Consider the following 54266-nt stretch of genomic DNA (forward strand, 5'->3'; position numbering starts at 1 on the left):
CAAGGCCGAGGTCGCAGACCTCTGCGCCAAATTCCCGATCTATCCGAACCTGTAACTGGTCCACCCTCAAACACGGAACGGCGCCTTGAGGCGCCGTTTTTTTGCGTCAGATTCCTGAAAACGGTCTGGATCTCGCCCAGCGCAAATCCGATGTTTTGGGCAAGGTCCCGGGCCCCACGGTCGCCCAAGCCATTCTGGTCAATACGCGCTTTTTCCGCCCCGATCAGCCTTCCGCGCTGGTCACACCGACTCCGTGCATTCGATGTTACCGCACACAGGGGTTTGCGCCATGTTCAGACCTTGGCGCGTTGTCCGGAATCCAAGCTCAGATCAAACCGCGCCACCACAGAAAAACCAGCAACAGTGTCGTCAGTGCCAGCATGTTGAAGGCCAGCCCCCCCAGCAGGCCAAGGAACCACCCCCATCTGCGATCCGCAAGATTGATGGACCCCAGATGTTCCTGCACCACGTCGGACGCCTTGATCAGCCTGGTGTTATCCAGAACCAGCCTCAGTTTGGGATGAGACGCCATCGCCTCGGCCCGGGCCAGAATCAAGGCCTGCTTATAGACGCGACGCGGCAGTCGGCGCCTGGCCTTGCGGATCGATGCCTCGAGAGTCTTGTCGCGCACTCCGAGCTTTGCGCGCAGCAACACAACCGTTTCGGCGATCCGGGTCTGAATGTCTGGGTCCTGCGGCATTGGTGGCCTCCTGCGGAGGCAATCTAGCGGCAGCGTCTATGACCTACAATGGGGCTGGTCGTTTCCGGCGGTGGCTTGTATCACGCGGTACATGCTGAACACCATCATACATGGCGAACCGACCGCCCGACCGCCCCTTGTCATTGCCCATGGCCTGTATGGATCGGCCCGAAACTGGGGCGTGATTGCCAGACGGCTATCTGACCAGCGGCAGGTTGTGGCCGTCGATATGCGTAACCATGCCTACAGCGCGTGGGACGCTTGTCATGACTATCCCCATCTGGCGCAGGATATCGCCGAGGTCATCGAACGGATCGGCGGGACGGCGGACGTACTTGGGCATTCAATGGGCGGCAAGGCCGCGATGACACTTGCGCTGCAACACGGCGCGCTGGTGAACAAACTGGTGGTCGCAGATATTGCGCCGGTGAAATACACGCACAGCCAAATTCAGTTCATCGAGGCCATGCGTGCCGTGGACTTCTCGCGCATTGCACGCCGCTCGGATGCCGAGCAACAATTGGCCGAGCAAGGCGTTGAAAAAGCATTGCAGAGCTTCTTCACCCAATCGCTGGACATCAAGGGAAAGCGTTGGTTGCTGAACCTGGACGTGTTGGCGGACCAGATGCCAAATATCATGGGCTTTCCCGAGTTGGACGCCCAGTGGTTAGGCGCCGCGCTGTTCCTGTCGGGGGGCGAGTCAGATTACGTCTTGCCGGAACATCGGGCCAAGATCCGCGCTCTGTTTCCCGGCGCGCGATTTGCCAAGATCCCCGGCGCCGGGCACTGGCTGCACGCCGAAAAACCGCGCGAGTTCGAAGCTGCCGTCAGGACCTTCCTGAACGCCTGATCAAGCGCCTTGATACAGCCGCCTGGCCACCATCCAGGATGCCGGAGCCGCGATTACGGCCCCAGCGGCCGCGGCGCCCACAATTGCGCTGACGGATACCATTCCAGCTGAAAGCACGGCAATAACGGCCGAACCAGACAGAGCAGTTGCAATCAGGGAATACAGCATAGCGGCAAGGCGAAACATGACCGGGTTTTCCTTTTGATGGCTTCCGGCCAAATATTTCACGATTCGAATGTGTTGCGCTTTGATTTGTGTCAGATGCAGACGGTTCCGAAACTAGGATTTGGCGATTTCACCGCCCCCATACACCCAGTCCGTCAATCCACCAAGATTGTACACCCTCTGGTATCCCATATCCTTCAGGAGTTTTCCGGCCAAAGCCGCGCGCCCGCCTGATGCGCAGTACAACACGATGGGGCGATCCTTGCGCAGTGCAGGGTCATGTGATTGCAATGCATCGTCTGCTCGAAACTCCAGCATGCTCCGGGGTATATGATGCGCCCCAACGGCGCGGCCCGTGTGTTCCAGCTCATTCGCATCGCGTATGTCCAACAGCAGCGCCCCCTGTTCGGTCATCGCCTTTGCCTTGGCCGCATCGATACGCTCGACCACCGCGTTGGCCGCCTCCATCATCTCTTTCACCGTCACCGGCATGTGAGTTCTCCTTTACGTCACCGCGCAGAGGTTAACATGCGAATTTTGGAAGGTGTAGACATGGAAGGAAACGCGCGTGTTACTGCTCGCGAAACGCGCGCGACATGCTGTCTGATACCGGTTTGGCGATATACGCCGCAAAGGTGCGCTCCTCGGTCTGGATCATGATTTCAGCGGGCATCCCCGGTGTCGGAACAAAGCCGCGCACGCGCTGCAACTCATCCGGGGTCAGTGAGACTCGTGCCAGATAGACTTCCTGCGGAACACCGGTCGAATCCTCAAGCAGCGCATCGGCCGAGATATAGAAGACCTCGCCATACAAAACAGGCGTCGTGCGTTGGTTCAATGCGATCAGGCGGACTGTGGCGGTCTGCCCCGTGACGACACTGTCAATCTCGGTACGCGGAATCTGTGCCTCGATGATCAGGGGCGCATCTGCGGGCAGGATCTCGGCTATCGGTTCCCCGGTCTCAATCACACCGCCCGGCGTGTGATAATGCAATCGCACCACCGTTCCAGTTACCGGCGCACGCACCACGGCCCGGTCAAGAACGCTGCGCGCCTGTCGGGATTTTTCACGCACGCTTTCCAGATCAGCTTCGATCACGCCCAGTTCATCCAGTGCGGCCTCACGATAGGCGGACCGCGTACGCGCGATCTGTTCGTCATATTTCAGCAGCATCTGGTTGATTTCAGCGGCTTCCGCCTGCAACCGGGCCTGCTGACCTTCGGCTTCGGCCTGAACACGACGGATGGTGTTCAGCTCTCCTTTGCGGACAAGGCCCTTTTCGAACAGTTGGCTCTTGGCCTCGAACTCCTCCTGCAAGATCTCGGCGCGCCGTGCCATGCTGTCCAGCTGCGCCTCAAATCCGCTTGATCGGATTTTCAGTGCTTCCATGTTGCGCTCCAGCAGGGCCAAGTCATTCAGCAGCGTCTTGCGCGACACATCGAAGCTGAGCTTTTGCCCATCCAGAATGGCCATTACTTCAGGATCGTCGGATGCTTTGACAAGCGCCTGCGAAAACACGAGGCGGTCGCGCTCCCCGTACTCGGCCAGCAACCGCTCGGTCATGGCCTGAAGGCGCAGCTTGCGAATATGCAATTCACGTTCATTGGCCTGGGCCGAGGTCTGGTCCAGGGTCATCAGAACCTGACCTGCCTGAACCGCCTGACCTTCCACAACCTTGATGTCTTCGATGATGCCGCCTTCAAGATGTTGGACAATCTTGTTGCGGCCCGTGGCCACAAAACTGCCTTGCGCGATGACCGCTGCGGCCAGCGGGGCACTGAAGGACCATACCCCGAAACCGCCGAAGCACACGACAAGCAAGACCACCCCGATCACTATCAACCTGTTGATCGAGCGCGGAACCTCGGCATACCAGACTTCTGGTTCATTGGCTGAGTTGTTCACAGGTACGAGGTCATTCATGGTCAGCCCCCCTGCTGGCCTTCAATTCCAGTCTGCTTGCGCGGCCCGTTGATCTGCTGAAGAACCTGATCACGTTGACCAAACAGGGCCACACGCCCGTCCGTCAGCAGCATGATCTTGTCGACAACATTCAACAACGTTGGCTTCTGCGTAATGACGACAACGGTGATCTTGCTTTGACGCGCCTGTTCGATCGCACATGCCAGCGCCTTGTCGCCCGCGACGTCGAGATTTGAATTCGGTTCATCCAGCACAACCATTCTGGGGTTGCCGAAGAACGCCCGCGCCAGTGCGATACGCTGCTTCTGACCACCGGACAAAGGCGAGCCATCAGCGGCCACCACGGTCTCATATCCCTGCGGCAGCGTTGCAATCATGTTGTGAACATCGGCCAGAACGGCGGCATCGTGGATCTGTTCGTCAGTGGCATCCGCCCGCATCCGGCCGATATTGTCCTTGATCGTGCCCGGGAACAGCTGAACATCCTGCGGCAGGTAGCCGATGCTTTCGCCAAACTGGCGCGGGTCCCAGTTTCGGATGTCCATCAGGTCAAGCCTTACGCTGCCCGATGTGGGCAGAATGGATCCCACCAGAGTTTTCCCAAGCGTGGTTTTCCCGGCACCGGAATTACCGATGATGGCCAAAGTTTCACCGGGAACCAGCGAGAACGTGATGCCGTTCAGAACCACGCGTTTGGTTCCGCCCGGTACATAGAGCAGGCGTTCGACATCCAGCCGACCTTCGGGGCGTGGCAGACGCAGTTTTTCGTATTGCAGGGCCGAGGTCGACAACAGCGCCTTGATCCGGCCGTAAGCTCCGCGCGTCAGCAGATAGCTGTTCCACCCTTCAATCGAACCTTCGATTGGCGCAAAGGCACGTCCGGCAATGATCGAGGCCGCAATCACCATACCGCCTGTGATTTCTCCTTGCAGCGCCAGAAACGCGCCCCAACCCAGAATTCCGATCTGCGTCAAAAGGCGAACGGCGCGCGAGATTGAAGCGAAGATCACGTTGCGGTCCTGCGCCCGCACCTGCCAGGTCAGCGATTGGGCAGTGTCCCGCCCCCAGATCCGCACGGCTTCGGGGATCATTGCCAAGGCGTTGATGATCTGGCTGTTGCGAGACATCGAATCCAGATGCAGGTTCGCCATGGACTGTGCCTTGTTGGCCTCGGCAAACGGCTTGGCAGTCATTTTCTGGTTGATCAGCGCAATCGTCATCAGGATCAGCGCAGTAACCACCACGATCATGCCCAGTTGCGGATGCACCAGGAAAATCATCAGGATGAACAGCGGCGCAAACGGCACGTCCAGAAATGAAAGCAGCGTGCCCGAGACCAGAAAACCGCGAAGCTGTTGCAGATCGCCCAATGTCTGATACTCGCGCCCGTTTCCGTGCAGCGACGCATGGGCCGCCGCGCTCAGAACCGGTGCGCCCAGCCGGGCCGCCACTTCGACCCCGGTCCGCATGAGCATGAACCGCCGCACCGCATCAAAAGCAGACTGGAAGATCACCGCCCCTGCCACGATGGCCGTCAGCATGATCAGCGTATCCAGCGACCGGCTGGTCAGAACACGGTCACTGATCTGGAACAGATAGATCGGGATCGCCAGGATCAGGATGTTCGTGGCGCAGGTCAGGACCAGAACAAACGCAAGATTGCGCCGGATCGCCCGCATCGAAACGCGCAGCGTGCGCTGGAAATCTTCGGGCGGGGTGCGTTTGTGGAAGGTTTGGGGTGGCCCGTTCCCATCACCGCCGCCGGAATTCGTTTGCAACAGTGGCTGGTTTGCCTTGGCCTCGATCGTGGTGCCAATGCCGTTCCCACCGGATGAGCGTGCAGAGGGGGTCTTGCGCGCAGTTGAGTCCCCGGCGGATGCCGGATCCGGGCCGTCGGCGTCGGCCACCCCATTGCCGCCACCCGCCGTTTCTTCATCTTGCGCGGGTTGCGGCTGCGCACGCTGATGGGGAGGATCAGCGCGCCGTCGTTCACGTGAGTGTTTTTGGTCTTCGGATTGCTGTGGCGCTTCGGTTTTAACCGTCGAATCTGGATCTGACTCAGACACGCGCATCTCCTGCGTCAGGTGCAACCGGGCTTTGACCCGTTGTGTCGCTGGATCTGCCCCACCGTCTGCGCGCTGGCGCTTCGGGCCCAAACCGCCCTGCCTGTCCAGTGGACTGGATAAGAGTGGACGGCGCGACGAAAAAACAATCGACATATACAAACCTTCTGGTCACTCGATAAAAACTTGGGGGGTCAGGCCAGCATGGATTGCAGGCCGTCATCTGGTGTCGTTGTGTCAGTGGATTGTGCGTCCAGTGCCAGGACGGCATCCGGTTGCGGCACAGACATGTCCGCCATGATTGCGGCGATCGCCTCGTTGGTCATATCTGTGATTTCTTGGTTGTCTGGCACGTCAATCAGGCTGGCCTGATGAAGCAGCAGGTCAGAATAAGATCCGTCAGCGGCCATAACCGTCGAATCCACACCCATTTTGGTCAGATTGACAGAGTTCAACAGGGCGTTGCTGCCTGCGACGACATCGGTATCGGCGGCACTTGGACCGGACAGGTCAATTTGATCCTGATCCAGCATCATGGTGACCTGTTCAACAATGTTCACCTGCAACAAGTCTCCGTCGATCTTGAGCACGCGCAACTGTTCCATTCCTGCGAACAAGGGATCGTTGAGCAGCGCGCTCTCCAAGGCATCGATGTCCGTTTGATCAAGCGCCATGGCGTCGGACAGGTTCTGCTGCAGATCCTGATGTGTATCTGCGCCTATCGTTTTGACCGACGCGTCATTCATGATCACGTTTTCATCATCTCCGGCCATTGCGCCGGGCATACCGCCGTTGATGATATCGTCATCCATCAGGGCGTTGGTCTGGTACAACATGTCCACGGAAATCATATTCCCGTCGATCATGATCAGGTCGTAAAAGCTGCCCAGCTGCACGATGTCGGTGACATTGAACATTTCGTTGTCGCCCAGCGCGTACAAGGTCGATGCGGCCGAAATCTCGGTCTGTATGTTGTCTATATCCGTGGCGTCGATAGCTTGCTTGACGAAGTTGGCCACAACCAGATCACCGTGGACCCAATCCACAACGATGAACTCGGGCTGTCCGGTTGTTCCGGTGCCATTGTCCAGCCAGGGGGCCTCTCGGCCTTCGACTTCGATCTTCGAGGACTGAATCACATTGGTGCCGCTGCCCGTTCCCGGCGCCCCCACATCCCAATCTGACACAAGCGCGACCTGGCTGATGGCGGTCAGGCTGATCGCCTGCCCTCCGACGGCGATATAGGGGGCATCAACCCAACCTATAGATGCCGAGACAGCATTGATCGCAAGGTTCCCTCCGGTCACGACCAGGTGTCCGTCGTCAAAGTCTGGATCTTTCGACTGATCCCACTCGGCCGGAAGCATGGCCTCTGTCTCATCCTCTCCGGCTTCATCCGGCTGATGGAACGCAGGCAGGATGTCTGTCCATACCGGAGCTTCGTCAACGTACTTGCCGTTTACGATCACCCCCAACGCATCATCGCCATGAAACTGATGTACCGTGACCCCGTCTATATTCGCGTTTGCCGGGGCCAACATCTGTTCGGCCAGCGCCTCGAGCATTTCGGTCGACTTGTAATCCGCGAGCGAAAGCGTAGGGGCCGCCATGGCATGAAGCGACAGCGCCATGTCCATCATCTCTTCGCCCTGGGCGATCAGCGCTTCGGTATCGCGAAAGTCCCCTTCTCCCACCGTGTCGTTGTCGCGCATGACCACCTTTTGCACGGTGAACGTCATTGCCGAACCCAGTGGCACCGTATCCGGTCGCAGAATAATCAGTTCCGGTGCAGAAGACGGGCCGGATACGCTGTCTGGCACAAATCGCGTGGATTCCGCGCTGTCACCGTTAAGGATGATGACCGACTCATGCACCGGCCCGACAGGAGCTTTTGGCAACGGAAGTTCCGGTTGAGAGGGAAGAAAATTGAATGGCAGGGCTTTGTATTCGCCCGCCGGGATATCCAGATCAGCTTTGATGTTGATCGAGGTAGGCTCGTCAAGCCCGTCTATTTCGGCTTTACGCCTCAGGGCGCTGAATTCCTCGTACTGATCCCTCAGGCGGGCTTGTTCTATCGTAAGCTCAAAAGTTCCAACAAAATGCGCTATCGTTTCCGTAATACCGTCAAGTGCCATGTCGGTTATCCTTTTTGCCCGCGGCGGCTCGTAATTTCCGCTTTGGGTTCAGTTGGGCCGGGGCCGCGTTTTGCGGCCCCGGCATTTTCGAAAGGTAGCAAGGCCCGAAAATGCGAGCCCCGCCTTTTGACTTAAACGTCCGTGTCGTCGCTGGCGTGGGACATGGTCATCGAACCACCCACCATGGTCGTATCGACCGTGTTGCCCAGGACGTTGGCGCCCATGATGATCGACTGGTTGAACGCAGACGTATCAACGACAGCTGCCGCCGATGCATAGGACTCGCCGGTCACGATGCCATCGCCACCATTGTTCGCGCCCCATGCACCACCATTGCCGCCGGCACCACCGTCACCTGAATAGGCGCCGCCACCGTTACCACCGGTGATCATGCCACCCATGGTATCGCCTGACGTTGCAGTGCCCATCGAAGCTCCGCTGGTTCCGCCGTTCGCGGCGGATGCGCCACCGGCACCACCGTTGCCCGAGTCAGCCGCACCAGCTGCGTCGCCCGACCCAGTCGATGTGGCATCATTGTCGGAACTGCCTTCGCCACCGTATCCGGCAATTGCTTCGGCCAAGCTGTCAGCCGCACCGTTTGTGTCGGCGTCTCCGAAGATGTCGGCAGCTCCGCCGTTGCCTGCGGTATTGGCCGCGTCGGCAGACCCGGCTCCGTTGCCGGTTGACGTCGATGTTGGCGTTGTGCTACCGCCCGCGCCGCCGTCGCCGTCGGCAGCCGATGTTCCAGTACCGGCCGCATCCGCTGCGCCATCTGCTGCGTTCGACCCGCCGTCACCGCCGCTGCCGTCGGTGTCCTGCGAGTTGCTGGCCGCGCCGTTCACGTCGCCTGGGCTCTGGTCGATATCCGGCCCGCTTGCCGACTGATCGCCAACACCCTGCGCATCGGAATCCGCATCAGCGGTCCCACCGGAGCCGTCGCCGCCCGAGCCGTCGCCACCTGAACCGTCGCCGGCCGTGCCGTCGCCACCGGTGCCGTCACCGCCGGTACCGTCGCCGCCTTCGCCTGCTTCGGCGTCAATCATGCCCAGCTCTTCCTGCAAAGCCATGATTGCAGCTTCGACCATCGCGCCGAATCCACCTTCGCCGTCGCCGCCGGTACCGTCGCCACCGGTGCCGTCACCGCCAGTGCCGTCACCGCCGGATCCGTCACCACCGGTTCCCGTTCCGCCAGAGCCGTCAGCCGAGCTGTCCGCGCCGCTGTCAGCAGAACCATCCGCAGTGTTGTCACCCGCAGTGGCGTCATTCGCATCGGTGTTGCTGTCGCTGGTGTTCGAAGCCGAACCATCTGCCGCAGCATTACCATCGCCACCATCCGCGCCGGACGCATCCGCAGCGTTGTCCGCCGTTCCGGTCCCGGTTCCTGTCGAGTCGGAATCGCTGTCGCCGCCGTTTGCGTTACCGGCTGCGTTCGAACCGGACAGACCCAGGCCCAAACCCAGACCAAACGAATCCGCGCTGCCGCCGGCTCCGCCGGTTCCGCTGCCATCGGCACTTGTGCTGCCATCATTGTCGGACGAAGCCGAACTATCCGCGGCACCGCCATCTCCACCGGCGCTGTCACCGTCGGATCCTGCGCCCGCCATACCAACACCATTGCTGGCATTGCTTGCGTCACCGGTCGATCCGCCCCGGCCGGCGCTGGAATCGGCATCTGCACTGCCGGTATCACCACCGTCAGCCCACGCGTGGCTGCCCAAGGTTGATGAATCGGCCGCTCCACCGTAACTGGTTCCACCGTCGCCCGATTTTCCACCGTTGGCATCCGAGCTGATACCTTCAGCCGCAGTTGCCGTGCCGCCATTGGCATCGCCGTTCTGGGTGAAGTCGGCGTTGTTGGATACGGTCGGTGAATCAAGCGTGTCGTCGTCGCTCAGGCTGGCGACCTGGCTGTTCACGGATGACATTGCCGTTCCGGCGTCGTCCATCGAGATATCCAGATTCATGTCATCGCCTGGATCATAGGTCAGATCGCGGCCAGCAGTGATCACGTCACCCACTGTCGCCGAGTCACCAAGATCCAGATCAACCTGATCATCGTCGCGCGGAATCCACTCACCGCCGCCGAAATCGATGTTGATTGAGTTGCTGTTGGAGTTGTCGTTGGTGTTGTCGCCGGCATTAAGCGTCTGGTCTTGATCCTGACCCTGGTCCTGATCCTGACCCTGGTCCTGATCCTGACCCTGGTCCTGACCTTGGTCTTGGCCCTGGCCCTGATCCTGGCCCTGCTCGTTGGCGTTTTCTACATTTTGGTCCTGCTGCTGTTGCTGCGCAGTCACATCGGCTTCGACAAGAGCCTCATCAACCTGAATTTCAACATCAACCGGAGCTTCCAGGTTTTCGACAACAATTTCGTCAACGGTCGTTACGTTTGTATTGTTTACATTACGTCTCATAACAAATTCCCATTTCTGGAACGCCTGACCGCCATTCATCTACAAAGCGGCAACGGGCGTGATTGAAACTAAAATACCCGCACAGCGTTCAAACACGCTGAATGCGGTCCACCGTCGTTTTCTTTAGGCCACCTCCTTTCCCGGCTAAGCCGAATACGCGACCGTTCACAATCGATGCTGAAATACGCAAGGAACGGGCGCGGCAGGGACAGACGCTTTCACAATTAAAGCCTGACCATGTTCGCAGTGACGCACGCTTGCGACTAGCTAACTGAAAGTTTTGGTGAGACTAAAATATTGTTTTTATTGTTTATTTTGAGAATGCAGTGGAACTTTGGCCGAACTGGATCAAAAAGTTCTAATTTAAGAAAGCAATAAAAAATAATGCAATTGTTTCCGCTGGTTACACAATGCCACACCGAAAAACCTAAACAATAGTTCTATATCTAAGGCACTTGAACTATACCGTCTGGTTGTAGAAAATCACGTTTTCAGCTACAATAAACCTCACGTAATTCTTTGATTAGTTAACTACTTTTTCACCGGCAATTCCATTTCGATAAAGCCATTTCCGGTTAACCCCGTTTTGTGAGGGAATATAATGAGTGAGTCTTTGAACAATGAAACTGGCAATCAGAGTTTTTATTCAGAAGATTTTTCGATTGTCTTCCTCGGGAAAGAACTATTCTATTCAAATCAAACTCTAAGAAGCGTTCAAACTGAATTTGGCGTCCGCGCTTTTCGCTTCGAAACACTCGAGGCAATGCACACACATGTTCCGGACAGCGGCAAGATCGTCGTTGTGGATCAGATGTTGATCGAGGACCTTTTGACGCGCGCCGATGCATACACCAAAAGTGCAGGTTCCGGCTGTCTTGCTTTCGCCTATCGCAAAGAGGAATCCGCCCGACACCTGTTCGAAGGCTGGAACCGCGCGCAGTTTGGAGATGTCGGCTTTTTACCGATGAACGTGGCACCGGACGCGTGGCGCGCCATCCTCAGACTGCTGATGCACGAGGAACTTTATCTTCCCAGCTTTCTGGCTGACTGTGTTTCACCCCCCTGTCAGCGCGCGCCCGAGAGACCACGGCAACGGGAGGCCATTACATCCAACGGCGCAGATCGGCACGTACAGTATTCCAAGCTGACACGCCGCGAAAAACAGGTTTTGCAACTGGTTTCAGAAGGCAAAAGCAACAAATTGATTGCGGCCAAGCTGGGCATCACGGAACACACGGTCAAGCTGCACATGCATAACGTTGTCGGAAAGATTGGCGTCAGCAACCGGACGGCGGCAGCTCATTTCTATTTCGAGGTTGCGCCTCATGAGGCGCAGCAGACCGCCCTTGACTGATCCGTTCGAAGCCCGGTTCGACCGCCTGATCCTTTTGGTCGGCAGGCTGAACTATATGTGGACAAACACCGAAAGCCTGCTGATCCATCTGATCGCCGGCCTAACCGGAACGTCCAAGGACGTGGCCGTAATCATCTTTCTGACTTTGAACACCACCCGCGCGCGAATAGATCTGGTTGAAAGACTTGCAAAAATGGAAGGGCGCCCTGCCCAGGTCCGAGATCCGATCCTTGAACATACGCAAAGGCTGGCCAAGCTTTCTGGCATCCGCAACAAGTACAACCATTGCATCTATTCCTTCGACCCTGAAAGCGGAAACCCGAAAACGATCCTTATGCGGATCGCTGACCGCAAAACCGACATAAAACTCGGCCGCGAAGATACCGTCGACGACAATGCCCTGCTCCAGATCGAAGCAGTCGTTGATCAGCTGTCAGCCGCGAACAGGGACATTTGGAAACTGATCCGACAATTGGGGTTTCCGGTTTAGGCTCGGTCGCACAGCAGAGTTGATTGGCCCCCTCGCAGCACCCGCGAGTCCCCCACGGCGCCACCTGCCACGCACGCATAAGTCACCGCGTTTTTTGAAAATTTTTTGGTGCGGGCGGTGGGACTCGAACCCACACGGGCATACGCCCTTCAGATTTTAAGTCTGATATGTCTACCATTCCATCACGCCCGCACGGCGCAGCCCCTGGGGCCGTGCAATTTCCTTACAAGCACAGCGGGATGAGAACAATGCGCTTTGACGCAGATGGACCGGGATTTTTCGGTGGAAAGCTGTGTCTGCCATCGCCGTCGTTCTTCGGCTGGGTCCCTTCCCTGTTTCGAGGTCACGTGACAATCGCCTTTCCGACATCATCCCTTCCTCGGCAATCCATCTTCGCGTGGATTGCGCTGTGCGTTCACTTTGCGCATGACCTTGGTGTCGCGTCCATTTGCCACCGCTGAGAACCGTTCTTCGCCCAATCGCAAAGAAGACCTGGCCGGTTTTTCAGCGTCTTGGAATGATCCTTTGTTGGTGCTTCCATCGTTTACAAATAAAAATATTCATTTTAATGATTGCGTATGAGTGAAATTCCTTTGTCCCGACGCAGCTTCCTGTTTAATGCCACGTGTCTTGCGGCACTTGGAGCTCAAGCCAGGATCGTTCAGGCAGAGCTGCGGCTCGGTCCTTCAGCCCGAATTACGACCGTGTCAGACGGATACCTGTCATTGCCACCTGATGTTGTTTTCGGAGCCATGCCCAAAGAGGCGGTCGAGCAATTCCTGACCCGCAATCAAGCGGACGCGACCAAGTACGAGCCAGAGTGCAACGTCACGCTTTATCGGGATGACGAAAACACCGTGCTGTTCGATGCCGGAGCGGGGCCGGACTTCATGCCCACATCGGGCAAACTTATGGAAACTTTTGAAGCAATTGGCTTGTCGCCCGAAAGTGTCACGCATGTGGTTTTCACCCACGCGCACCCGGATCATATCTGGGGTGTTCTGGATGATTTCGACGACCTGCTTTTCCCTAATGCGACGCACCTCATTGGACGCAAAGAATGGGATTACTGGTGGAACCCCTCAACGGTGGACACGATAGGTGACGATCGCACCGCGTTCGCGGCCGGTGCCAAGCGGCGTTTGGAAGCAATTGAGGATCAGGTCGCGTTCTTCGAGGATGGGCAAGAGATACTTCCGGGCATTGCGGCACGGGCAAGCTTTGGGCACACGCCCGGTCACATGGCTTTTGAGCTTCGAAATGGGAATGAGGCCGTGATGGTCGTCGGCGACGCGCTGGGAAATCCGCACGTGGCCTTTGAACACCCCGATTGGCACAGTGGAACGGATCAGGATCCCCAGGTCGCCGCAGCTGCGCGTTACTCACTTCTGGATCAGGTTTCCGAAGAGGAAATGAGAATAATCGGCTTCCACCTGCCGAACGGTGGAATTGGCCGCGTCGAAAAGACCGGCTCGGCCTACAGGTTCATTGGAGAGGCGTCATGATACGATCATTCGTGATTGCGGTTGCTTTCGTCACACCGGCCTGGGCAAGCGAGGATATTGCAGACCAGTATCCGCAAAGCGTTCTGTATTCCAAGCCGGTCGAATTCATCCCTGGCGTCTATTCCGCCATTGGCGCAACCGCTCCGCCGACCTACGAAAACTCTGGTCACAACAACAACCTGAGCTTCATCGTAACACGTGAGGGCGTGGTCGTTGTCAACGGCGGTGCCGCCTATGTCCTTGCCGAGGCACTTCACAAGGAAATTCAGGCGATTACGGATCAGCCGGTCACGCTTGTCTTCAACGAGAACGGTCAGGGGCACGCGATGCTTGGCAATGCCTACTGGTCGGAAATCGGGGTTCCTATCGTCGCCCATTCGGATGCAGCAGCTGAGTTCGCGGAATATGGCCCTCAGATTCTGGAGGGAATGAAACGATACAATCAGGACAAGGCAGAGGGCACGTTTCTGGCAGGCCCAACCGAGACATTCGATGATGAATACGTGATCGAGATGGGCGACTTCCGGATCGAGGCCAAATACCTCGGACCGGCCCACAGCCCCGGCGATATCTCGATCTGGTTGCCGAACCAAAGCCTTGTCATCGCGGGTGACATGGCATTCCACGAGCGCATGCTGCCGATCTTTCAAGAGACCTATACCGCGGATTGGCTGGAAACCTGGGACAACGAGTTCGAGGCTTTGAATGCCACATATGTCATACCCGGGCACGGTCATCCCACGAATATGGATCAGGTGCGCCGCTATACGCGCGATTACCTGGTGTATCTGCGAACCAGGATTCAAGAACATATGGATGCGGGCGGCGATCTGACCGAAGCCTATTATGTCGATCAGTCCCCCTATGCCCATTTGGACGCGTTCGAGGAACTGGCAACCAAGAACGCCGGGCGCGTTTTCGAACAGATGGAGTTCGAGTAAGTCAGGAATGCTGCAATACCGGCAGCCGCATCAAAAACCTGTGCGTTCCTATCGCCCCAACCCACATGAAGAAAACTGCAAGCCAGGCTGTCAATGACAGGGCGGACCCGCCTGAAAGTCCCGCGCCCACGGCGCAACCTCCGGCCAGCATCGCCCCGAATCCCATGAGGACAGCTCCGACGAGGTACCGTTCCATCGGAGTGTCCGAGCCAAAACGCTCGATCCTCCACTCGCTGGAAATGATGGCAGATCCTGCTGCCCCAATGGCCACGCCCGGCACAAGACCGATACCGAAAGACAGCACCACATTTCGCTCTGCAACCAACGCCATCAGCGTGTCTGTGGCCGGGCCGGTAAACGTCACCGAAGACACGGGGACGACCTCAAAAGATGCCTGCGCGATGGAAAACGTCATGAACCAGCCAAGCGCCACTGCCCCGCCAACTCCGGCGGCTGTCACGATCTTTGCAGGCGCGACTTTCCTGTGAAGGGCAAACACGATCGACAAGACAAATCCAATTGCGGCGACGGCCGAATAGACCGATGGGGGGAACCCCATTATTTCTGCAAGATCGCGCTCTGCACCTCCTGAGATGGTCCACAGACCGGAAATCGCTTCACGGGCCGGGCTGAGAACGCCTGTGTAGGCGGCCTGAGCCACCAAGGTCAAAATCAACCCTGTCACAAGTGCTCGTAGATTGCCGCACGAGGCCAACACCAGCAGGCGAGATGCGCATCCGCGCGCAAGAACCATGCCGATGCCAAACATCGCCCCACCAATAACCGCACCGCTAAGGCTGCCGGTGGACGCGATGGCGCGTGCCTCGGAAAGGTCCAGCAATTCAAGCGAGACAAGCGCCTGTACAAGCGTCAGTGCCGCGGTAAAGGCGATCAGCCAAACCGCCAAGCGGGGGCCAAACTTACCTTCGGCGACTTCCACCGTCGATGCGCGCAAACAAAAATGGGACTTCTGAGCCGTCACGCCGAACAGGATACCGACCAGCACTCCGGCAAACGCCAGGGTGCCCGGGTCTCCCAGCAAATCGATGAGCCTCTCCATGGACAGAAACTCTCACTTCGTTGCGTGTGTGTCTTTGTCTTTGGTCAATTCGTCAGCGTCATTGCGCAGCCATTGGCCTGCGTGCCAATTGGCATTGCGTCCATAACTCACCCAATGCAGATACCAGCCGGTCCACGTCTTCACAGGTGTGCACCGGCGACGGCGTAATCCGCAGACGTTCCGTTCCTTTGGGGACAGTTGGATAGTTGATGGGCTGGATGTAGATCCCATAATCACGCATCAGCACATCCGAAATGAATCGACACTTGACCGGATCGCCGACCATGACCGGAATGATATGGCTTGGGTTCGGTGTATGGGGAATACCCAGATCGTCCAGCCTGTCCCGGACTTCGCGCACGCGCTTTTTGTGCTGTTGCCGCTCTGCATTGCTTTGCTTCAGGTGCTTCACCGAAGCCGCAGCTCCTGCCGCCACGGCCGGAGGCAAAGCAGTGGTGAAAATAAACCCGCTGGCAAAGGACCTGACAAAGTCGACAAGCTCCTTCGACGCCGCGATGTACCCGCCGACCACGCCGAACGCCTTGCCCAAAGTCCCTTCAATCACGGTCAGGCGGTCCATCAGGCCCTCGCGCTCAGCGATGCCCCCGCCGCGCGGACCGTACAGCCCGACCGCGTGAACCTCATCCAGATAGGTCATCGCGCCATACCGGTCCGCCAGATCACAGATCCCGGCAATCGGTGCAATATCGCCGTCCATGGAATAGACGCTTTCAAACGCGATCAGCTTGGGCGCATTTGCAGGCAGGTCCGCAAGTTGCCTTTCAAGGTCTTCAAGATCGTTGTGCTTCCAGATCCGCTTTTGACAACGGCTGTGACGAATCCCCTCGATCATCGAGGCATGGTTCAATTCGTCGGACAGAACCGTGATGCTTGGAATGCGGGACGCCAAGGTTCCCAAGGCCGCCCAATTGGATACGTAGCCGGACGTGAACAGCAATGCTGCGTCCTTGCCGTGAAGGTCCGCAAGCTCCTGCTCCAACAGCACATGTTCGTGCGTGGTCCCCGAGATATTCCGCGTCCCACCGGCACCTGCACCGCATCTGTCGATCGCCTCGTGCATGGCCGCAATAACCTTGGGATGCTGTCCCATTCCAAGATAGTCGTTCGAGCACCAGACAATGACTTGTTCGGGACCACCCCCTGCGTAACTGCGCGCCGTTGGAAACGCGCCGCACCGACGTTCGAGGTCTGCAAAAACCCGGTAGTTTCCTTCCTGTTTCAGTAGATCAAGTTGATCTCGAAAATACTGCCGGTAGTTCATTTCAATTCCCAACGGCCTCTTCAACGATTCCAGACAACAGGGTCTGGACCTTTTGCATTGGGCCGTCCGGATAGCTTCGGTATCCGACCTTCACCCCGTCATCGTCCTCGGCCACGAAAATCCCGTATGGGCAATAGCCGATATTCATCGGATCAGCTTCCATCACCTCACGCGAAATCTTTGCCGAGCAAAAAATAAAGATGTCCGCCGCCGCGAATATCTGTTTGTCGCTGCCGACATCAGCGCCCGTTCGGTTCAACATTTCGCCAACGTGGCTCACATAGTCGATGACCAGCCCCTGCCCGACAATGGCGGACTCGACCGCAAAGGTGGCATCATCAAAACTTCCGTCAAAGGGGGTCGTGATGATATCCTCGGCAAGCCCTTGACTGGCAGAGACTGCAAAGAACGCGGCCGTGATGATTGAGTGTTTCATGATCTTGATCCTCCTCCTGAGCCGCAGTTTCTCAGATTGAGCTTCGGGGGCTTTGACCCGTGTCAAACCCCCCGAGAACTTCTATCCAAACATGTCCGAGGTGATACCGGCGTACCAACCCAGCGACTCTTCATACGTTGCTTTTCTCAGATCGGCATCTTCGCCGGTCTGGCTGATGAACCCGTCCACCTTGGCGATTTTTTCCGGCGTCGCCTCGTAGGTTGCGCCAACCTTCACGCCATCATCCGTGTCGATCAGCGACCAGCATGTGTTGGAGAACTTGGCCGGGAACACCTTGGATCCGGTCAACGCGCCCCGCACGGCATTCGCGCACACTTTCGCCTGACTGTTGGCCGAGAAACCCGATTTCGGCATGTCACCCTGCTGGCTGGCATCGCCCAAAACATAGATGTCCGGATCCGCCTTGGAGGACATGTCCGCGGCGTTCACCGGCGCCCAGTTGCCTTCGGTCACTCCGGCCATTTCGGCAATGCGTCCGGCTTTCATCGCCGGGATCACGTTGCAGACGTCGACTGTGGTCTCTTCTCCGTCGATGGTCACCGTCATCGCGTCCGGGTTTACCGAGACATTGCCGCCACCGAAGTCTTCACCAATCCAGTCGACCATGCCTTCGTAATGGTTTGCCCAGCCTTCCTGGAACAATGCCATCTTCGAAAACTTCGGCTTCGGATCCGCCACGATGATTTTCGCAGTGGGATTGTTTGCTTTCAGAACATGCGCAACCATCGAGACCCGTTCATAGGGTCCGGGCGGGCAGCGGTACGGGTTTGGTGGTGCAACCATCGCAAAAGTACCGCCTTCGGGCATCGCCATGATCTGAGCTTTCAGAAGTTCTGTCTGCGAGCCGGCCTTGTACGCATGCGGCATCTTGTTTTGCGCCGAGACGTCCCAGCCTTCAACAGCCCCGTCGACAAAATCGATACCCGGGCTGAGGATCAGCTTGTCATACGGAACCGAGCCACCCCCGGCCAATGATACAGTCTTGGCATCGCGGTCAACACCGATGGCCCAATCGTGGACCACGTTTATCCCATAGTCGGCGGCAAGCGTGCCATAGCTGTGCGCGATATCCGACAGTTCCTGGAACCCTCCAAGATACAGGTTCGAGAAGAAGCAGGTGTAGTAGGTCCGCGACGGCTCGATCAGCGTCACGTCGATCTCACCTTTGCTGTCCTTTGCAATATAGCGGGCAGCCGTAGCGCCGCCTGCACCGCCGCCGACAACAACGACCCGAGGCCTGCCCTGAGCCAGAACCATCGGTGCAGATAATCCGGCTGCCGCCACCCCGGCGGCTCCTAGAAATGTACGTCTATTGAGTGTCATCGCGTTTCCTCCCCTTGGGCACAATCACTCTGGGTTATTGAAATATGCGGCCAAGGCCGCGATCTCGTCATTGCTCAGCCTTCCGGCGATCATTTGCATAACCGGGTGTGGCCGCTTTTTGTCCTTGTATGCGTGCATGGCGACGACAAAATCCTCGTCGGGCCAATACACGATCGACGGGATACCCTCGTCACTTCCCTCGATCTGATGGCACGTCGTGCATTCGCTGCTGAGATATGCGCCGTATTCGGGGTCTCCCTGAATCGCCAGGATCGCTGGATCGACGGAATGGTCCGTGCCTTTCGCGGTTGGGTCCGCTTCGGGAATATCCCGAGGGTTGTCTGAAAACCCCCGCAAATAGGCAATCACATTGGCCCGGTCTTCCGGGTCTTTCAGACCGCGAAAGCTCATCCTTGTGCCCGACGCAAATGCACGTGGATCTTCGATATAGGCTGACAGAGTGTCAGCGTGCCATTCCAAACCCGAATTTCCCGCGCGCACCAGGCTTTTGGAATAATTGAAACCGTCAAGGCCCGCGGCCTTGCGCCCAAAGACACCATTCAGATGCGGGCCGATTTTGTTTTCCGCTCCTTCGCCAACCTGATGGCAGCCCTTGCATTTGGCGAACACTGTTTTCCCGGCCTCGGCATCACCAAGGTCTTCGGTTGCGTAGGTCGATGTGGCGAAAGCCGCCAAGACCGCCGTGCACGCCAGTATGTCCGGCCACCGCATGATCAGCTTCCAAACGATTTGAGGTAGACAATCACGGCCTCAACGTCGTCTGGCTTCCTGAGCCCCGCAAAAGACATTCGCGTGCCCTTCATGTAATCCTTGGGTTTCGTCAGGAAGGCCGCCATTTCCTCATCCGTCCAAACAAGGCCTGCCTCGGATGCGGCTTTCATCGCCTTGGAGTATTTGAACCCCTCGACCGATCCTGCATTGGCCCCGACAATTCCGTTCAACGCCGGCCCGGTGCCGTGCTTTGCACCTTCACCGACCTGATGGCAGGCTTTGCACTTCTTGAAGACTTTCGCTCCGGCGGCAACCAGTTCCGTTGCTTCGTCGGTCTTTTCGGCCTCTTGAACGGCTGGCTCCGCGGCGGCTTTTTCCTCGGGCTTGGGTGCCGCTGCCGGAATGAACGACGGGCCGTCCGCAGTGAATGTCGGCAACCCCTCAACGGTGGCATCATTCATCACCGAGTTCGACCCACCTTCGGGCGGCGTCTCGACCAGAAAAACGGAACGCATTGTGACAGCGGCCTCTGCCTTGCAGTTTTCCATGCAAGGCTCTTTGCGCGATTCGGCGTACTCGGTCTCGGGTCGCGTATCGACGACAAAACCGTCTTTGTTGTACATCTCGAATTCGGCGAAGTTTTCGTTGCTCAGTTCGAAATCGTCATCCACCAAATCATTTGAATACAGGATGTAGGCAACAATCGCATAGGTCTCATCCGCGGTCAAAGTGCCCGCCTCGCCAAATGGCATGGAACGGGAAATGTAGTCCCAGGCAGTAGACAAATGCGGCCAGTAGGACCCGACGGTCTTGACGGGATCTTCGTTTGCAAGCGTATCGAACCCACCGGCAAGAACGGGCCAGTTGTCCACACCTTCCGCGAACTCTCCGTGACAGGAGGCGCAGCGGTCGGCAAACACTTCTTCCCCGGTCCAAACGTCGCCCGATCCGACAGGCAAGCCCCGCCCGTCCGGCAAAACGTCAACGTCCCAGGCCGCGATCTCTTCCTCCAGCGCAGGCCGTCCAAGCCCATAGGTGCCCTCGCGGCTGGGCGCAGGTGCGGTCAGGTTCGCGCCATTCGCAACCCGTTCCGCTGCGGCGGCCTGGATTTCCTGGACTTTGAGCTCAAGCTGGGCTGCTCGTTCGGATTCTGACTTCGCTTTTTCCTGTGCGGCTGCTGCGTGGGCCTCAACCTGACCAATCCGGGTTTCCAAAGTTTCGATCTTCAGTTGGCCGAAGTTTCGGTTGGCGAACACCAACGCCCCCGCAAGCAGTAACGCTGTGCCGCCAAATACGGGCAGGAAAACATGGCTAAGAGACTTCGACATTCTCGGCGATCCCTTCTGCGCTTACGTACCACGTCTGGATACAGTTGTTGTGATAGACCGAGTTCTCGCCGCGCTTTTCGCGCAGCAGGTCTTTGGTTGGCTGTACATAGCCGGTCTCATCTATTGCTCGGGCCTGCAGGAGCATGGGCGCCCCGTCCCAATTCGTGTCGAGATAGAAACGTGTCAAAGCCTTGGTGTCGCCCTGCTTGCCAAGGCGTGCCGTCTCCCACGTGATGCCGCCGTCCTTGGATACATCGACACGGGTAATCTGTCCGTGGCCTGACCATGCAAGCCCTGAAATCACCAGCGGCCCGGGCCCATGTTTGATCGGCATTTGCGGGCTGGGCGAGGTTATGACGGATTTCGCATCCATCACCCAAGTCCATTTCTGGGCCGTGCCATCAGCATAAACATCGGTGTACTTTGATGTTTCTTCGCGGCTTTCGACCGCCCTGTCGACGACCTCGATCCTGCGCAGCCATTTGACCCACATGTTGCCTTCCCAGCCTGGCACGACCAGGCGCACGGGATAGCCATGTTCCATCCGCAGGGCCTCGCCATTTGCTTTGAAGGCCACCAACACATCATCCAGCGCTTTTTCCATCGGAATGGAGCGGCCATTGGACGACGCGTCCGCGCCCTCGACATAGACCCATTTGTCGGGCGAGATATCGGCGCCGGCCTCTTGCAACAGCGTGCGCAGCGGAACACCGGTGTATTCCATGTTGTGGATCATACCATGGGTGAATTGCACGCCGTTGAGCTGCGCACCCGCCCACTCCATCCCGGTGTTCGCTGCGCATTCGCAGAAATACACGTGGTTTTCGCGCGGGAAACGTTCGATGTCGTCATACGTAAAGACAAGCGGGCGATCGACCAGACCGTTTATCATCAGCCGATAGTCTTCCTTGCGCAGCTCGATTGCGCCCGAGTGGTGCCGTTCAAAGGCGCAGCCCTGGGGTGTGATTGTACCATCAAGCGCGTGGATCGGCGTGAAGTTGATCGACGAAATCGGAGAGGCGGTCAGCCACTCCACATTGCGGCGCACGACATGGGATTCATAGCTGATCGGCATGCCATAGGGTGTCTCGTCAACGCCTGCACCCGTGTACGATGCCCAATCCTGAAGCTCTGTTATCAGGGGGTCGGGCGTTTCTGCCACTGCCGCACCTGCAACTGACCCCGCGGCGACCGCGGCACTGCCTTTCAGGAAGGCCCGGCGGGACGGTTTGAACGCGTCATCCATATCTCTTAGGTCTCCATCTGTTTCTTAGACGCCGACGACATCGACGCTGGTGTTCTGTTGCACCGTTACGGTTCCAAGGTTGCGTATGTGGTTTTCGACGACATCCCAGATCGGCGGACCCTCGGTGCCTTCGTTGACGCTGGCCCAGCCGGCCACGACATAGGTTTTCGACGGATCAATCGCTTCACCCGTCTTCAGCAGGGTCATCTCGCTGATCCGCTGCCCTTGCGGCTTGGTCACATCGATGCGGTAGCCCAGCCCACCGACACGGACCATGTCGCCGCCCTGCTGGTAGTAGGGATCAGGATTGAACAGGTTGTCACCAACATCCTCGAGGATCACATGGATGAATTCACCCGTCATTTCCGTGCGATAGGCGTTCGGATACGACATCGAAGTGACGTTCCAGATGTCCTCGCGCGTGATCTCCTGCCCCGGCAGGATCGACGGCCCCCAACGAACACCGGGGGACATGGCAATGTCTGCCTCCCGCTCCTTAAGCAGGGCATCACAGATCAGGTCATCCCAGGTTCCGTTGAAATTGCCGCGACGATAGAGCAACGAGTCCGTTTTGCCGATCACTTCGCTGAGCGTCGCCTCATAGGGCGCGCGCTGCTCATCTATCAGGGCGGTGATCGCAGGATCCGGAGCGATAACATCAGAGAAGATCGGGATCAGCTTGTGCTTCAACCCCATCAACTGCCCATCCCGCACGTCCAGATCCACGCGGCTGACGAACTTGCCGTTCGAGCCGGACGCGATGATATGCGTTTTGCCCACCAGAACCGGCTCGGGCAGCGCATCATGGGTGTGGCCACTGAGGATCACGTCGACCCCCTCCACCCGGCCTGCCATTTTCTTGTCCACGTCAAAGCCGTTATGGCTGAGGACGACGACGACATCGGCACCGGCATCGCGAACCTCGTCCACCACGGCCTGCATGTTTTCGTCCCGAATGCCAAAAGAGTATTCAGGGAACATCCAACCCGGGTTCGCGATTGGCATGTAAGGGAACGCCTGTCCGATCACGGCAACCTTTGCACCTCCCCGGTCAAAGAACTTGTAGGGCTTGAACAGTTCCGCAGGTTCATCCCATTCGGCATCAAAGATGTTCTGACCCAAGGCGGCAAAGGGCAGCCCTTCGACGATTTCGTTGACTCTGTCGCTGCCCAGCGTGAACTCCCAATGAAAGGTCATTGCATCAGGTTTCAGCGCGTTCATGACATTGACCATGTCCTGACCAGCCGTCTGATAACAGGTGTAAGACCCGTGCCAGGTATCGCCGCCATCCAAAAGCAGGGCATCGGGCCGGTCCGCACGGATGGCATTGATCACCGTCGAAACCCGGTCCAAACCACCAACTCGACCGTAGGTCTTTGCCAAGGCTGAAAAGTCGTCGTAGGTCAGCGCATAGGCCGACGAGCTGCCATCTTCGATCCCGTAGGCTTTGCGGAACGCGGCCCCCGTGACATGCGGCATCTGCCCCTTTGCCTCACCGATACCCAGGTTTATCTCGGGTTCACGGAAGTATATCGGTTTGAGTTGTGCGTGAATGTCGGTGACATGGATCAGGCTGATATTGCCAAAGGTCTCAAACTCCAGCAGCTGATCCTGCGTCAGACTTTGCTGTGCGGAAAGCCTGGCCCAATTGCCAAACCCGGATGCCCCGTACAGAGCCGATGCCGCCATTGAAACCTGCAAGAAGTCACGTCGAGAAATCATCTTTCGGCTTTCCTGTTTCACATATAAATGTGTGAATGTTAAACTTACGGAAAAACCCGCGCTGGACACTTCCTACGCGGGCCTGTTGTTACTGGCGTACGGCCGGAGTTTCGACTGAAAGCCCGTTGCCACGCGAGGCAACATAAAGCTCCAGCGCACGAAACTCGTCTGAACCTTCGGCAAAGGTTTCCGCCCGCGTATCACGAATACAACCGCGGAAACGATTGTGTCGCGAAATCAGCTTGGCCTGTTTCAAACGATACGTTGGGAACCCATTGATCATTCCCTGGCTCAGGTGATCTGCCCGGATCATATTGCCCCAATTGTCTTCATGACAGTTGGCACAGCTCAGCTCTAACTGGCCATAGCGCGTATAGTACATTTCCTTGCCCTGTTCCCAATACGGGGCGGCGTCACCGTCAATGGCAACGTTCATGGGCATCCCGCGTGACTGTAGGCCGATCAAAGCGACCAAGCCCTGCATATCGCCGCCGGACCATTTCCAGGCATCGGCCTCCATGTGCTCGGTCCGGCACGCGTTGATCAGATCTTCCATGACCACCAGCTTGCCGGTTTCGGCATCAACCTTCGGCATGGAAGCCTGCAATCCCTTGAAGCTTTCCACCCCGTCGTGGCACGAGGCACAGCTTTTGCCGGCAGCCCCATCGACTGTCTCAAAAAGGTCGGCAGCCTGGTCGACGAAGATCATCGCCGGATTGTCGAAATCATCAATCTGAAGGGCCTGGGTTTCATCCGTACGGAAATGCCAACCGGAATAGATCGTGTCCAGGTTTTCCAGATGCGCCGGCGCTTCGGTGACCGAGGTCATGTCCAGCTCGTCATTGATCACAAGATTGTCTTCGTCAGGTCCGGCCAATGCTGCCACTGGGAAAACCAGAACTGCTGCGATCGCCGTTAATGCCTTTGTATTCATTACGTTCCTCCCTTGGTGGACCAGCGCCAAACGTCATGTCCGGCGCTGATCTGCCTTATTGGTCGAGCCGTCAGGCGATCTCGATCGATTTCTTCTCGTCGTAGACAGAGCCGTCGTCATCGTACCAGGTGAACACGAACTCACCTGCCTCGGGCACGGTTGCCTCAAACTGGAAATACGGGTTGGTTGAGATTGCCGGCTCCATCGTCACATCGACCACCATTTCGCCGTTAAACTCACAGGTGAAACGGTTGATGATCGATCGAGGTATGACGTTGCCTTCTTTGTCCTTGCGCTGACCGCTTTCCATCTTGTGGCTGATCAATGTCTTGATCGTGACGGTTTCGCCAACTGCGGCTTTCTTCGGAACCTTGACGCGGGGTTTCACACCGGATGCCATTGGTTAGTCTCCTGTTCTTCGAGGCGCGCGTGGCTATCAGCCGCCGCAGCCGCCGATTGTCACTTTCACGGTCGCGGATGCCTTGGCAAAGCTGCCATCTGCCATCTTCGCCACGGCAATGACATCCTGCGTTCCGGCAAGGCGGATACGAGTTGAGGCAGCCTGTTCAGCAGCCAGCGGGCCAAAGTTGAACGTTGCGACGCCCGGTTCGGGGTTGCCTGCTGCAACGATCAGAATCGACGCCGCACCCGGGGCGCTTACTTCGATCGGTACGGTGTTTCCGTTTTCGGCGATTTCAGGTGCCGTCAGTGTAACACCGCCGTCAGCCACATCCGCCCCACCGGTAAACGCGGCAATCGCATCCTCGGCGGCCGCGTTTGCACGAAACGGCATCATTGTCAGGAACGCGGCGCCCAGCCCAAGGGCCAGAGTTTCGCGGCGAGAGAGTTCCATTTTCAATCTCCTTTGAATCTTCGAAAAATCACGCTATCGAAGCGCGACTATTCCTCTTTCAGGGTTGCAAGAAACGCGACCACGTCTTCGATTTCCTGCGCTGTCAGGATCGACGTCAGGGGCTCGGTCGGGGCTTTGCCGGTATAGGCGTCGCCCGGGCGGATATAGCCGTCATCCTTGTAGAATGCCGGCATCACCGTGCCTTCGAACGTCATTTTCGCGTTTGCAACCAATCCGCGAAGCTCGGCCTCGGACCAACGATCACCGGCGCCATCCAACGCCGGGCCAACCTCGCCATGGAACGGGATATCGGCCAAAGCCGAGACCGAGTGGCACGCCACGCAATTGCCTTTTGACTTGTCGCCAACGATCAGCGCGCCATTTGCCGCGTCACCGGCTGCGCCGGTCAACGAGACCTCTACGGCACCGTATTCACCATAGGTTACGTTTTTCGGGTCGGTATCCGCGGCAAACGCGGCACCCCCTGTCATTGCGCAGACCAATGTTAAGAGTCTCAGCTTCATGATCCCTCCCATTTGCTAACACGCCGACGGCGCTTTGCGACCCAAAGCATTTGTGTACCGTAGTCGACGAGGGCGGTCTGTCGCAACATTAAATTCATTACAATGAATTTTTTTATTTATATCCCCGAACCTCAGTCTTGTGAAATATTGTTTCGCTCCTGAATGCGCCGTGCGTGGTAGCGCTGAAAATCTTCACCATTTTCAAGTTCGTACCGCTTTTCAAAGACCCAGGTGAACAGATCCAAAGTTGTTCCCTTCGAAAACGCCCCCGGCATGACTGCAACCGCTGCATCAATGGCGGTGGCGTCCTCGGGAACCTCTTCCGACAGAAATACAAGGGTCGGCGTAAACAGAATCCCCCATTTGCGCATCAACGCTCTTTGCTCGCTCTCTTCCCCGTCAAAGTCGGTGGCCGTGGTGCTTCCGTGCAGATCCAGTTGGACGACAAAGAAATTCTCTTCGATGTACGCCGCCAGGTCGGGCTGGGGGAAAACCTCTTCGTGCATTTTCTTGCAATAGATGCAGCCCTGTTGCTCGATTAACAAAACCAGGCGCTTGCCTTCATCTGACGCTTCTTCAAGATCCTCGCGAAGGTCTTTGAACGTGTCGCGCATCCACGGTGTTTTATGCAACCCGTCGTCGCCAAGCTCGGCGGCGGAAACCGCCACGCCCACTATGCATGCCATCAAAACTGACAATGTTCGCTTCATGTTTTCCTCCCGTATTATCCGATGGCCGCAAGCCAGGGCATATGGTCCAGCATCCATTGGGCCACGCGATTGATCGAGTTGGTTGCGATCAGAGCGCCGAACAGAATCAACAGACAGCCCATGGCCTTCTCGATCAGGGGTAAATGCTTTCTGAACCGCGCCATCCACTGCATGAAGGGGCGCACCAAAAAGGCCGCCAGAACAAAGGGGGCAGTCATTCCCGCCCCGTAAACGAACAGAAGCATCGCACCGCGCCAAGCCGTCTCGGTTCCGGCCGCCGTAAACAGGATTGCAGCAAGCACGGGCCCGACACAGGGCGTCCAGCCAAAAGCAAATGCCAGTCCCAGAACATACGCACCAATCAGGCTCAGGTTAGATGTTTCACCGACATCCGCCTGAAACTGGCGATACAGGAATCCGATGCGAATCAGCCCCAGGAAATGCAAGCCCATCGCCATGATGATGGCCGCGGCAATCCATCGAAGGATATCGAAGTATTCGCGGATCATTTGACCGAATATCGAAGCCGTGGCTCCAAGCGCCATAAAAATCGTTATGATCCCTGCTGCAAAAGCGATTGCAGAAAGCGTTGCCCTGCGGCGAACGTTGCCGGAAATGACTGAACTTGCAGAAATCTGCTCCATCCCGACACCCGCCAGGTAACTGAGGTAGAACGGCACAATCGGCAGGATGCACGGGGACAGAAATGACAACACCCCTGCGACCAAAGCCCCTGCAAAAGTGATGTCGAGCATGGTCAAACCCGTCCTGGCACGCTATCATTCATACATTCAAAGTAATAAAGATATAACGCTGCGGTCAATCGGAGCTTGAGATGCGCCACCTTTTCCTGCTTGTGCTTGCGGTCACGTTGCTTGTTTCGCCTTTGGCTTTACGGGCTGAAATGACGCTTCTGATGGCCGAAGAAGATGGGTGCATGTGGTGTGCCCGATGGGATTCCGAAATCTCGGGGATCTACCCGAAAACACAGGAAGGAAATGCCGCCCCGCTTCGGCGTGTCGACATCCATGAAACCCTGCCGGATGGGATCACCCTAAAACGACCTCTCCACTACACTCCGACCTTTGTTTTGTTGGACAACGGCCAAGAAGTCGGCCGGATCGAAGGCTACCCCGGCGAAGACTTTTTCTGGGGGTTGTTGGGCGTGATGCTACGTGACGCAGGGGTACAGGTTGAGACCTCTGGCTAATCGGCGGCAAATTACATAAACTGTTTTGAATGCGTGAAGCTGAGAAAGCGAGGCGATCCTTTTGGACAAACCATCGAAACTGCCGGTGTTCACAAAGGACATGTGTGCAGAAGATCTGGACCGAATGATGGAGAATGCCCAGACGGCATCAAACTTCCTGAAGGCCATCAGCCACGAAGGGCGTCTGATGATCTTGTGCTATCTGTCATCGGGTGAAAAGTCCGTCACCCAGATGGAAGAGATGCTGTCGGCGAGACAGGCCGCCGTATCCCAACAATTATCCCGACTGCGCTTTGAAGGCTTGGTCAAAACACGGCGCGAGGGTAAGACAATTTATTACAGATTGGCTGATGATCGTTCGACGCAAATACTGGAAGTCGTTTACGATCTTTTCTGCCGGGAGACGTAGAAGCCGGTCAAGACGCCGCCAGCTTTGGGAGGAGACTGGCAATGTTCGAAGCATTGGGAGACGCAAATGCCGTTGCTCTGATCGGTTTGATTGGGGGCATCGCTTTGGGGCTGGCTGCACGCATCGGTCGCTTTTGCACGTTGGGTGCCATCGAAGACTTCCTTTACGCAGGCGATGATCGGCGACTTCGCATGTGGGCGGTTGCGATTGGCGTCGCCATTGTTGGAAGCCATGCCGCCATGGCGTTCGGGTGGCTTGACCCTGTAGGAACACGCTACCTTGCCCAGACCTGGAACCCGATCGGTTCGATCGTGGGCGGCCTCATGTTCGGTTATGGAATGGCCATCAGCGGGAACTGCGGTTATGGGGCGCTGGCAAGGCTGGGAGGTGGCGACCTTCGATCCTTCGTCATCGTTTTGATCATGGGACTTTCGGCGTATGTAGTAATGTCCGGCCCCCTGGCATATCTGCGGGTTTGGCTGTTTCCAGTAGAAATGGATATCAGTGCCCCCCAAAGCGTCAGCTTTCTTGCCGAACGATTGACCTCAGTTCCGGCGTGGCTCGTCGGTTCTGCCGTCGGTGTTATTTTGGTGGTCTTCGCTTTGGCGAACCAGCAGTTCCGCCGTAAGCCAGCGCAGGTGTTCTGGGGATCTGTGGTTGGACTGGCGATCGTCTCGGGCTGGCTTGGCACGAACTGGGTAGCGACCCACGGCTTTGACGGTGAGCCGGTGCAAACCCATACCTTCGCTGCACCCTTGGGTGACACGATATTCTACTTGATGACAGCGTCCGGCAACACTTTGTCTTTTGCCGTCGGATCAGTCTCGGGCGTTCTGATCGGCGCGTTTTTGGGGTCTTGGTCAAAGGGTCATTTTCGCTGGGAAGCCTGCGAAGATCCACGCGAATTGAAACGGCAGATGCTGGGCGCGGCGATCATGGGCCCCGGAGCGATCATCGCAGTCGGTTGCAGCGTCGGACAAGGCATATCTGCCTTTTCACTTCTGGCCTACAGCGCGCCGGTGACATTCGCCGCGATCTTTGCGGGCGCGGCGCTTGGATTGAGACAGCTCGTGTCCGGACTGTCCTTCATTACCGAGCGCTGAGTTCTTAACACCACCATGCCTTATGCCAAAAAGGTGTCGGTCGCGCTGATCAGCCCCACTTGAGTGGTCAGGCTTTGTAAGTTGGTGCATGACCGGCCTTTGGTTGACCGACAGGATGGTTTGCAGCGCTTTCACCCGCAATGCCGCAGGGTCGGTCGAGAAACCTCCACAGCCCAATCGCATGTGTCACTCCGCAAAAGGCGGAACAGGAATCTTCAACGATCTTCAATGCTAAAAGAACCCAGCCTTTGAGCTGCAAGCCTTCAGGCAATCACGAGGCAGGTCTTGCCTCGGACAAACTATCAAAAAAGGCAACAAGGTCTTCAGCAACCGCAGCTTCGGCTTTCTGACACATTGAAGATCTTCCAGCGAAAACGAGAATTCGTCGTCAGCAAAGACCCTGCAAATCCACAAGGCCACTGAGGCAGCAGACATCACCGCACAGCCAGCCAGGTCTGCGATATTTGAAATCTCCGCCCTGTCTGGCTGCACATGTTGCAGTCTCGGCAAGTGACACGCATTTCTTCGTAAAGCTTTTGTCAGCCTGAATGAATTAGCGCTTTTGCCAAGAACCGGCCTTAGTTCATGCCCAAGGCTTCTTTGTACATCTCGATGACAGCCTCTTGCTCGGCAATATCATCCTTGTCTCTTTTTCTGAGAGAAATGATGCTGCGAAGAGCCTTCACATCGTAGCCGCGCGATTTACTCTCTGCGTACACTTCCTTTATTTGATCCGCGATGTCTTTCTTTTCCAACTCCAGGCGCTCGATACGCTCAACAAATTGGCGCAGCTCCCCAGAGGTGACCTTGTAACTTGCTTCTGCTTCTTCCGACATGCTCATCCAATTCTTCCCAATTCTGGATCATCACCGCTAAGAGAATACAGTTCATACCACCTGTATTCGCCTCAAGCTGTGGTTGCTACACACAAAACAGTTTTCTGGAGGCAAAAGCAACGACGTGCCCGGGCCTCGGCCATGGCTTCTTTCCGCTGTTCCACCAGGTTGTTTTCACCGCATCCAGACCCTCAAACCGTTCGATGAACTGGCACGGCTCATCGGCAGTCACGCGACAGTTGGCGGCAGTCTGATCTTTGATGATGCCTTCCATACGCGTCGGTCCCAAGGGCTGAAATCTGATGCAGGAAGCCGGATACAATGCCGCCGCCCGGGTCGCAAGCACCCAATCCCACCCAATCCCCAAGCGCACTTGTACGGCGTGATCCGTTCCGGTAAGCGCTGGGGTAGTTCACGAAGAGATGTAGGGCACCATGTTCGAATTCATCATTTGGGGCGGCGCAGCCCTTTCTCTGACCGGCCTCGCCGGCCTGATCTGGTGCATTCTTCGCGTGATGAAAGCGCGCAAGGCGGGTCTGTCAGACGACGAACTGCGCGCGACCGTTCAGGGCGTTTTGCCCTGGAACCTGACGTCTTTGTTCCTGTCCGTCCTTGGATTGATGCTGGTCATCCTCGGGATATCCTTTGGATGACCACTTGTTTCAAATCGGCAGGTTATCGAACTGCGCTTCCATGGCGTCTTCGCACAGGGCTGCATCCAGACGCCGCAGGCGGGACGGCACCTGCATCCCCTGCTGTCGCATACGGTCGACAACCTTGCTCACACTCGGTTGAAGCGCCAAACGCGTATCAAGGCTCGCATTTCTGAGCTCTTGTTCAAGCCGTTCTGCTTCGGAATAAAGACTTGTTGATGTCATAGTACCCTCCCAAGTGTCGCCAGTATCCCAGATATAGGTAACGGGAATAAGACCCGCTGATATTAACCTGAAATTGTGCAGGATATTGCCCAACACATTCGCGTTTTCGGCAATCCGGCGCGGATGGGCTAAAGTTTAAGCTGATTTAATCGTGAATGCCTTGACGCGCATCAAACACAGGTTCGATGTTGCGTCACATTCCATTTTACATATATGATAATGACAACCGATACGGAGGAAATCATGACACCAGCAGTGAAAGCGTTTTTTGACGATCAAACCTTCACGGTGTCCTATGTTGTTCATGAACCGCAAGGGCGTGCCTGCGCCATCATCGACAGTGTTCTGGATTTCGATCATGCTTCGGGGCGCACAGAGACAAAATCGGCTGACGCAATCATCGACTTTGTGCGCGCGCGCGATCTAAAGGTCGAATGGATTCTGGAAAGCCACGTTCACGCCGATCACCTGTCTGCGGCCCCCTACCTGCAACAGGAACTGGGCGGCAAAATTGGAATTGGCGCTCAGATCGTCACCGTGCAGGACACGTTCGGCAAAGTCTTCAATGAAGGAACCGAGTTCCAGCGCGATGGCAGCCAGTTCGACGCCTTGTTCTCGGAGGGGGACAGTTTTCACATTGGGCAGATGCGCGGCGATGTTCTCCATACCCCGGGCCATACCCCGGCCTGCCTGACCTATGTGATAGGCGACGCCGCCTTTGTGGGCGACACGCTGTTCATGCCGGATTTCGGCACGGCCCGCTGCGATTTTCCCGGAGGCTCCTCAGCCACATTGTTTGAATCGATCCAAAAAATCCTGTCGCTGCCGGACGAAACGCGCATCTTTGTCGGGCACGACTACAAAGCGCCGGGCCGCGATGAATACGCCTGGGAAACGACGGTAGGCGAACAGAAAGCGCTGAACGTCCATATCGGACAAGGACGCAGCATCGAAGAATTCGTGGAAATGCGCGACGCAAGGGACGCCACCCTTGCCATGCCGCGCCTGATCCTGCCCTCTTTGCAGGTCAACATGCGGGCGGGGCAAATGCCGCCTGCTGATGAGCAAGGCGATGTATTCCTGAAGCTGCCGGTGAACAAAATCTGACGCAAGTCAAATCAATTAAAAAAGGATAAACCCACATGAACATCGAGTGGATCTGGGGGCTGTGCGGTGGCCTGCTGATTGGCCTGGGCGGAGCCGTGTACCTGCTTGGAAATGGCAGGATCATGGGTGCAAGCGGCATTTTGGGTGGCCTTGTCGACGGTGAGGCCCGCGACACCAAAGCCGAACGCGTGGCCTTTATCGCCGGGTTGATCGGTGTGCCGCTTCTGCTGCGACCACTGATCGCCCCCGAGACCCAAACGCATCTCACCAGCAATCTGGGCCTTGTTGTTGTGGCCGGGCTTCTGGTCGGTGTGGGAACGCGTATCGCCAATGGCTGCACGTCGGGTCACGGGGTCTGTGGCATCTCGCGATTTTCTCTGCGCGGCATCGTGGCCACCGTATTCTATATCCTTGCCGGCGGAATGACCCTCGTTCTGCTGCGCCATGTTTGGGGGTTGATCTGATGCGCCTTTTGATTGCTTTGCTCGCAGGATCGCTGTTCGGTGCCGGATTGTTGATTTCGGGCATGACGGACACGACCAAGGTTCAGGGATGGTTGGATGTTTTCGGAAACTGGGACCCGACCCTGGCCTTTGTGATGGGCGGCGCCATCCTGCCGATGCTTGTAGCCTGGAGGCTTACCTCTGGGCGCAAGGCCTTGACCGGAGGCGATTTTCCACCCCCTGCAAGGTCCGAGGTTGATCGCAGGCTCATCATTGGTTCCGTCCTGTTCGGAATGGGCTGGGGCTTGGCCGGGCTTTGCCCGGGACCGGCGATGGCCTCGCTGACCTATGGTGGTTTGGGTGGCCTGGTCTTCCTGATCGCGATGGTTGCAGGCATGTTCATCGCGCCAACGCTGGGGGCGCAACTGGACAGAGCCGCAAACGCGGCCTAAGGATTTGGCATGGAGATTCGACCGATCACGCCCCGCTATGCTGTCTCACCGCAGATCACTATAGAAGACGTCCCGGCAATTGCCGAGGCAGGCTTTGTCAAGGTGATCTGCAACCGGCCCGATGTTGAGGTTCCCGCAGTCATGCAATCCGACGCGATCGGTGAAGCCGTCCGTGCGGCAGGCATGGACTACGAGGTGTTGGAGCTGACCCACCAGACCATGACGCCCGAGATTGCAAAGCAGCAGCGTGACCTGGCAGAAAGCTGCGATGGCCCGGTTCTGGCTTATTGCGCCTCGGGCACTCGGTGTTCGGTGGTCTGGGCCCTTGGTCAATGCGACCGCATGAGCACAGACGACATTCTGGCCGCCACGACAAATGCCGGATATCAACTGGAAAACCTGCGCCCTGCACTAGAGCATTTTCGCAGCCAGGCAGACTAAACCCTATTCTGCGTCGGAATTCGTGTCGGCTGCGTCAAGGCCAGCCAGTTGCGAAATCTCTGCGACCATCCGTTCGGAATCGTTCAGTGACAGATCGGTGTCCGTAAGATCCAAACCCGCGTCCTCAATTTCCGGAGGCATGGCATCCAACGCGCCGGAAACCGGTTCGACCAGGTCATCGTGCGGCTGCATTCTCCCTCGGCTTTCGATGAACTCCTGCGCTTCGTCCCCCGACAAGGCGGGCAGGGTCGAATGTTCGTTCAACCGAACGGCGCGCAACCCGCCACATTGACCAAGGCGGCCAATACCCGTTGGCTTTCGGTCGATGGTCAATATCTCAGTTCTGTCCAGGCGCGCCCCGCGCAATGGCAAAACACATCCAGGTTGAATCTCTGACAGATCGGACAGTGGCAGCGACATCCGGCACAAAACGGCCTTCAGTTCCGCCCGAACAACACCCGATGCCTGCTCAAGCCGGGGACCGGCCGGATCCGTGACCTCCTCTGCCTTTTCCGGCGTGGCAAGATGCTCTGGAAGAAAGATCGAGATCTGTCCCTGCTGCGCCCCGCCGGCCAGATCAACCGTCAGATCGAAGACGCGGTATTCATCTTCTGTCATGGCCAACGACAAGCCGCGCGAATCTTTCGTACGTGCCGCGAACTCGTATCCCGTCAGGCAGACCTGCTCGGCCGCAGCGTCTATTGAGCCGGCAGTCAAGGTCAGAGCGGTTTCGATGAATGGCACCACCATGGCGGCGTCCGTATCCGTAAAGGCCCTTGGGGCCGGATCACCGGGCAGTATTTCACCGATGGTTTGGGTTTGCACAATGGCGGACACCACATGCGGGCTCAGGCAAATCCCTGCGCGCCGCTCCGGCCCGTCAAACACCAACATAAGCCAATCCTGAGCGAATGATTCCGCCATGTCATCCTGCGTGCGGCTGGCCTGTTTTGCCCCGATGACAGCCAGGGGAAGGTTCAATCGATCACTTGCTGCCCGCGCAAACCCCAAGCGCAGCGCCCGCAAAACCGAACGCGGGCGATCGCCCAGATCTTTTCGTCCAACAGACAGTTTGCGCGCCAAAGCAGCGCTGACGGTTTGTGACATGTCGCCCGATCACCAGTTGCTTCAATAACTGGCTATTGGTTTACCCTGCCGAGCGTTACGAAGTTCTTTATGGCCGTGTCATTGCGCGGCCTGCTGGAAAGCCAAAGGCAAGCTGACCCGGAACGCCGCACCGCCCTGCCCGGGCAAATATGTGATCTCACCGCCCAACCGTTGCATGATCTCACGGCAAATGGCCAAACCCAGACCTGCGCCCCCTGCCTTGTCGACCCCGACACGAGCAAATTTCTCGAACACCATCGAACGCGCGCCGGGTGGAATGCCGCTGCCGTTGTCGATGAAATCTATGATGACCCTGCCGCCGACGTCGTGGGCTGAAATGACCAATACCGGTTCTTCCGCGTCACAGTATTTCTGCGCGTTCGAGATCAGGTTGATGAACACCTGCCCCAACCGGTCCAGATCCGTATGCAGGGACATTCGCTCGGCCGTAAGAGTCCGGCGAACCGTGATTTTCCGCTCTGCTCCGGCCAGCGCGCTGGACACCGCCCGGTCCAGAACCGAACGCAAACTGTCATCGCTGAGGTTCAGATTGACCTGCCCGTTTTCCAGCACGCTCAGGTCCAGCAGATCGTCGAGAAGCCGGGTCAGGCGCAAGGCCTCATCGTGAATGATTGCGGCATAACGGGTCTGTTCCTCACGGCTCAGGCCCTCTGTATCCCGCATGATCTCGGAAAACGCCCGTATCGAGGTCATCGGCGTGCGCAACTCGTGACTGACCTGGCTCAGGAAGCTGTCTTTTTGTTCGGAAATCTGCGTAAGCTTGGTGTTTGCTTCGCGCAATTGGCGCGCCGTACGGGACAACTCCGACGACTTCTCTTCCAACTTCCCCGAATACTCCAGAAGCTGCGCCGATTCATCCGCCACCGCCAGCAGATCTTCTACGGAAACTGAAGACCCTCCGACGATTTGGGCAATCATCGCATGCGCAGTGGCGGTGCCAACCGACCCGCTCAACTCTCGCTCCAGCCGGTTCAGGAAACCCGGGGTCGGTTCCGGCATATGCGACCGGCCGCCCTGTTTTTCAGCCTCTGCCTGAAAGAACTCCTGCGCTGGCGCGGTGCCCAGAATACGCTGTGTCATGATCATCAGGTCTTCGCTTTGCGCAACCGAGCCGGACCAGCCACCGGGTGAAACCGAGTGGTCGAAAACATTGACGAATTGCGCACCCTGCAAACGCTCCAGAGGGCTGGGAAAGCTCAGAAGGGACGCTATGCAAAAGGCAATGGTGTTCAGGGACAGGGACCACATCACGGTATGGACCATCGGATCGATCCCTTCGATCCCGAACAGGGCATGAGGACGCAACCAAGCAAGGCCGAACAGCCCATTCTGCATGACGGCCTCCGGCATCCACGGCGCGCCCATACCTGGCAACAACAGCGTATATATCCAAAGTGCGAAACCGACGCTCAACCCGACCAGCGCCCCTGTCCGGGTTGCTCCGCGCCAGAACAATCCCCCGACCAAAGCAGGTAGAATCTGCGAGATTCCGGCAAAGGCAATCAATCCGATCGAGGCCAGCGCCGCACCACCACCGGACAACCGATAGTAAAAGTAACCCAACGCCATGATCACGGCGATGGACACGCGGCGCGCAACCAGAACGATGCTGCGCACATCGCCCGAGACCGAGCCCGTACCCTCATGCGTGTTCAACCAAATGGGCATGACCACATGGTTCGAGACCATCGTAGACAAGGCCATTGCGCTGACGATGACCATCGACGTTGCGGACGAAAACCCGCCGATAAAGGACAGCATGGCCAACCAGTCATTGCCCTGCGACAGCGGCACCGTCAGCACGAACAGATCGGGATTGGCCCCTTCTGGCAACAGGTCCAGACCAACGACGGCAATTGGCACGACAAAAAGACTCATCAAAAGCAGATAGAGCGGAAACGCCCAGGCGGCGGTTCGCAGATGGCTTTCGTCATCATTTTCGACCACCATAACCTGAAACATGCGCGGCAGGCAGATAAAGGCCGCGGCGGACAGGAATATGAAAGTCGTCCAGCGCCCGGCATCGACGTTCCACTCTCCGATTTCCGAGGCATCTATCCTATCCATCATCGGGCCAACGCCACCGGCAATGCCCCACACCACGAAAACGCCCACGGCGATAAGAGCAAACAGTTTGACAACGGCCTCCACGGCGATGGCGGTGACCACACCGTGGTGGCGCTCGTTCACGTCCAGATTGCGCGTGCCGAAAAGAATTGCGAACACCGCAAGCCCCGCTGCCATCCAGAATACACTGGACCCTTCGCGGTACAGACCCGATGAATCGGCTTCGGCAAAAATCGAAAAGGACAAGGTGATTGATTGCAACTGGAGCGCGATGTAGGGTGTTCCGCCAAGCACGGCAAGAATGGTCACACACACGGCAAGCGTGTTCGACTTGCCATAGCGCGATGACAACAGGTCCGCGATAGAGGTCACACGCTGACTGCGCCCAACCCTCACCAGTTTGCGCAGTCCCCACCACCAACTGACCATCACCAGGGTTGGGCCAAGGTAAATCGTTACAAACTCCAACCCGGACCGCGCGGCATTGCCCACCGCACCATAGAACGTCCATGCCGTGCAATAGATCGACAGCGACAAGGTATAGATCAGGGGCGAGCGCAGCCACTTGCCCCGCCCTGCCGCAGCCATTCGGTCAGCGGCGAAAGCCACGGCGAACAAGAAAATGACATAGCCAAGGCAGACCAGGATCAGCGTGTTAATGGTTGCCATCACTCAGCGTCCGCGTCTTGATCCTCGCGCACGCCCAAACGGCGGGCGGCAATTCCAAAAACCAACCCAACCACGATCAGAGCGCCCCAGCAGACAAAGATGTAATACATTGCTGAAGACAAGGGGACAGCCTCGCCCTTGCCGGGCTGATCGGGCCACAATAGCGGAAGCGCCAGCAGAGCCGCCCCCAAGAACGGCAGCAGCCGCGCCGCATCCGCCAGCCTACGTCGGCGATAGCTTTGACGTTCGAGAAAAAGCGAGGGGCGTGCGCCCTGTGGTGCGCCCTTTTTGCCCTCGCCAGACATCATATTCGCGTCGCCTGCGCGTGAAGATCGCGCACAGCCGTCAGAACTTCGGCATTGGAAAACGGTTTGGTCATGAAACGGCTGACACCAGCGTTTTCCGCCATTTCCCTGTCGCGCGATTGACCGCGCGCCGTCAGCATCAAAACCGGCAAACCTGCCAGCTCTTCCATCTCTCGGATGTCCCGCAGGATATCCATGCCACTCTTGCCCGGCAGCATGACGTCCAGAATGACCAGATCGGGCTGTGCCCTCTGAATCACCTGAACCGCATCCGTGCCATCGCCATGCGTGTCCACCTGCCATCCCTCGCGGGTCAGCAGAAACCGGATTGCTTCGGCAATGTTCGGCTCGTCCTCGATTAACAGAACCTTACGGCTCATATTTTCAGTTCCTCCCCAAGACCGTTCCTCCATCCTCAGATCGGTCCCCGCCAGATTAAGCCTTCTGTCGGGAAAGTGTCAAAAGCCTTCGCTCAAAATCGACGGTTCGCGGCGGGCCTTGCAAGCATTGCTGGGACAGACGCGGCAGTTTGGCCCGACTTGCGTGACCGGAGCGGCACCTGCCGCCTCGTTGCCCGAACGGACCAGCATAACCGAGCGATAAACGGGATCCTGATCATACCCCAATACCGCATAAGGCCAAGCATAGGCGAAGCATTCGAATTCAGCCGGGGTCCGCCCCATCTGGACAACCTGCTTGCGCACCGGAACAAGTGGGCGGCTCAAAGCCGTGAACAACGGCCACAGCGGGCAAACCTCACCATGCCGCGCCAAAGCAAAGCCCGGGATCGGCTTGATGAACAATATGCTGCCGGATGCATCGCACAGCACCATGCCAACCGGCTGCGGTAACACGTCATCGGGTATGAACGCCAATCGACGCAGAACGGTGGCGACGTCCACGGAAAAGCGATAAGCCAACGCAATGGGATCCGTGTCGCCTTTTTGCTGGCTCGATCGAAGCGCATCCAGCGGCAAAGCGATTGCATCATCGCGATACATCTTCAGAACTTCACGCGCCACAGTTCGGGCAGCCGACGTGTTGAGACTGCTCAGATCAACGGCATCCACGTCCTCGCCCTGTTCCAATTCCGGAAAACTGTACCTGCGGGATTCGAAGAACGCTTCGACCTCTTCAAGCGGAACACCGCGCGGATCAATTGACGAGTCGCTTTCGTCCAAAAAGGTTACAAGTGCCTTTGAACTCCCGGCCAGCCGCTCTGCATCCTGGTGCAGGTTTTTGTGAAACCGTTCCCGCCACTCTGCTTCGATGTCCTCTGTGTCTGCAAGAATTGCCGCTGTTGAACGAATCGCCGCCGCCGTTGACAGCACTTCGTGCATTGATGCCGCAAGATGCGGGTCATGAGTCAGCCGGTCCGACAAGATCTCGACATTCCGCTCAAGCGAAACAACCCGGCGGTGCATCTGCGCAAGAACCCCGGCCCATCCGGGAAAGCGCCCGGCAAATTCCTCCAGCCCGTCCACTTCGGCCTGCTGCCCGACGGCGTCATCCGCCGCTTCCCGCAAGGCCGACACGAGGGTTGCCTCGATCCCCTGTGTCAGGACAGAGGGTTCGACGGAAAGCGCTGACGCTATATCCACCAGCAATTTGCCACCGATCCGGCGGCGGTTATGTTCGATCAGGTTCAGGTAGGACGCGGATATCCCGGCAAGGCGGGCAAGTTCCGCCTGCCGAAGCCCGGCAATCTGCCGTCTTTCCCGAATACGGCTTCCCGTCAACATATCGCGCATGATCGTATTCTCCTGACCAGGCTTAAACCACTTTTTTCAGAACATATCATGTGTTTCGCTAGTTTACCGAGATATTTTCAAACCATATTTACAACCTTAACAAAAGCGGCAGCCGCCAATGCGCATCAATGGCCACAATAAGCCGCATCTCCCCTTCAATTCCGCGTGGTTTCCCGGCACGATAAGCGGATGAGTGACCCCGCCTTTGAATATGCACCGATCGGGCTTGTTGAACTGGAAAACCGGATCATCAGACGCTGCAATCTGCAATTCGCCCGCACTTTCGGCGGGGAAGAGGCCGATTACCGCAATATGCCGCTGTTGCATCTCTATCCCTCGGTCGCGGATTGGGAGAGGATCGGGGAACGCAGCCTGCAAGTGATGCGAGACACCGGGTACTACACGGATGAACGCGTCATGCGGCGCCGCAATGGTGATCTGTTCTGGTGCCGCGCCCGTGGCCGCTCTTTGACGCCCGATGACCCGTTCCGCCATGGAATCTGGAGCTTTTCCGACATCTCGGAAGAACGTCCCCTTGTCGAATTGACCGTTCGAGAACGCGAAGTGGCGATCCTGTCCTGCCGTGGCCTGTCCGCCAAGGAAATCGGTGCTGAACTGGGCCTGAGTTACCGCACAATCGAAGCCTATCGCGCCCGTCTGCTTGAGAAATTCGGCGCCCGCAAACTGTCCGAGCTTGTCGCCAAATTGTCAGGGATGCCTCTGTAACCTGTCCGCCCCTTTAAATTATGCGGGATTCCCGCCTGTGATGGTGCGAGTCGGCGCTTTTCATGCACCGCCGCTTAGCCTATAACCCTGCGTAATTTGATCAGAGCCCGCAAGAAACAGACGGGCCAAAGGGGAACCGTCGAGGACACTCATGACAGACACCAAACACGAAGCGGATGTGGCATTCATCAAGGCTCTGGCCGAGTTGCTGCGTGACAATGACCTGACCGAATTGCAGGTCAAGCGCGAATATGGCGAGGAAGACAGCCTGAACGTGCGCGTAAGCCGCATGACACAGGCCGCAGCTGCACCAGTTCAGGTTGCCGTGCCTGCGGCAGCACCAGCTCCTGCCGCTGCGGCTGCGCCTGCCGTGGCCGAAGCCCCTGCCGCTCAGGAAGATCCGGCCAGCCACCCTGGTGCTGTGACCTCTCCCATGGTTGGAACCGTCTACATGCAGCCCGAGCCCGGCGCGCCCGCATTTATCTCGGTCGGCGCTTCCGTTTCCGAAGGCGACACGCTGCTGATCGTCGAAGCGATGAAGACCATGAACCACATCCACGCGCCCAAGTCGGGCACGATCAAGCGTGTTCTGGTCGGCGATGGCGACGCTGTGGAGTTTGGCACACCTCTGGTCATCATCGAGTAAGGCGGGCCCATGTTCGACAAGATCCTGATTGCCAACCGAGGCGAGATCGCCCTGCGCGTCATCCGCGCTGCCCGCGAGATGGGGATTAAGACGGTTGCCGTCCACTCCACCGCGGATAGCGACGCAATGCATGTGCGCATGGCGGACGAATCGGTCTGCATCGGCCCCCCGCCCAGCCCCCAGAGTTACCTGTCCGTGCCCGCGATCATATCGGCCTGTGAAATCACCGGTGCGCAGGCGATCCACCCTGGCTATGGCTTCCTGTCCGAGAATGCCGAGTTCGTGCAGATCGTCGAAGATCACGACATCACGTTCATCGGCCCCACCGCAGAACACATCCGCGTCATGGGCGACAAGATCACTGCCAAGGACACGATGAAGGCGCTGGGAGTGCCTTGCGTGCCGGGATCAGACGGCGGCGTGCCTGATCTTGCGACGGCCAAGAAGATCGGTGAGGAATTCGGCTATCCGGTCATCATCAAGGCTACCGCAGGCGGCGGCGGTCGCGGTATGAAAGTTGCGATGAACGCTGACGAAATGGAAAGCGCCTTCATGACTGCGCGGGCCGAGGGCAAGGCCGCCTTTGGCAATGACGAAGTCTATATCGAGAAATACCTGACCACGCCGCGCCACATCGAAATTCAGGTGTTTGGCGACGGGAAAGGCAAGGCTGTTCATCTGGGCGAACGGGATTGTTCGCTTCAGCGGCGCCACCAGAAGGTGTTCGAAGAGGCCCCAGGCCCCTGCATCACACCCGAAGAACGCGCCAGGATCGGCAAGATCTGCGCGGATGCGGTCGCGAAAATCAATTATATCGGCGCCGGCACCATCGAGTTCCTCTACGAAAATGGCGAGTTCTATTTCATCGAAATGAACACCCGCCTTCAGGTGGAACATCCGGTCACCGAAGGTATCTTTGGCGTCGATCTGGTGCGCGAACAAATCCTTGTTGCAGCGGGTGAACCGATGTCGTTCGGTCAGGACGATCTGGAAATCAACGGCCACGCCATCGAGGTTCGGATCAACGCTGAAAAGCTGCCGAAATTTTCACCCTGCCCCGGCAAGATCACGGCCTATCACGCGCCGGGGGGCCTTGGTGTTCGAATGGACTCGGCTCTCTATGACGGGTATTCGATTCCACCCTATTATGACTCTCTGATCGCCAAGCTGATCGTGCAGGGTCGTGACCGGGCCGAAGCGCTGGCCCGACTGGAACGCGCACTGGGGGAATTGATTGTCGACGGTATCGATACCACGGTCCCTCTGTTCCACGCACTGCTGCAGGAACCCGATCTGCACAGCGGCGACTACAACATCCACTGGCTGGAGCGCTGGCTTGCGGAGAACATGGAACAATAGTCACCAAGGACCGGAGGGCCCCTGCCCTCCGGTTGCCTCATACCTGACATGAGCCTGTCCCCAGAACTTTTGTTGCATGGCTATTCCATCGGTATCTTTCCGATGGCCGAGCATCGCGATGACCCCGACCTGTTTTGGGTGGATCCCAAGTTTCGCGGCGTCTTTCCATTGGACAGTTTCCACATTTCTCGAAGCCTGGCGCGCCGTATCCGAAACTGCGGGTTCGATATCTCGATCGACCAGGACTTTTCCGGCGTCGTCGACGGGTGCGCCGACAGGGCAGATACCTGGATCAACGCCGAACTTCATGACCTGTACCGCCAGCTGCACCAAACAGGGTATGCGCATTCACTGGAAGTCTGGGAAAACAACACGCTGGTGGGCGGCGTCTATGGTGTGACCCTGGGCGCAGCATTCTTCGGCGAAAGCATGTTTTCAAGACGCAAAGACGCCTCGAAGATCGCCCTCGCCTATCTTGTGGACCGCCTGAGGCAAACCGGGTTCCGTCTGTTTGACACGCAGTTTCTGACCGCGCACCTGGCCTCTTTGGGCGCAATCGAAATTCCGCGCGGCGCCTACAAGAAAGAGCTGGAAAAGGCCTTGAACCACAGCGCCGACTTCTCGGTGCCGCTGAATCAATCGGCGGCGGGTGTGATACACCGTATGACCCAAACGTCATAACGCGCGTGATCCAGCGCATTCAATGCAGGGGAGGTTGCGATCATCCAACCGTCAAACAGCTGATCGGCCTTCCCACTCTCCCAGATGGTCAGATAGGCGAATGCGTCACCCGTTGGATTGTCAACGGGAAAACGGCAATCTCCCAAGGCAACATCCAGCCCAAAAATCGCTGCCGTCGCGCCGGTCTGCAATTCAACATCGACAGTCTGGCCGTTCACCTTGTCCAGGCCCCGCAGCATTGCCCCGGGCCCAGATTGAACTTTCTGCTGCGCGGCCGCACCTGTGGCGGCCAGCAACAAGGCAAGAATCGTGGCGCGTATCATTCGCTGCCGTCTCCGGCTACGAACTTGACCAGCAGCGAAATCAGGCTGACCGCGCCCTGCGTATCCTCGATCTCGTCGCCGGGATCAAAGTAGAATGGTGACCCACCTGGCATCACCTCGACGAAATTGCCCCCCAGCAAACCTTCTGAGGAAATGACAATGGCACTGTCGTCCGGCACCAGAATGCCGTCTGCAATCGTGAAAGTCGTGTCAGCGCGGTAGGTATCCGGGTTCAGGGTGACGCCCGTCACGGTCCCGATCTTGACGCCCGCAAGGCGCACATCCGTACCGACACCCACCCCCTCCAGAGATCTGAAAGACGCGCCCAGTTCATATCCAGCGGCACCTTGCGACAAGCCCGTCGATTGGCTGGCATAGACACCAAATGCAACGGCACCGGCCAATACGACGCCGCCGACAAGAACTTCGGTCCAGTTATGGGTCGACATTATCGCCTCGTTTATTCCGGGCTCCAGGCCTCATAGTCCTTACGTTCAACCGGTTCCGCGCGACGCAGAGATCCGGCAGGAGCATAGGCCAGCGCGGTGCCAGTCAGGTTTTCCTGATGTGGTTTTTCCCAGGATTTATGCGGCAGCGGTTTATCTGTCGGAGGCTCGTCCCAAGTGCGATGCAACCAACCATGCCATTCAGGATCAACCCGGCTGGCTTCGGCCTCGCCATTGAAGATAACCCAACGCTTGCTGTCATCAGCATTGCGGTAAAACACGTTGCCTTCATTGTCTTCGCCCACTTTCACGCCCTTGCGTGCAGTGTAGATCTGAGTGTTCAAAGTTGACCCATTCCACCAGGTCACGGCTCGCAAAAGACTGTTCAGGATTCCCATCGGGTGCCTCCGGCATTTCGTCGAAGAAAGGTATGGACCAAAGGCCCGCCAAGGTCCAGTGCCCCTGATACCACCTGCGTCACTCCGGCAAAAAGGCGGTCACTTCGATCTCAATCCTGTATTTCGGATCAATCAAACCGCATTCGATCATCGTCGCAGCCGGTGGATTGGCGCCAAAAGTCTCGGCCAGGATCGGCCAGCACGGCTCAAACTCGTTGCGGTCCGGCAACATGTAGGTGACCCGAACCACATCGTCAAAGCCTGCGCCTGCCTCAGCCAGCGCCTTGCCGATGATGTCCAGCGCAGACCGGCATTGCGCCACCACGTCCTCGCCCCGCCCGACGGTCCCGGCGACATGAACCCAGCCGCCCGCAACCACTGCGCGGCAGTACCCGACCTTGGCTTCGAACTCACCACCCGAAGAAATGCGCTGCACTGCCATAATCCGTCACCTTTGATGTTCGAAAACTTGCTTAAGCTTCCGCCGCCTGACCACGCATGACTTCGCGTGCGAGCGACGGATCCACAGCTTCATCTGGCTAAAAATATCCCGGGGGGATGCCCGAAGGGCAGCGGGGGCAGAGCCCCCTGAACCGGTTCAAGTGAAGTTCCACCGTCGCGGTAAAAGCCCGGCCTCAGCCCGCCGAGGCCGATTCCTTGGCCGCATCGGCATAGATGAACAGCGGCTGCGCGTCGGACATCACCGCCTCTTCGTTCACCACAACCTCGCTGACATTTTTCATGCCCGGCAGTTCGAACATGGTGTCCAGCAGAATATCCTCGAGAATAGACCGCAGGCCGCGCGCGCCGGTTTTGCGCTCGATGGCCTTTTTGGCAATTGCCTTCAAGGCATCATCCGTAAAGGCCAGTTCAACATCTTCCAGTTCGAACAAACGCTGGTATTGCTTGACCAATGCGTTCTTGGGTTTGGTCAGGATGGTCACCAGCGCGTCTTCATCCAGATCCTCAAGCGTCGCCAGAACCGGCAGCCGACCGACGAATTCCGGGATCAGTCCGAATTTCAGCAGATCCTCGGGTTCCAGATCCTTGAATATCTCACCCACACCGCGGTCGTCATTGTCGCGCACATCGGCACCAAAGCCCATGGCCGAGCCTTTGCCACGTTGCGCAATGATCTTGTCCAGACCCGCAAATGCGCCGCCACAGATGAACAGAATGTTCGTCGTGTCCACTTGCAGGAATTCCTGCTGAGGATGCTTGCGGCCACCCTGTGGGGGGACGCTGGCCACTGTCCCTTCCATCAGTTTCAGCAATGCCTGCTGCACGCCCTCACCCGACACGTCACGCGTGATCGAGGGGTTTTCGGATTTGCGGGTAATCTTGTCGACCTCATCGATATAGACGATGCCGCGCTGCGCGCGTTCGACGTTGTACTCACTCGCCTGCAACAACTTGAGAATGATGTTTTCGACATCCTCACCCACATAGCCGGCTTCGGTCAGGGTCGTCGCGTCAGCCATGGTAAACGGCACGTCCAGAATACGCGCCAGCGTTTGCGCCAGCAGTGTCTTACCGCAACCGGTCGGGCCGATCAGCAGGATATTCGACTTTGCCAGCTCGATATCACTGCCCGCTTTCTGAGCGTGGTTCAAACGCTTGTAATGGTTGTGAACGGCCACCGACAGAACCCGCTTTGCCGTGGCCTGACCAATTACATAATCGTCCAGTACTTCGCAGATATCCTTGGGCGTCGGAACACCGTCAGATGACTTCAGCCCGCTGGCCTTGGTCTCTTCGCGGATGATGTCCATGCACAGCTCAACACATTCATCACAGATGAAAACTGTGGGGCCTGCGATCAGCTTACGGACCTCATGCTGGCTTTTGCCGCAGAAGCTGCAGTAGAGCGTGTTTTTCCCATCGCCGCCTGAATTCGTCGCCATGATCTACCTTTCGGGCTTCGTCCCTGCGCCCCTTTTCGGGGGCGCTTACACCTGTGTGTGCAGCTTAGGCCAGCACTCTGGCGGCTACAATCTCAAAATGACCCCCGCGCCGGTGACGCGGGGTATCGGCCTCAGGCCTCTTCCGTGTCCATTTTCGCTCGATTTTCAACGATCTCATCGATGTGACCCCATTCCTTGGCCTCTTCCGGGCTCATGAAATTGTCACGATCCAGCGCTTTTTCGACCGCCTTTTTCGTCTGCCCCGTATGACGTACGTAGATGTCATACAGGCGATCCTTCAGCTTTTGGGTTTCGGCCGCGTGAATCATGATGTCACTGGCCTGGCCCTGGTACCCGCCACTGGGCTGGTGCACCATGATGCGGCTGTTGGGCAGTGAAAAGCGCATTCCCTTCTCGCCCCCGGCGAGCAGGACCGAGCCCATCGAGGCCGCCTGACCGATCACCAATGTGGAACATTTCGGCTTGATATATTGCATTGTGTCGTAAATCGACAAACCGCTGGTTACCACTCCGCCGGGCGAGTTGATGTAGATCGAGATTTCCTTGTTGGGGTTTTCAGCTTCGAGGTGCAGCAATTGCGCCACAACAAGATGGCTCATCCCATCATGAATCGGTCCGTTGATGAATATGATCCGCTCTTTCAGCAGGCGGGAGAAAATATCATAGGCGCGCTCGCCCCGGCTGGTCTGCTCAACGACCATGGGAACAAGTGTATTCATGTAGGTTTCTACGGGATCGAACATTCGTAACCTGCCTGTTTAGCTATGGATCGGGACAATATCCCAACAAGTGTTACCTGAGTCTTAGTGTCGGCTAAGGGGGGCTGCAAGGGGGGCAAGTGAGAACGCTGACCGAATGTGGATCATCATCAATCGTCAAGGCGAACCATCTGTTGTTTCCGGCAACGATCAGCAGATCGCCTTAAAGTGAATCATCTGCCCCCTCGCGTTGCGGGAACGTTCAATCCGAATTCCCCTTTCATACATCACGCTATTTTGATTCATACATATAGAAATGAATGTACGAAACATGTACTGAAGGGTCTCACACTCACGTCTCTTTACGTAACGGAAACAACGCCCGGCCAACGGGTTTGCAAGGAACTCAATCGATGGCACTTCCTCAGCTGTCCCAGGACATGTCAAAAGAAGATTTTGACCGCATGGTCACCAACGCGACACGCGCCTCTAATTTTCTCAAAGCGATAAGCCACGAAGGCAGATTGATGATCCTCTGCCATCTGGTGTCCGGTGAAAAATCCGTCACCGAACTGGAAGAATTGCTGTCCGCCAGGCAAGCCGCTGTATCACAGCAACTTTCCCGTCTGCGACTTGAAGGGTTGGTGATACCTCGCAGGGAAGGTAAAGCCATCTACTATCGTCTGGCGGATGATCGTCCCCGCCGCATGCTCGAAGTCGTTTACGAGCTCTTCTGCAGCGACGGCCCGACCTAGGAACTGGCTCCGGTTGAAAAAAGGTGCTACCGAAAAACAATCGAGCACCAAGGAGACGAACATGATCCGCGTAATTCTGATGGGCCTGAGCCTGTTTGCACTGACTGCCTGCGAAACCGCCAAAGGCGCCGGCAAGGATATCGAAAAAGCCGGAGATGCCATCCAAGGCGCAGCAACCGACGTGCAGGAAAGCCTGTAATACACTTTATTTTGCGCCGCGCGCGGGCCTTCTCTCAATATGTAGTTGAAAGACATGGCATGCCGCGGTAGCTTTCCCTTACAGGTGCATAGACGCGGCATTGCATCATCTGACGCTAAATCGGGGCTCTTTCGCATACGCAGAAGAGCCCCGGTCCCTTTCGGCAGGGGTGAGTGGTAGCCTGTATGAAACCGAAATCCGGCAAAGGAAAAGGCGCCAGGTGCGCAGACGCGGTCTTTGCATGCGTCCTTTCGGACACTCCTGACGCCTTACCGGGTCGATGCGCTCCGAAGAGCACCCGATCCAGTTGCTACAGCCCCCTGAGAGACTGCAGCGGCTGCATTGTCCCCGAAGAGACATCACAGCGTGCATCGGCCCTCTGAGAAGGTAACCATCCGACTTGGGCATGAAGCCCTCACTCGGCTGATCACCCACCGGTAAGCCATTGCAGTTCAACGCAAATCCTAAGATCCAGTCTCTCTGCCAAGACCCCCGGGCCTTTGCGTCCCACCTTCGGCTCCGAAGAACCTGTGTGGTGTTCAGACTGTTGCAGCATGCCTTGTATCTGACAAGAAAATAGCACTGCAGCATGAAAATTAGACGGGGATAAATTGTTGGTATCTGCCAGGAAATCTTTGTGGATAATCCGAGAAGTTTCGACTCCACGCATGTTTGTCCCGGGACATTTTCAGGCCTGAACCTGAGCCCGGCTTTTGGCCCAATGCTGCGGGCGCAAAGGCCACCGCACGCGCCATTAGTTGAGAATTGCGGGGTTTGTACAACTCTCGGACCACCAATCTTTCGAATCGTACATACGGAGATTCGCCGATGCGTTGCACCATTTCCCATGCGCGCGCCCATTTGGGCGCTTTGGTCACCCGCGCACAGGACCCGCGCGAAGTGATCATACTGACCCGGCACGGCAAACCGCTGGCCGCTCTGGTCTCGGTCGCAGAAGCGAAGCGGATCTGGCATTTGCAGGATGATGACGAGATCGGGTGGAAACACCCGCTGTCGGGCATTCGCGGAATGTGGTCGCGGGGACGCAACATCCCCGGAATGGAACCGGGACCGGACGGCAGCTATGTCACCGCGCGCGAAGCCGCGCTGAAGGTTCGCGAGATCCAGATGACCCGCGCCGAGGAACGCCGCATTCTTGCGCGGGGTGGTCTGGTTCCTATCGCAGGCGGTGAACTGGCCGCCCGGCCCGTCTCCGCGCTGTGGAGACGATTGTTCCGTTTTTGAGAAGCGGTCCGACCCGCACGTGGCAACCTACTAACCTCCGCCGCAGTCAAAATTGCAGCAGCGATACTTACCCCCTACAATCGTCCGGGCCGGACACGCTTCAGTTCACCTGACGTTCCAGAACGGTGCTGTAGGTCGTTCCGTTCCGCAGGCTACGGAAATCGGCAAAGATCTTGCCATCTTCGTACCGCGCATCGATCAACGCATTCGCGCCGATCAGCAGAGGTGAGGTTTCGACGATGCCGATGCTGCCCGTCCCATCGAGGCTGATGGTGCCGGTGGCCTCGTATTCATTCCAGTCGGAATCGCCATCGCGACGCCATTTGCTGTGCCCCCAGAAAACGTTGCCGTCCTGAAGCTGCACATCCAGCATCCATTCGGCCTGATTGAACCGGGGCTGATCGCCTTTGTAGTAATGGCTGGGCTGAACGGTCGTGTAAGACCCCAGCCAGGTGCCGCGCAGGTCGGGCGTGGTATCGGCCAGCGCGGCCGTTCCAAGGGCGAGGGTCGTGGCCAAAGCGGCTGCTCCGGCAGTCATGTATCTGGTCATGGGCTCTCTCCTTCTGTCTGGTCAACAGATTGGGACCGCCCGAACCGGTTACAACTTACTTGAGGGAAACTTCATGATTGGTTCAGCGGGGGCTTAGAATGGAGTTTCAGGCCCAGGCCAAAGCTGTCCCGACAATGACCAGCGCGATGCCAATCCCCTCGCGATAGGAAAAGTTCTCGCCAAACAGGAAATACGAGGCGATGGCGATCAGCACGACCTCGGCCCCCAGAATGCCGGTATAGATGATGCCCAACCGTTCGTTGCGAAGCGCGGCAAGTTCCAGCGTCGCGGCGGCCAGCAGCGTGGCAACAATCAGAAGGGTCAGGCCAACACCGGGGATCTTCCACCAGAACTTCATCGAGATCATGGCAACGGAATAGAGACCCGCCGACCCGAGGGCGATGAGAGGGATGAGCGATGTGGACATAGGGGCCTCCTGCCGAGGTTGCCGTTGCGTCAACATTAGCAGGTGGGCGAAGTTGAGGCTGTGAGGTTGGTCACAGACTCCGGTCAGAACACGATTGCGATGAGTTCGGACAGCCCAATCAGACCGAGCAATACATTTGACGTCAGGATCAGCCCTTTCAGGTTATGGGATTTGACGCCCTTGCCAAAATTCGACGCCGCCATGTCCTCATCCATGTCGTCGCGCAAGTTCGCGACATCGGCCAGAGCGGTGCTGCCTGCCAGAATGCCATAGGCCGCAGTGGCAATGACCAGAACGATCAGAACCAGCGAAATGCCCTGAGCGCCAAACCCGATAATGGCGGCGAGCGCCACATAGGCAAAAATTGTCGTCCGCATGATGTAGTAGTAATGATCCAGACGTCCCATAGACGTTCTTGAACGCAAAGTCTGATCCATAACACTTCCCCCTTTGAAAAATCTGTTTGGAATGCGGGGAGTCTAGCACTTTTGGTGGGATTTCAGAAATTGTGCGATTGCCAAGCCGGAGGGAAGCGCCGGCCCGAGGGGGTAAGCGGCGTCTCGGAATTCGTCCAGTGGACGAATTCAGCCGCGAACGGGCGGAGCCCCGGGGCGCAAACGCGCGGCCTGTTTTTGCCGGAGGAAAACCCTCAGTTTGACGGGGGCGGATCGACGCAGCCCGGCGGTGCCGCCAAGCGAGGAGGTTTAGTTGACTGCAGCACAGTATGAAGCGATCGCGCTCAACCGTACTAGAGCCTTATTAACTCAAAACTCTGCGAGTCCATTCCGACCCTGAATACAGGCACTTTATCACCACATATTTCTTCTACTAAGGAAGCCTTTTCCGTCTCAACACGTGCTCCGATATGAACTTCTCTTATTTGGAGAGACGGAACTTTTTTGTATGCGTCTTGGCCATCAAAGCGCACTTGTACGCGCCACTCTTCCTCATACTCCCAAACTTTCGGTTTAGTGAGAACAAGTGCGTCAAACGCGTCATAACCCTGAGAAGCTAGTGAAGGATCGGTTATTCTTTCAGACTCCAGCCAACAGACTAAATCAGTGGTCTTTAGCGTTGGCCGATTTTCGACGTAACGGACCTTAAGCGGTATGTCGTAGTCGCTCTCAATAGCGGTGTCCACATCAGGCTCGAACCCCCAAACAATACCATTGTGACCAGCTCCATAGTGGGCCCACATAAGCGGATTGTTCCATGTTTCAGAAAGACAGATAATCCGAGAACCGGTTCGAATCTCGTTAACAAACTGTTCGAGTGTGGGATTTGAGCTGGCAATATTTGAAGCAGAGACACTAAAGTCTCGCTTCTGCAGCCGTCGAAGTTCCGCACGTCTCAAATTGGGATAGTGTTCCCTCAATACACCCATAGAAACTAGATGTTTCTTTCCTATCTTTTCATATAGTTGCAATAGTTCATGATCAGATGAAGCGACAAATTTCGGATTGCAATCAAAAGGATCGTTCTGGCTTTTGACTGAAGAGAAAAACTGCTCTTGACGTTCGACTACTGCCCGCAACTCATCTTCAAAGTAATCAGTAGCGCACGACCTGTAACGGTATAATCGCGAGGGGATTGGGTAATCATTCATGGCAACCAAGATTGAGCGTTAGTACAGGCTGTTGTTTCACTGAGGCATACATCAAACCCGTCTTGTGGGCACGCAGTTGGCTGCGCCAACCACTTTCACCCACTCGCCGGAAAAACGGACAGCCTCAGCTGTCCATCTTCAATGCCGAGATAAACGCCTCCTGCGGGATATCTACCTTCCCGAACTGACGCATCTTCTTCTTACCCGCCTTCTGCTTGTCCAGCAGTTTGCGTTTCCGCGTGGCGTCGCCGCCGTAGCATTTGGCGGTCACGTCCTTGCGCAGGGCGGACAGGGTCTCGCGGGCGATGACCTTGCCTCCGATGGCGGCCTGGATCGGAATTTTGAACATGTGGCGCGGGATCAGGTCCTTGAGCTTTTCGCACATCGCCCGGCCTCGCATCTCGGCCCGGTCGCGGTGAACCATGGTCGACAGCGCGTCGACCGGTTCGTCATTCACCAGCACCGACATCTTGACCAGATTGTCCTCGGTATAGCCGGTCATCTGGTAGTCGAACGAGGCATAGCCCTTGGTCACCGATTTCAGGCGGTCGTAGAAGTCGAAAACAACCTCGTTTAGCGGCAGGTCATAGACGACCATGGCGCGGGAGCCGGCATAGGTCAGGTCCATCTGGATGCCGCGGCGGTCCTGACACAGTTTCAGCACGTCACCCAGGTATTCATCCGGCACAAGGATGGTCGCCTTGATGCGCGGTTCCTCGATATGATCTACCTTCGAGGGGTCGGGCATGTCGGCGGGGTTGTGCAGCTCGATCATCGCGCCGTCTTTCATGTAGACGTGATAGATCACCGACGGCGCGGTGGTGATGAGCTCGATATCGTATTCGCGTTCGATGCGGTCGCGGATGACCTCAAGATGCAGCAGGCCCAGGAAACCGCAGCGGAAGCCAAAGCCAAGCGCGGCCGAAGTTTCCATTTCAAAGCTGAAGCTGGCATCGTTGAGCGCCAGTTTGTCGATTGCATCCCGCAGGTCTTCGAATTCGGCGCTGTCCACTGGGAACAGACCGCAGAACACCACCGGCTGCGCGGGTTTGAAGCCCGGCAGTGCGACTTCGGTCCCGTTGCGGTCATTGGTGATGGTGTCACCTACGCGGGTGTCGCGGACCTGTTTGATGGATGCGGTCAGGAATCCGATCTCGCCGGGGCCAAGCGAGTCGACCATCTGCATCTCGGGGCGGAAGACGCCGACACGGTCGACATGGTGCAGGGTGTTGTTTGACATGAACTTGACCCGCATCCCCTTTTTCAGCGTGCCGTCCATGATGCGGACCAGAACGATGACGCCCAGATAGGCGTCGTACCACGAATCCACCAGCATCGCCTTGAGAGGCGCGTCCAGATTGCCCTTCGGTGCGGGCAGGTGCTGTACGATTGCTTCCAGAGTTTCGTGGATGCCCTGCCCCGTCTTGGCGGAAACCTGAATGGCGTCGGTTGCGTCGATGCCGATCACATCTTCGATCTGTTCGGCCACGCGGTCACAGTCGGACGCGGGCAGGTCGATCTTGTTGAGCACCGGCACGATCTCATGATCAGCGTCGATGGCCTGATAGACATTCGCCAGCGTCTGCGCCTCGACCCCTTGGGTCGAGTCGACCACCAGCAGAGAGCCCTCGACCGCGCGCATGGACCGCGAAACTTCGTAGGCGAAATCAACATGACCGGGCGTGTCGATCAGGTTCAGCACGTATTGCTCGCCATTGTCGGCGGTATAGTCGATGCGAACCGTGTTGGCCTTGATGGTGATGCCACGCTCGCGCTCGATATCCATGCTGTCGAGCAACTGTTCCTTCATGTCGCGATCCTTCACCGTTCCGGTCTCTTGGATGAGCCGGTCAGCAAGGGTGGATTTGCCATGGTCGATATGCGCGACGATGGAGAAATTGCGGATATGAGCGAGGTCTGTCATGGGTTGGGGATATGTAGAGGAATCGTGGATTGGTCAATAGAAACGCGACAGAGTTTCGGTGCCTTGTCCGCTAAACTTCAAGAGGGCAGATTGGACCGCTCGTATTAGCAGGAATGCACATGGTTATTTTAACCCGTCCAGAAGAGTTTGAAGATTGGCTAAATTCGCTTTCAAACACGGCACTGAAAGCACTTGCGACGCGTTCAGCCTTACAAGTTCTTCCCTATGCTTTTGTTTTATCAGATTAAGAAAGTAGCAGCCGCGAACAGGCGCAATTTCTTCTAGCTTGCTTTAGAGCCAATATTGTTTCTGGACTCGTTGGTACTGGGCTTTACCCAGAAATAGCTTCGATCACCTCTAGTACTCTAGGCACCCTCGACGCCGCCAATACCGAAAACGGGTACGGTACATTAACCGACCCGACCTTATCCAACGTCGCTACTGCCGTCGCCGCAACCTTCTATGCAACGCGCGCCACGCCTGCCGAAACAATTCAAGATCTCAATGCCAACGCATTCACCTACGGTGCCGAAATTATCCAAGCGCTATCTGCCGATGCTATTGCGCTAGCCGCGACACCAGATGAAACTGAGCAGGTGTTTGCCACCGAACTGTGGCATGGTGCAGTACCAGAGCCGTACGCCAGCTTGTCGCAGCGGTTTTCCGAAAACGCCCCCGAGACGCCATGGGAGTTTTGGGCTGAATGGTACGAGGGAATGCTGAAGGGTGAACCGTTGGACTGGGAACTTCAGCGGCGGGTTGCTTTGACTGGCAATAGTATTTGGAACGCAGGCCCGGAAGCTGTTGCTGAAGAAATTGCGGAAATTCAGGCAAGGTGGGAAGTCGA

General features: G+C 57.2%; 62 protein-coding genes and 1 tRNA gene (1 of these 63 running past the window's edge). 22 read left to right on the plus strand and 41 right to left on the minus strand.

Features of this window, described 5'->3' with window-relative positions; translation table 11 throughout:
- Positions 1-325: 325 nt before the first annotated feature.
- The gene (locus GS605_RS13895) at positions 326-700 is read right to left on the minus strand and encodes a hypothetical protein (protein ID WP_171724359.1); all 375 of its coding nucleotides are present in this window, start codon (positions 698-700) and stop codon (positions 326-328) included.
- Positions 701-791: 91 nt separating this feature from the next.
- On the opposite strand from GS605_RS13895, the gene GS605_RS13900 reads away from it, so the two are divergent.
- The gene (locus GS605_RS13900) at positions 792-1550 is read left to right on the plus strand and encodes an alpha/beta fold hydrolase (protein WP_171724360.1); all 759 of its coding nucleotides are present in this window, start codon (positions 792-794) and stop codon (positions 1548-1550) included.
- Here the strand turns inward: GS605_RS13900 and GS605_RS13905 are convergent, their stop codons facing one another.
- From GS605_RS13905 to GS605_RS13930, 6 genes are all read right to left on the minus strand, one after another.
- A complete protein-coding gene (locus tag GS605_RS13905; RefSeq protein WP_152457401.1) occupies positions 1551-1736 on the minus strand; it encodes a hypothetical protein in 186 nt (61 codons plus the stop codon).
- Positions 1737-1829: 93 nt separating this feature from the next.
- A complete protein-coding gene (locus tag GS605_RS13910) occupies positions 1830-2207 on the minus strand; it encodes a rhodanese-like domain-containing protein (RefSeq protein ID WP_171724361.1) in 378 nt (125 codons plus the stop codon).
- Positions 2208-2286: 79 nt separating this feature from the next.
- Positions 2287-3639 carry an HlyD family type I secretion periplasmic adaptor subunit gene (locus GS605_RS13915; RefSeq protein ID WP_171724362.1) on the minus strand — a complete coding sequence of 451 codons (1353 nt, stop codon included), beginning with the start codon at positions 3637-3639 and terminating at the stop codon, positions 2287-2289.
- 2 nt (positions 3640-3641) lie between these two features.
- Complete coding sequence (locus tag GS605_RS13920) at positions 3642-5711, minus strand: type I secretion system permease/ATPase (RefSeq protein WP_371807766.1); 2070 nt, start codon at positions 5709-5711, stop codon at positions 3642-3644.
- Positions 5712-5896: 185 nt separating this feature from the next.
- Positions 5897-7837 (minus strand): type I secretion protein, encoded by a 1941-nt coding sequence (locus GS605_RS13925; protein WP_171724364.1) that lies wholly within the window; start codon positions 7835-7837, stop codon positions 5897-5899.
- A gap of 131 nt (positions 7838-7968) precedes the next feature.
- Positions 7969-10251: a hypothetical protein gene (locus tag GS605_RS13930; protein ID WP_171724365.1), complete on the minus strand. Its 2283-nt coding sequence runs from the start codon at positions 10249-10251 to the stop codon at positions 7969-7971.
- A 763-nt stretch (positions 10252-11014) separates the two neighbouring features.
- Here GS605_RS13930 and GS605_RS13935 point away from each other — a divergent pair.
- On the plus strand, positions 11015-11605 hold the full coding sequence (locus tag GS605_RS13935) for a response regulator transcription factor (protein ID WP_171638123.1): 591 nt from the start codon (positions 11015-11017) through the stop codon (positions 11603-11605).
- A complete protein-coding gene (locus tag GS605_RS13940; RefSeq protein WP_245218139.1) occupies positions 11598-12095 on the plus strand; it encodes a hypothetical protein in 498 nt (165 codons plus the stop codon). Before GS605_RS13935 ends, GS605_RS13940 begins: the two co-directional genes overlap by 8 nt.
- Positions 12096-12201: 106 nt before the next feature.
- On the opposite strand, the gene GS605_RS13945 is transcribed toward GS605_RS13940, so the two are convergent.
- Positions 12202-12287, minus strand: a tRNA-Leu gene (locus GS605_RS13945).
- A gap of 386 nt (positions 12288-12673) precedes the next feature.
- Between GS605_RS13945 and GS605_RS13950 the strand changes: the two genes are divergently transcribed.
- Complete coding sequence (locus GS605_RS13950) at positions 12674-13600, plus strand: MBL fold metallo-hydrolase (protein ID WP_171724366.1); 927 nt, start codon at positions 12674-12676, stop codon at positions 13598-13600.
- Positions 13597-14541, plus strand: coding sequence for an MBL fold metallo-hydrolase (locus tag GS605_RS13955; protein WP_171724367.1), 945 nt, complete (start codon positions 13597-13599; stop codon positions 14539-14541). The genes GS605_RS13950 and GS605_RS13955 overlap by 4 nt, the downstream gene beginning before the upstream one ends.
- A gap of 1 nt (position 14542) precedes the next feature.
- Here the strand turns inward: GS605_RS13955 and GS605_RS13960 are convergent, their stop codons facing one another.
- From GS605_RS13960 to GS605_RS14025, 14 genes are all read right to left on the minus strand, one after another.
- Complete coding sequence (locus tag GS605_RS13960) at positions 14543-15601, minus strand: YeeE/YedE family protein (protein WP_171724368.1); 1059 nt, start codon at positions 15599-15601, stop codon at positions 14543-14545.
- Between the two features lie 58 nt (positions 15602-15659).
- On the minus strand, positions 15660-16883 hold the full coding sequence (hemA, locus tag GS605_RS13965) for a 5-aminolevulinate synthase (protein WP_171724369.1): 1224 nt from the start codon (positions 16881-16883) through the stop codon (positions 15660-15662).
- 1 nt (position 16884) lies between these two features.
- Positions 16885-17319 (minus strand): DUF302 domain-containing protein, encoded by a 435-nt coding sequence (locus tag GS605_RS13970; RefSeq protein ID WP_171724370.1) that lies wholly within the window; start codon positions 17317-17319, stop codon positions 16885-16887.
- A gap of 81 nt (positions 17320-17400) precedes the next feature.
- On the minus strand, positions 17401-18663 hold the full coding sequence (locus GS605_RS13975) for an NAD(P)/FAD-dependent oxidoreductase (protein ID WP_171638135.1): 1263 nt from the start codon (positions 18661-18663) through the stop codon (positions 17401-17403).
- Between the two features lie 24 nt (positions 18664-18687).
- Positions 18688-19395 carry a c-type cytochrome gene (locus GS605_RS13980; protein WP_171724371.1) on the minus strand — a complete coding sequence of 236 codons (708 nt, stop codon included), beginning with the start codon at positions 19393-19395 and terminating at the stop codon, positions 18688-18690.
- Between the two features lie 2 nt (positions 19396-19397).
- The gene (locus GS605_RS13985; protein ID WP_171724372.1) at positions 19398-20723 is read right to left on the minus strand and encodes a c-type cytochrome; all 1326 of its coding nucleotides are present in this window, start codon (positions 20721-20723) and stop codon (positions 19398-19400) included.
- Positions 20707-21969 (minus strand): sulfite dehydrogenase, encoded by a 1263-nt coding sequence (soxC, locus tag GS605_RS13990; RefSeq protein ID WP_171724373.1) that lies wholly within the window; start codon positions 21967-21969, stop codon positions 20707-20709. Before soxC ends, GS605_RS13985 begins: the two co-directional genes overlap by 17 nt.
- A gap of 24 nt (positions 21970-21993) precedes the next feature.
- Positions 21994-23691, minus strand: coding sequence for a thiosulfohydrolase SoxB (soxB, locus tag GS605_RS13995; protein ID WP_171724374.1), 1698 nt, complete (start codon positions 23689-23691; stop codon positions 21994-21996).
- A gap of 88 nt (positions 23692-23779) precedes the next feature.
- Complete coding sequence (gene soxA / locus GS605_RS14000; protein ID WP_171724375.1) at positions 23780-24625, minus strand: sulfur oxidation c-type cytochrome SoxA; 846 nt, start codon at positions 24623-24625, stop codon at positions 23780-23782.
- Between the two features lie 70 nt (positions 24626-24695).
- Positions 24696-25025 carry a thiosulfate oxidation carrier complex protein SoxZ gene (soxZ, locus tag GS605_RS14005; protein ID WP_171724376.1) on the minus strand — a complete coding sequence of 110 codons (330 nt, stop codon included), beginning with the start codon at positions 25023-25025 and terminating at the stop codon, positions 24696-24698.
- Between the two features lie 36 nt (positions 25026-25061).
- Positions 25062-25478, minus strand: coding sequence for a thiosulfate oxidation carrier protein SoxY (gene soxY, locus GS605_RS14010; protein ID WP_152457370.1), 417 nt, complete (start codon positions 25476-25478; stop codon positions 25062-25064).
- A gap of 47 nt (positions 25479-25525) precedes the next feature.
- On the minus strand, positions 25526-26002 hold the full coding sequence (soxX, locus tag GS605_RS14015) for a sulfur oxidation c-type cytochrome SoxX (protein WP_171638149.1): 477 nt from the start codon (positions 26000-26002) through the stop codon (positions 25526-25528).
- A gap of 131 nt (positions 26003-26133) precedes the next feature.
- Positions 26134-26712 (minus strand): thioredoxin family protein, encoded by a 579-nt coding sequence (locus GS605_RS14020; RefSeq protein WP_171724377.1) that lies wholly within the window; start codon positions 26710-26712, stop codon positions 26134-26136.
- Between the two features lie 14 nt (positions 26713-26726).
- Positions 26727-27467 (minus strand): cytochrome c biogenesis CcdA family protein, encoded by a 741-nt coding sequence (locus tag GS605_RS14025; protein ID WP_171724378.1) that lies wholly within the window; start codon positions 27465-27467, stop codon positions 26727-26729.
- Positions 27468-27547: 80 nt separating this feature from the next.
- Here GS605_RS14025 and GS605_RS14030 point away from each other — a divergent pair, with 80 nt between their 5' ends.
- The 3 genes from GS605_RS14030 (at position 27548) to GS605_RS14040 (ending at position 29434) form a co-directional block, all read left to right on the plus strand.
- Positions 27548-27922: a hypothetical protein gene (locus GS605_RS14030; RefSeq protein WP_171724379.1), complete on the plus strand. Its 375-nt coding sequence runs from the start codon at positions 27548-27550 to the stop codon at positions 27920-27922.
- 100 nt (positions 27923-28022) lie between these two features.
- Positions 28023-28331, plus strand: a complete 309-nt coding sequence (locus tag GS605_RS14035; RefSeq protein WP_152459831.1) for a metalloregulator ArsR/SmtB family transcription factor — start codon at positions 28023-28025, stop codon at positions 28329-28331.
- A gap of 41 nt (positions 28332-28372) precedes the next feature.
- Complete coding sequence (locus tag GS605_RS14040) at positions 28373-29434, plus strand: YeeE/YedE family protein (RefSeq protein WP_171638157.1); 1062 nt, start codon at positions 28373-28375, stop codon at positions 29432-29434.
- A 578-nt stretch (positions 29435-30012) separates the two neighbouring features.
- Here GS605_RS14040 and GS605_RS14045 read toward each other — a convergent pair.
- Complete coding sequence (locus GS605_RS14045; RefSeq protein WP_152457363.1) at positions 30013-30276, minus strand: DUF2312 domain-containing protein; 264 nt, start codon at positions 30274-30276, stop codon at positions 30013-30015.
- A gap of 79 nt (positions 30277-30355) precedes the next feature.
- Positions 30356-30544, minus strand: a complete 189-nt coding sequence (locus tag GS605_RS14050; RefSeq protein WP_171638158.1) for a hypothetical protein — start codon at positions 30542-30544, stop codon at positions 30356-30358.
- Positions 30545-30704: 160 nt separating this feature from the next.
- Between GS605_RS14050 and GS605_RS14055 the strand changes: the two genes are divergently transcribed.
- The gene (locus GS605_RS14055; protein WP_171724380.1) at positions 30705-30923 is read left to right on the plus strand and encodes a hypothetical protein; all 219 of its coding nucleotides are present in this window, start codon (positions 30705-30707) and stop codon (positions 30921-30923) included.
- 9 nt (positions 30924-30932) lie between these two features.
- On the opposite strand, the gene GS605_RS14060 is transcribed toward GS605_RS14055, so the two are convergent.
- The gene (locus GS605_RS14060; RefSeq protein ID WP_171638160.1) at positions 30933-31148 is read right to left on the minus strand and encodes a hypothetical protein; all 216 of its coding nucleotides are present in this window, start codon (positions 31146-31148) and stop codon (positions 30933-30935) included.
- Positions 31149-31391: 243 nt separating this feature from the next.
- Between GS605_RS14060 and GS605_RS14065 the strand changes: the two genes are divergently transcribed.
- From GS605_RS14065 to GS605_RS14080, 4 genes are read left to right on the plus strand one after another with little or no spacing between them, the layout of a single operon-like run.
- Positions 31392-32255 carry an MBL fold metallo-hydrolase gene (locus GS605_RS14065; protein WP_171638162.1) on the plus strand — a complete coding sequence of 288 codons (864 nt, stop codon included), beginning with the start codon at positions 31392-31394 and terminating at the stop codon, positions 32253-32255.
- A gap of 35 nt (positions 32256-32290) precedes the next feature.
- Positions 32291-32719 carry a YeeE/YedE family protein gene (locus tag GS605_RS14070; protein ID WP_171724381.1) on the plus strand — a complete coding sequence of 143 codons (429 nt, stop codon included), beginning with the start codon at positions 32291-32293 and terminating at the stop codon, positions 32717-32719.
- Entirely contained in the window at positions 32719-33150 is a 432-nt protein-coding gene (locus GS605_RS14075; RefSeq protein WP_171724382.1) for a DUF6691 family protein, read from the plus strand. The genes GS605_RS14070 and GS605_RS14075 overlap by 1 nt, the downstream gene beginning before the upstream one ends.
- Positions 33151-33159: 9 nt before the next feature.
- Positions 33160-33591: a TIGR01244 family sulfur transferase gene (locus GS605_RS14080; protein ID WP_171724383.1), complete on the plus strand. Its 432-nt coding sequence runs from the start codon at positions 33160-33162 to the stop codon at positions 33589-33591.
- 3 nt (positions 33592-33594) lie between these two features.
- Here the strand turns inward: GS605_RS14080 and GS605_RS14085 are convergent, their stop codons facing one another.
- The 5 genes from GS605_RS14085 to GS605_RS14105 all read right to left on the minus strand — a co-directional run bounded on the left by GS605_RS14085 (position 33595) and on the right by GS605_RS14105 (position 39511).
- Positions 33595-34698 (minus strand): FliM/FliN family flagellar motor C-terminal domain-containing protein, encoded by a 1104-nt coding sequence (locus GS605_RS14085; RefSeq protein ID WP_171724384.1) that lies wholly within the window; start codon positions 34696-34698, stop codon positions 33595-33597.
- A 78-nt stretch (positions 34699-34776) separates the two neighbouring features.
- On the minus strand, positions 34777-37455 hold the full coding sequence (locus GS605_RS14090; protein WP_171638170.1) for a sensor histidine kinase: 2679 nt from the start codon (positions 37453-37455) through the stop codon (positions 34777-34779).
- Positions 37455-37763: a hypothetical protein gene (locus tag GS605_RS14095; RefSeq protein WP_245218138.1), complete on the minus strand. Its 309-nt coding sequence runs from the start codon at positions 37761-37763 to the stop codon at positions 37455-37457. The genes GS605_RS14090 and GS605_RS14095 overlap by 1 nt, the downstream gene beginning before the upstream one ends.
- Positions 37760-38140 (minus strand): response regulator transcription factor, encoded by a 381-nt coding sequence (locus tag GS605_RS14100; RefSeq protein ID WP_152457354.1) that lies wholly within the window; start codon positions 38138-38140, stop codon positions 37760-37762. The genes GS605_RS14095 and GS605_RS14100 overlap by 4 nt, the downstream gene beginning before the upstream one ends.
- Positions 38141-38218: 78 nt before the next feature.
- On the minus strand, positions 38219-39511 hold the full coding sequence (locus tag GS605_RS14105; RefSeq protein WP_171724385.1) for a helix-turn-helix domain-containing protein: 1293 nt from the start codon (positions 39509-39511) through the stop codon (positions 38219-38221).
- A gap of 189 nt (positions 39512-39700) precedes the next feature.
- Between GS605_RS14105 and GS605_RS14110 the strand changes: the two genes are divergently transcribed.
- The 4 genes from GS605_RS14110 (at position 39701) to aat (ending at position 42923) form a co-directional block, all read left to right on the plus strand.
- A complete protein-coding gene (locus GS605_RS14110) occupies positions 39701-40237 on the plus strand; it encodes a LuxR C-terminal-related transcriptional regulator (RefSeq protein WP_152457352.1) in 537 nt (178 codons plus the stop codon).
- 151 nt (positions 40238-40388) lie between these two features.
- A complete protein-coding gene (gene accB / locus GS605_RS14115) occupies positions 40389-40883 on the plus strand; it encodes an acetyl-CoA carboxylase biotin carboxyl carrier protein (RefSeq protein ID WP_171638174.1) in 495 nt (164 codons plus the stop codon).
- Positions 40884-40892: 9 nt separating this feature from the next.
- Positions 40893-42242, plus strand: a complete 1350-nt coding sequence (gene accC / locus GS605_RS14120) for an acetyl-CoA carboxylase biotin carboxylase subunit (protein WP_171638176.1) — start codon at positions 40893-40895, stop codon at positions 42240-42242.
- A 48-nt stretch (positions 42243-42290) separates the two neighbouring features.
- Positions 42291-42923, plus strand: a complete 633-nt coding sequence (gene aat, locus GS605_RS14125; RefSeq protein ID WP_216600192.1) for a leucyl/phenylalanyl-tRNA--protein transferase — start codon at positions 42291-42293, stop codon at positions 42921-42923.
- Here aat and GS605_RS14130 read toward each other — a convergent pair.
- From GS605_RS14130 to GS605_RS14155, 6 genes are all read right to left on the minus strand, one after another.
- Complete coding sequence (locus tag GS605_RS14130; protein WP_171638178.1) at positions 42878-43246, minus strand: DUF2155 domain-containing protein; 369 nt, start codon at positions 43244-43246, stop codon at positions 42878-42880. The genes aat and GS605_RS14130 overlap by 46 nt on opposite strands.
- Positions 43243-43695, minus strand: a complete 453-nt coding sequence (gene mlaD, locus GS605_RS14135; protein WP_171638180.1) for an outer membrane lipid asymmetry maintenance protein MlaD — start codon at positions 43693-43695, stop codon at positions 43243-43245. The genes GS605_RS14130 and mlaD overlap by 4 nt, the downstream gene beginning before the upstream one ends.
- Before the next feature lie 11 nt (positions 43696-43706).
- Complete coding sequence (locus tag GS605_RS14140; RefSeq protein ID WP_152457346.1) at positions 43707-44090, minus strand: NADH:ubiquinone oxidoreductase subunit NDUFA12; 384 nt, start codon at positions 44088-44090, stop codon at positions 43707-43709.
- Between the two features lie 79 nt (positions 44091-44169).
- Positions 44170-44532: a RidA family protein gene (locus GS605_RS14145; protein ID WP_171724386.1), complete on the minus strand. Its 363-nt coding sequence runs from the start codon at positions 44530-44532 to the stop codon at positions 44170-44172.
- 193 nt (positions 44533-44725) lie between these two features.
- Positions 44726-45994 carry an ATP-dependent Clp protease ATP-binding subunit ClpX gene (clpX, locus tag GS605_RS14150; RefSeq protein ID WP_152457344.1) on the minus strand — a complete coding sequence of 423 codons (1269 nt, stop codon included), beginning with the start codon at positions 45992-45994 and terminating at the stop codon, positions 44726-44728.
- 131 nt (positions 45995-46125) lie between these two features.
- Entirely contained in the window at positions 46126-46758 is a 633-nt protein-coding gene (locus tag GS605_RS14155) for an ATP-dependent Clp protease proteolytic subunit (protein WP_117869644.1), read from the minus strand.
- A gap of 368 nt (positions 46759-47126) precedes the next feature.
- Here GS605_RS14155 and GS605_RS14160 point away from each other — a divergent pair, with 368 nt between their 5' ends.
- The 3 genes from GS605_RS14160 to GS605_RS14170 all read left to right on the plus strand — a co-directional run bounded on the left by GS605_RS14160 (position 47127) and on the right by GS605_RS14170 (position 48912).
- The gene (locus GS605_RS14160; protein ID WP_171724387.1) at positions 47127-47468 is read left to right on the plus strand and encodes a helix-turn-helix transcriptional regulator; all 342 of its coding nucleotides are present in this window, start codon (positions 47127-47129) and stop codon (positions 47466-47468) included.
- Between the two features lie 61 nt (positions 47469-47529).
- A complete protein-coding gene (locus GS605_RS14165) occupies positions 47530-47667 on the plus strand; it encodes an entericidin A/B family lipoprotein (protein ID WP_152457342.1) in 138 nt (45 codons plus the stop codon).
- 828 nt (positions 47668-48495) lie between these two features.
- Positions 48496-48912 (plus strand): type II toxin-antitoxin system Phd/YefM family antitoxin, encoded by a 417-nt coding sequence (locus GS605_RS14170; RefSeq protein WP_171724388.1) that lies wholly within the window; start codon positions 48496-48498, stop codon positions 48910-48912.
- A 100-nt stretch (positions 48913-49012) separates the two neighbouring features.
- Here the strand turns inward: GS605_RS14170 and GS605_RS14175 are convergent, their stop codons facing one another.
- The 5 genes from GS605_RS14175 to lepA form a co-directional block, all read right to left on the minus strand.
- Entirely contained in the window at positions 49013-49462 is a 450-nt protein-coding gene (locus GS605_RS14175; protein ID WP_171724389.1) for a hypothetical protein, read from the minus strand.
- Between the two features lie 106 nt (positions 49463-49568).
- The gene (locus tag GS605_RS14180) at positions 49569-49889 is read right to left on the minus strand and encodes a hypothetical protein (RefSeq protein ID WP_170345061.1); all 321 of its coding nucleotides are present in this window, start codon (positions 49887-49889) and stop codon (positions 49569-49571) included.
- 83 nt (positions 49890-49972) lie between these two features.
- Positions 49973-50326, minus strand: coding sequence for a hypothetical protein (locus tag GS605_RS14185; RefSeq protein WP_171724390.1), 354 nt, complete (start codon positions 50324-50326; stop codon positions 49973-49975).
- 311 nt (positions 50327-50637) lie between these two features.
- Positions 50638-51495: a DUF2971 domain-containing protein gene (locus GS605_RS14190; protein ID WP_171724391.1), complete on the minus strand. Its 858-nt coding sequence runs from the start codon at positions 51493-51495 to the stop codon at positions 50638-50640.
- A 124-nt stretch (positions 51496-51619) separates the two neighbouring features.
- The gene (lepA, locus tag GS605_RS14195) at positions 51620-53419 is read right to left on the minus strand and encodes a translation elongation factor 4 (protein WP_171638190.1); all 1800 of its coding nucleotides are present in this window, start codon (positions 53417-53419) and stop codon (positions 51620-51622) included.
- A 119-nt stretch (positions 53420-53538) separates the two neighbouring features.
- Here lepA and GS605_RS21190 point away from each other — a divergent pair, with 119 nt between their 5' ends.
- Complete coding sequence (locus GS605_RS21190; protein WP_256369018.1) at positions 53539-53667, plus strand: hypothetical protein; 129 nt, start codon at positions 53539-53541, stop codon at positions 53665-53667.
- Between the two features lie 348 nt (positions 53668-54015).
- On the plus strand, positions 54016-54266 hold the 5' portion of the coding sequence (locus GS605_RS14200; RefSeq protein WP_171724392.1) for a hypothetical protein. It continues 394 nt past the right edge of the window; only the first 251 of its 645 coding nucleotides appear in the window; the start codon lies at positions 54016-54018; its stop codon lies beyond the right edge, outside the window.

The sequence above is a fragment of the Ruegeria sp. HKCCD7559 genome (assembly GCF_013110575.1).
Classification (GTDB): domain Bacteria; phylum Pseudomonadota; class Alphaproteobacteria; order Rhodobacterales; family Rhodobacteraceae; genus Ruegeria.

What these genes read in the sequence shown, in the direction of transcription:
- soxX (WP_171638149.1), bottom strand. Translation starts at nt 26,002, where the DNA reads ATGAAGCTGAGACTCTTAACATTGGTCTGCGCAATGACAGGGGGTGCC.
- GS605_RS14140 (WP_152457346.1), bottom strand. Translation starts at nt 44,090, where the DNA reads ATGGGAATCCTGAACAGTCTTTTGCGAGCCGTGACCTGGTGGAATGGG.
- accB (WP_171638174.1), top strand. Translation starts at nt 40,389, where the DNA reads ATGACAGACACCAAACACGAAGCGGATGTGGCATTCATCAAGGCTCTG.
- GS605_RS14180 (WP_170345061.1), bottom strand. Translation starts at nt 49,889, where the DNA reads ATGTCCACATCGCTCATCCCTCTCATCGCCCTCGGGTCGGCGGGTCTC.
- accC (WP_171638176.1), top strand. Translation starts at nt 40,893, where the DNA reads ATGTTCGACAAGATCCTGATTGCCAACCGAGGCGAGATCGCCCTGCGC.
- GS605_RS14190 (WP_171724391.1), bottom strand. Translation starts at nt 51,495, where the DNA reads ATGAATGATTACCCAATCCCCTCGCGATTATACCGTTACAGGTCGTGC.
- soxA (WP_171724375.1), bottom strand. Translation starts at nt 24,625, where the DNA reads ATGAATACAAAGGCATTAACGGCGATCGCAGCAGTTCTGGTTTTCCCA.
- GS605_RS14055 (WP_171724380.1), top strand. Translation starts at nt 30,705, where the DNA reads ATGTTCGAATTCATCATTTGGGGCGGCGCAGCCCTTTCTCTGACCGGC.
- GS605_RS14070 (WP_171724381.1), top strand. Translation starts at nt 32,291, where the DNA reads ATGAACATCGAGTGGATCTGGGGGCTGTGCGGTGGCCTGCTGATTGGC.
- GS605_RS14175 (WP_171724389.1), bottom strand. Translation starts at nt 49,462, where the DNA reads ATGACCAGATACATGACTGCCGGAGCAGCCGCTTTGGCCACGACCCTC.
- GS605_RS14170 (WP_171724388.1), top strand. Translation starts at nt 48,496, where the DNA reads ATGCGTTGCACCATTTCCCATGCGCGCGCCCATTTGGGCGCTTTGGTC.
- GS605_RS13975 (WP_171638135.1), bottom strand. Translation starts at nt 18,663, where the DNA reads ATGACACTCAATAGACGTACATTTCTAGGAGCCGCCGGGGTGGCGGCA.
- GS605_RS14060 (WP_171638160.1), bottom strand. Translation starts at nt 31,148, where the DNA reads ATGACATCAACAAGTCTTTATTCCGAAGCAGAACGGCTTGAACAAGAG.
- GS605_RS14090 (WP_171638170.1), bottom strand. Translation starts at nt 37,455, where the DNA reads ATGGCAACCATTAACACGCTGATCCTGGTCTGCCTTGGCTATGTCATT.
- GS605_RS13925 (WP_171724364.1), bottom strand. Translation starts at nt 7,837, where the DNA reads ATGGCACTTGACGGTATTACGGAAACGATAGCGCATTTTGTTGGAACT.
- GS605_RS14185 (WP_171724390.1), bottom strand. Translation starts at nt 50,326, where the DNA reads ATGGATCAGACTTTGCGTTCAAGAACGTCTATGGGACGTCTGGATCAT.
- hemA (WP_171724369.1), bottom strand. Translation starts at nt 16,883, where the DNA reads ATGAACTACCGGCAGTATTTTCGAGATCAACTTGATCTACTGAAACAG.
- GS605_RS13895 (WP_171724359.1), bottom strand. Translation starts at nt 700, where the DNA reads ATGCCGCAGGACCCAGACATTCAGACCCGGATCGCCGAAACGGTTGTG.
- GS605_RS14155 (WP_117869644.1), bottom strand. Translation starts at nt 46,758, where the DNA reads ATGTTCGATCCCGTAGAAACCTACATGAATACACTTGTTCCCATGGTC.
- GS605_RS13935 (WP_171638123.1), top strand. Translation starts at nt 11,015, where the DNA reads ATGCACACACATGTTCCGGACAGCGGCAAGATCGTCGTTGTGGATCAG.
- GS605_RS14145 (WP_171724386.1), bottom strand. Translation starts at nt 44,532, where the DNA reads ATGGCAGTGCAGCGCATTTCTTCGGGTGGTGAGTTCGAAGCCAAGGTC.
- aat (WP_216600192.1), top strand. Translation starts at nt 42,291, where the DNA reads ATGAGCCTGTCCCCAGAACTTTTGTTGCATGGCTATTCCATCGGTATC.
- GS605_RS14040 (WP_171638157.1), top strand. Translation starts at nt 28,373, where the DNA reads ATGTTCGAAGCATTGGGAGACGCAAATGCCGTTGCTCTGATCGGTTTG.
- lepA (WP_171638190.1), bottom strand. Translation starts at nt 53,419, where the DNA reads ATGACAGACCTCGCTCATATCCGCAATTTCTCCATCGTCGCGCATATC.
- GS605_RS13915 (WP_171724362.1), bottom strand. Translation starts at nt 3,639, where the DNA reads ATGAATGACCTCGTACCTGTGAACAACTCAGCCAATGAACCAGAAGTC.
- GS605_RS14020 (WP_171724377.1), bottom strand. Translation starts at nt 26,712, where the DNA reads ATGAAGCGAACATTGTCAGTTTTGATGGCATGCATAGTGGGCGTGGCG.
- GS605_RS14035 (WP_152459831.1), top strand. Translation starts at nt 28,023, where the DNA reads ATGTGTGCAGAAGATCTGGACCGAATGATGGAGAATGCCCAGACGGCA.
- soxY (WP_152457370.1), bottom strand. Translation starts at nt 25,478, where the DNA reads ATGGAACTCTCTCGCCGCGAAACTCTGGCCCTTGGGCTGGGCGCCGCG.
- GS605_RS13910 (WP_171724361.1), bottom strand. Translation starts at nt 2,207, where the DNA reads ATGCCGGTGACGGTGAAAGAGATGATGGAGGCGGCCAACGCGGTGGTC.
- GS605_RS14085 (WP_171724384.1), bottom strand. Translation starts at nt 34,698, where the DNA reads ATGTCACAAACCGTCAGCGCTGCTTTGGCGCGCAAACTGTCTGTTGGA.
- clpX (WP_152457344.1), bottom strand. Translation starts at nt 45,994, where the DNA reads ATGGCGACGAATTCAGGCGGCGATGGGAAAAACACGCTCTACTGCAGC.
- soxB (WP_171724374.1), bottom strand. Translation starts at nt 23,691, where the DNA reads ATGATTTCTCGACGTGACTTCTTGCAGGTTTCAATGGCGGCATCGGCT.
- GS605_RS13980 (WP_171724371.1), bottom strand. Translation starts at nt 19,395, where the DNA reads ATGCGGTGGCCGGACATACTGGCGTGCACGGCGGTCTTGGCGGCTTTC.
- GS605_RS13900 (WP_171724360.1), top strand. Translation starts at nt 792, where the DNA reads ATGCTGAACACCATCATACATGGCGAACCGACCGCCCGACCGCCCCTT.
- GS605_RS14065 (WP_171638162.1), top strand. Translation starts at nt 31,392, where the DNA reads ATGACACCAGCAGTGAAAGCGTTTTTTGACGATCAAACCTTCACGGTG.
- GS605_RS13985 (WP_171724372.1), bottom strand. Translation starts at nt 20,723, where the DNA reads ATGTCGAAGTCTCTTAGCCATGTTTTCCTGCCCGTATTTGGCGGCACA.
- GS605_RS13930 (WP_171724365.1), bottom strand. Translation starts at nt 10,251, where the DNA reads ATGAGACGTAATGTAAACAATACAAACGTAACGACCGTTGACGAAATT.
- GS605_RS14025 (WP_171724378.1), bottom strand. Translation starts at nt 27,467, where the DNA reads ATGCTCGACATCACTTTTGCAGGGGCTTTGGTCGCAGGGGTGTTGTCA.
- GS605_RS14095 (WP_245218138.1), bottom strand. Translation starts at nt 37,763, where the DNA reads ATGATGTCTGGCGAGGGCAAAAAGGGCGCACCACAGGGCGCACGCCCC.
- GS605_RS14110 (WP_152457352.1), top strand. Translation starts at nt 39,701, where the DNA reads ATGAGTGACCCCGCCTTTGAATATGCACCGATCGGGCTTGTTGAACTG.
- GS605_RS14130 (WP_171638178.1), bottom strand. Translation starts at nt 43,246, where the DNA reads ATGATACGCGCCACGATTCTTGCCTTGTTGCTGGCCGCCACAGGTGCG.
- GS605_RS13970 (WP_171724370.1), bottom strand. Translation starts at nt 17,319, where the DNA reads ATGAAACACTCAATCATCACGGCCGCGTTCTTTGCAGTCTCTGCCAGT.
- GS605_RS13960 (WP_171724368.1), bottom strand. Translation starts at nt 15,601, where the DNA reads ATGGAGAGGCTCATCGATTTGCTGGGAGACCCGGGCACCCTGGCGTTT.
- GS605_RS14105 (WP_171724385.1), bottom strand. Translation starts at nt 39,511, where the DNA reads ATGCGCGATATGTTGACGGGAAGCCGTATTCGGGAAAGACGGCAGATT.
- GS605_RS13955 (WP_171724367.1), top strand. Translation starts at nt 13,597, where the DNA reads ATGATACGATCATTCGTGATTGCGGTTGCTTTCGTCACACCGGCCTGG.
- GS605_RS13950 (WP_171724366.1), top strand. Translation starts at nt 12,674, where the DNA reads ATGAGTGAAATTCCTTTGTCCCGACGCAGCTTCCTGTTTAATGCCACG.
- GS605_RS14165 (WP_152457342.1), top strand. Translation starts at nt 47,530, where the DNA reads ATGATCCGCGTAATTCTGATGGGCCTGAGCCTGTTTGCACTGACTGCC.
- mlaD (WP_171638180.1), bottom strand. Translation starts at nt 43,695, where the DNA reads ATGTCGACCCATAACTGGACCGAAGTTCTTGTCGGCGGCGTCGTATTG.
- GS605_RS14100 (WP_152457354.1), bottom strand. Translation starts at nt 38,140, where the DNA reads ATGAGCCGTAAGGTTCTGTTAATCGAGGACGAGCCGAACATTGCCGAA.
- GS605_RS14030 (WP_171724379.1), top strand. Translation starts at nt 27,548, where the DNA reads ATGCGCCACCTTTTCCTGCTTGTGCTTGCGGTCACGTTGCTTGTTTCG.
- GS605_RS14045 (WP_152457363.1), bottom strand. Translation starts at nt 30,276, where the DNA reads ATGAGCATGTCGGAAGAAGCAGAAGCAAGTTACAAGGTCACCTCTGGG.
- soxZ (WP_171724376.1), bottom strand. Translation starts at nt 25,025, where the DNA reads ATGGCATCCGGTGTGAAACCCCGCGTCAAGGTTCCGAAGAAAGCCGCA.
- GS605_RS14075 (WP_171724382.1), top strand. Translation starts at nt 32,719, where the DNA reads ATGCGCCTTTTGATTGCTTTGCTCGCAGGATCGCTGTTCGGTGCCGGA.
- soxC (WP_171724373.1), bottom strand. Translation starts at nt 21,969, where the DNA reads ATGGATGACGCGTTCAAACCGTCCCGCCGGGCCTTCCTGAAAGGCAGT.
- GS605_RS14080 (WP_171724383.1), top strand. Translation starts at nt 33,160, where the DNA reads ATGGAGATTCGACCGATCACGCCCCGCTATGCTGTCTCACCGCAGATC.
- GS605_RS21190 (WP_256369018.1), top strand. Translation starts at nt 53,539, where the DNA reads ATGGTTATTTTAACCCGTCCAGAAGAGTTTGAAGATTGGCTAAATTCG.
- GS605_RS13920 (WP_371807766.1), bottom strand. Translation starts at nt 5,711, where the DNA reads ATGCGCGTGTCTGAGTCAGATCCAGATTCGACGGTTAAAACCGAAGCG.
- GS605_RS14160 (WP_171724387.1), top strand. Translation starts at nt 47,127, where the DNA reads ATGGCACTTCCTCAGCTGTCCCAGGACATGTCAAAAGAAGATTTTGAC.
- GS605_RS14050 (WP_171638158.1), bottom strand. Translation starts at nt 30,544, where the DNA reads ATGGAAGGCATCATCAAAGATCAGACTGCCGCCAACTGTCGCGTGACT.
- GS605_RS13905 (WP_152457401.1), bottom strand. Translation starts at nt 1,736, where the DNA reads ATGTTTCGCCTTGCCGCTATGCTGTATTCCCTGATTGCAACTGCTCTG.